Origin of the sequence: Polaromonas sp. JS666 (assembly GCF_900103405.1) — a bacterium.
Classification (GTDB): domain Bacteria; phylum Pseudomonadota; class Gammaproteobacteria; order Burkholderiales; family Burkholderiaceae_C; genus Polaromonas.
Genome location: NZ_FNHX01000008.1, coordinates 1 through 56,735, shown reverse-complemented (window position 1 = coordinate 56,735; position 56,735 = coordinate 1). Strand labels below are relative to the sequence as shown.

Below are 56,735 nucleotides of genomic sequence, written 5' to 3'. Positions count from 1 at the left end.
CGTGCTGATGGACCTGCACCAGTTCGGCGATGCGGCGGCAAGCTATCACAGGGTACTGGAACTCAACCCCGATAGCGCGGATGCGTACAACAACATCGGAAGCGCATTCAAGGACCTCGGCGACCTGGGCAAGGCCCTGGTGAGTTACCGCAAGGCCATGACCCTCAGGCCGGAACTGGCGGTGGCCCACAGCAATCTTTTGATGGTTCAGAACTACCTGTCCGAACAGCCGCCTGAAGAATTGTTCGAGGAAGCGCGCCGGTTTGGCGAAACGGTCGCCCGCCTGGCCCCACCCTTCGAGCCCTTGCACAACAGCCCGATGCCCGACAGATGCCTGCGGGTGGGTTTTGTCTCGGCGGACTTGAGCGCGCATCCCGTGGGTTATTTTGTGGAGAGCATTCTGGCCGCCCTGTCGGCTGGAACAGCCGGACGCCTGGAGCTCTTCGCCTATTCCAATTCATCGCAGTCTGACGAGGTGACCGAAAGGATCAAATCCCACCTCCGGGGCTGGCATCCGGTACACGACCGATCCGATGCATCGCTGGTCCAGCAGATACGCGATGACCGCATAGACATCCTGATTGACCTGTCCGGCCACACGGGAGGCAACCGCCTACCCGTCTTTGCGGCAAGGCCCGCCCCCGTGCAGATCAGCTGGCTGGGCTACTTTGCCACCACGGGCGTGGCGGCCATCGATTACCTCATTGCCGACCCGTGGACGCTGCCTGCCCATCTGGAAGGCCAGTTCACCGAAAAAATCCTGCGCCTGCCGCAGACCCGGCTGTGCTTTACCGCTCCCACGCTTGACCTGGGCACGGCAGCGCTGCCCGCACTGGCCAACGGTTACATCACCTTCGCCTGCTTTAATGCGCTGCCCAAAATGAACGACGCCGTCGTTGCCTTGTGGGCCAGGATATTGCATGCGGTACCGGGGAGCCGCCTGCACCTCATGGCCTCGCAGCTCAACGAGGCCTCAAACCGGCAAACAACGCTGGAGCGGTTCACGGCGCACGGCATTGAGCCGGCGAGGCTGCTGATTCAAGGGCCCGTGCCGCGCGCCAAATACCTGCAAACCTACCATCGGGTGGACATCGCCCTGGATCCGTTTCCCTACACGGGCGGGACCACCACCGTCGAAGCGCTGTGGATGGGGGTGCCGGTGCTGACTTTGGAGGGCAATACCTTTTTGTCGCGCCAGGGCGTTGGGTTGCTGATGAATGCCGGATTGCCCGAGTGGGTTGCCACTGATGCGGACGACTATGTGAAACGGGCAGTTGCACATGCCGGCGATTTGCAAAGGCTGTCCGTGCTGCGCGCGGGCCTGCGGTCCCAGGTGCTGGCTTCGCCGATTTTCGACGCGCCGCGTTTTGCCCGGCACTTTGAAATCGCCCTGCGCGATGTGTGGCACAAGTGGTGCGGGCAGAATACCTCACAGTTCTCTGCTCCACCACATATTGAAGAGGCACGAAATGGGAAGATTTGAGTCGGCGATGGACGCCACGCCGTCCGCCGAGCAGTTGCTGGATCAAGGCATGGCGCTCGAGCAGCAAGGGCAAATCGAAGAGGCGCTGCGCTGCTACGACATGGCCGTCAGCCTGATGCCCGAGCTGGCGCGAGCCCACTTCAACCGGGGCACGATTTTGCTGGACCGCGGCGATGCACAGCCGGCTCTGGAGGCCTTCAGCAAAGCCGTGCAGTACAAGCCGGACTCGGCCGGCGCCCACTTCAACCTGGGCGCCGCTCACGCGCGGCTGGACCAGCACGAGGCGGCCGTTTCCGCCTACCGCGAAGCGCTGGCGCTCAAGCCGGATTTCGCCGAGGCGGAGATGGCCCTGGGAACGACGCTTGAAGAACTCGGGCAGGACAATGCGGCGGTGGCAAGCTATCGCCGCGCACTGGAGATCAGGCTCGACTACGCCGAGAGCCATGAAAAACTGGTCAAGCTGCTGGGACGGCTCGGGCGCTCCAATGAGCTCGCGGCCGTCTACCGCCGCATGCTGGAGCTTGATCCCGACAATGTGGAGATACTCTACAACCAGGGCCTGCTCTTGCGCCACCTGGGCCGTATGCAAGACGCCGCGATCCATTTCCGGCGCGCGGTGGAGCTCAGGCCCGGCTTTGTCGATGCGCATTGCAACCTTGGTGATGTGTCCATCGGGCTGCGCCTGTTCAATGATGCGGTGGCAAGCTACCGAAAGGTGCTGGAACTCGAACCCGAGAACGCAGGGGTGCACCACAACCTGGCGGCCGCGCTCAAGGATACCGGCCTGCTGGACGAGGCTCTCGAGAGCTACCGTCGGGCGCTGGCCATCAAGTCTGATTTCCCGATCGCGCACAGCAACGTTCTGCTAATTCAGCACTTGCTGTCCAGACTCTCTGCCGAGCAGCAACTGGAAGAAGCCCGGCGCTTCGGCGCGATGGTTGCGCGGCTGGCCCCACCCGCTGGTGCCCCGGGGAATCTCGCCGATCCTTCCAAATGCTTGCGCATCGGATTTGTCTCGGCCGATTTACGCTCACACCCGGTGGGCCACTTTATTGAAAACGTGCTGGCCGCATTGTCAACTGAAGCATCCGGCCGCGTGGAGCTCTTGGCCTACTCCAACTCCCTGGATACCGACGAAGTCACGGCCCGGATCAAGCGCCACTTCCATCGCTGGCAATCCGTGGTCGGCCTGTCCGACGAAGCCATGGCCCGGATCATCCGCGATGACGGGATAGACATCCTGATCGACCTGTCCGGCCATACCGGCAAGAACCGCCTGCCGGTCTTTGCCTGGAAACCCGCTCCCGTGCAAATCAGCTGGCTGGGTTACTTCGCCACCACCGGCGTCGCGGCCATCGATTACCTGATTGCCGACCCCTGGACCTTGCCCTCCGAGCTGGAGAGCCATTTCACCGAAGAGATCCTGCGACTGCCGCAAACCCGGCTTTGTTTTACCCCGCCCGCACACGATGTGGATGTCACGCCTCTTCCCGCCTTGCGTAACGGTTACGTGACCTTTGCCTGCTTCAATACCCTGTCAAAGATGAACGACGCCGTCGTCGCCCTGTGGGCCCGGGTACTGCATGCCGTGCCCGGCAGCCGCTTGCAACTCGTGGCGCCACCGGATCAGCAAGTCCGCTGGCAAGGTGTCGTTGCCGGGCGTTTTGCCGCTCACGGCATAACCGCGGAGCGGCTGCTGGTGCTGAGCGCGGGGCCTCGCGCGGCCTATCTTGCGACCTACCAGCAGGTTGATATCGCCCTCGACCCCTTCCCCTACACGGGCGGAACAACCTCGGCCGAAGCCTTGTGGATGGGCGTGCCGGTGCTGACTTTGGCGGGCAAGAGTTTTCTGGCCCGCCAGGGGGTTGGCTTGCTGATGAATGCCGGCTTGCCCGAGTGGGTGGCCGAGGATGCCGATGACTATGTCAAGAAGGCTGTATTGCATGCCGGCGACCTGCCGCGCCTGGCATCGCTGCGCGCCGGCATGAGGGAGCAGGTGCTGGCTTCACCGGTTTTCGACGCGCCTCGCTTTGCCCGGCATTTCGAAGAAGCCCTGCGCAGCGTGTGGCGAAAGTGGTGCGAGGCGCAAACCGCGAACTGAATCACCCGGTTTGCTGCCGGCAAGGCCTTACTTGATACAGACCGAGCGCACCATTTTCAAATCGGTCAGGCCCATCAGCACTTTTTCCATGCCATCCATCTTCAATGTGCGCATGCCGCTGCTGACCGCGCTGGCGAACAGCTCCGCCACGCGGGCGCGCTCCTGGATCAGCTTTTTCGCGGCGTCGTCGGCGATCATGAGTTCGTGCAGGCCGACGCGGCCCTTGTAGCCGGTCTTGCCGCATTTGTCGCAGCCCACGGCGCGGTACAGGGTGAGCTTGCCGTCCTTGCCGTAGCGCTCCATCCAGTCTTCAAACAGCTTTTGCGACTCGCCGCCCTCATCGGCCTTCCAGGCTTCGGTATGGCGCAGCTCTTCGGCGTACTCCTTGATGAAAGCATTGATCTCCTGCGAACTCGGCTGGTAGGCCTCCTTGCAGTCGCATAGTTTTTTGGCCAGGCGCTGCGCCAGGATGCCCAGCAGCGCATCGGCGAAATTGAAGGGGTCCATGCCCATGTCCAGCAGGCGGGTGATGGACTCCGGCGCCGAATTGGTGTGCAGGGTCGAGAACACCATGTGGCCGGTCAGCGAAGCCTCGACACCCATGGCCACCGTTTCCTTGTCGCGCGACTCGCCGACCATGATGATGTCGGGGTCGGCTCGCAAAAAAGCGCGCATGACCAGCGCGAAGTCGATGCCGGCTTTGCGGTTGATCTGCACCTGGCGCAGGCCCTTCTGGGTGATTTCAACCGGGTCCTCGGCCGTCCAGATCTTGGTGTCCGGCGTGTTGAGGAATTTCAGGATGGAATGCAGCGTGGTGGTCTTGCCCGAGCCCGTGGGGCCGCAGACATAAAAGAGGCCGTAGGGTTTGGAGACGGTTTTTTCCAGCCGCTCCTTGTTGTGTGCCGTCAGCCCGAGTTTTTCCAGCGGAATCGGCTCGCCCGCCGCCAGGATACGCATGACCACGTCTTCCACGCCGCCGGCCGAGGGAATCGTCGCCACGCGCAGCTCGATGTCCAGCGGGCCGTACTTCTTGAACTTGATCTTGCCGTCCTGCGGCTTGCGCTTTTCGGAAATGTCCAGGTCGCACATGATCTTGAGCCGGGTGACCATGGCCTGGCGGAACTGCGCCGGCACCTCGATATAGGGCTGCAGGGTGCCATCCACGCGAAAGCGTATGCCGGTCTTGGCCTTGCCGGGCATGGGCTCGATGTGGATATCCGACACCTTCTGGTTGTAGGCGTCGATGATGACCTTGTTGACGAACTTGACCAGCTCGTTGTCGGCCGCCGCGGATTCCAGCGAGGAATCGTCCGCGGCCTCACCTTCCAGGGGCGAGTCCATGTCCGCCAGCAACTGGTCGATGGAACTGCTGTCCGCGCCGGCGCCGAACAGCTGGTTCAGCGTTTCCTCAAACTCGGTCTGGGTGGTGACGCGGTAGGCGAACTTGGTGATGCGCGGAAACACCTGCGGCACGACGCGCGCACCGCGCACGGCTTCCGGGTCCATGCACATGATCACCAGGCCTTCGGTGGTTTCTTCCAGCGGTATCCAGCCCTGCTGCTCGATGAAATCGCGCTTGAGCGGGCCGTGCAGCATTTCGGAGCGTATGCGGCCGGCGTTGAAGGCCTCGTAGCCCACACCGAAAAACTTCGCCAGGGACTGGCCGATCTGGGCGGGGCGCAAATGGTAGTTGGCCATCAGCATGTGCTCGACCGACTTGCCCTCCTCGCGCGCCTGCTGGATGCATTGCTGCAGCTCGTTCTGCGACAGCACGCCTTCGGTGACCAGCCCGTCGTACTTGGTCGCCTTGCGGCGCTGGCCGTCCTCCGCTCTTTGCATGCGCTGGCGTATCGCGATGCCCAGCGTTTTGCAGAGCTGGCGCGCACCGTCCTCCTCGAGCTTGCCGAAGGGCTGGTCGCTGCGGTTGTTGATGACCTGAAGCACGCCGTACAGCGTGTCACCGTCCATGACAGGCGCCACCAGCATCTGCTTGGTCCTGTAGCCCGAGCGCTTGTCGACCTCCTGGAGGAAGCTGAGGGCCGGATGGATTTTCTTGAGGGCCTCTTCGTCGTAGACATCGGCGATGTTGACCATCTGCCGGGACATGGCCACATACCCGGCAATGCTTTGCGCGCTGACCGGAAGCTTCAGGTCGCGGCTGGTGTTCAGGCCGGTCTTGACCTTGGAGACGATGGAACTGCGGTCTTCATTGACCGCGTACAAGGTCAGCCGGTCGGCGTTGAAGAGCTTGCAGATGTCCTGGCTCGCCTCCAGCATGATCTGGTCGATGTTTTCGGTCTCGTGGATGCGGTTGGTGACCAGCTGCAGCTGCCGGAAATACAACGCCTCGAAGGTAACGCCGCGCTCTTGCGGCGGCAGCATCTGCGAGTCGAAAAACTCGTCCTGGGGATCGCGTTGCAGTACGGCGCTCATAGTTCAAACTCCTGGCCTGCCCGCAACCACCGGATGTCATGCGTCACATTGGGGCCAAACGGCCGTGTCTGGTCGAAACGCTGTATCTCGGCCATGATGAGGTCGGTCTCGGCGGGCTTGGTGTGGGTGATGTAAATCGGGTAGTTCCTGCCGCGCTCTATGCAGTCAAGCTCATTGGCCAGCGCATGGGGCGACAGGTGCAGGCTGCGCTTGGCAAGGTCGCGCTCACGGTTGCTGAAGGCGGTTTCGATGACCAGCATGGCCACGTTCATCTGGTTGATACGGGCCCACAGCGCCGGGTTCTGCTCGGTGTCGCCGGTGAACACCCAACAGCCCTTGCCGGTTGCCACGGCATAGCCCACTGCGGGCACGGTGTGCACGGCGGGCAGCACTTCCACGTGTTTTCCCGCCAGCAGCAGGGTCTGCCCCACATCCAGGGGGTGAAAGCTGATGAATGGCGCCTGCGGCGTGGGGATCCTGGAAAAATCCGGCCAGATGGTGTTGTTGAAGATATGCGCCTTCAGCGCGTTGATCGTGCCTTGCAGCGCGTGGATCTGTATCGGCGTGGTGCGTCGCGCGGCGATCGCGTCCACCATCAGCGGCAGCGCGGCGACGTGGTCCAGGTGCGAGTGCGTCAGCAGCACATGGTCTATGCCGGCCATCTCGTCAAGCGTGAGGTCGCCCACGCCCGTGCCCGCATCGACCAACAAATCATGGTCCAGCAGAAAAGACGTGGTCCGGCAGTCCTTGGCGATGGCTCCCGAGCAGCCTAGTACACGTACTTTCATGTGGTTTTCCGGTTGGCCCTGAGTTGGTCTTTGTATTATTTGGTCTCAAAATTGGTTGCGCCATCCCACTCCGGATCAAACGGCAACAGCCTCATCGAGGCTACACGCTCCGCGTAAAGCCGGTAAAGGAACTTTTTGCCATTTGCCCGCTGCAAATTTAGTAACTGCACGTCACATTGGTCCCAATCCTGGGCCCGGTAGGCCTTCAGGGCCAGGCCCCAGGTCTTCAGCTCGTCCGCATTGTCCTTGTCGATCCGGTCCGCCGGCGCCAACGGCCAAAAAATGGCCACAGCCTGATCTTTGCCCTTCACGCGGACTTTGTCCAGTTCCTGCCATGCAAAATCCCCAGCCAGCTTGCGGGTGGACTCGCTGACCACGATATCGACACCATAGGTTTTGGACAAGCCCTCCAGGCGCGAGCCCAGGTTCACAGCATCGCCAATCACGGTGTAGCTGCGGCGGATGTCCGATCCCATGTCGCCCACACACATGGTGCCGGTGTTCAGGCCTATGCCGATACCGATCTCGGGTAAACCCTTGGTCCTGTGCTCTTCATTGATCCTGCGCACGGCGTTTGACATCTCGAGCGCGGTTTTCACCGCCAGCGCCGCGTGGTCGGGCGTGTCGACAGGGGCGCCCCAGAACGCCATGACGCAGTCGCCCATGTATTTGTCGATGGTGCCGCGGTTGCCGCGTATCAGGTCCGTCAGGCGGCTGAAGACGCTGTTGAGCAGCGCCTGCAGCTGGGTCGGCTCCATGGTCTCCGACATCTTGGTAAAACCGCGCATGTCGCAAAACATGACGGTCAGCTCCTTGGTGGTCGCCTTCATGCTGTAGCTGTCGGGATCCTTCACCATCTCGTCGACCAGCTCGGGCGGCACATAGGTGCCGAACAGGTTGGCCAGCTCGCGCTTGGAGCGGCTTTCCACAAAATAGCCGTAACTCATGTTGAGCGCGAAGGCCGTCAGCGCCATGACGAGCGCGCTGGCCAGCGGCAGCACCAGGCCGTAACCCGCATACAGCCAGAAATTCAGCCCGCCGATGGCGGCGATCACGGCCAGGCTGACCAGCACCGCCCGGGAAGCCGAGAGCATGGGCAGCGCGAAGGCCAGCGTCAGGCCTGACAGCAGCAGGATGACAATCTCAAAGCCGACGGCGTAATCGGGTTTGACGAACACCTTGCCATCCAGGAAACCCGAGATCACGTTGGCATGGGTTTCCACGCCGGGGTAGGTCTCCCCGACCGGTGTCACCCGCAAATCAAGCAGGCCGGGCGCCGTGGTGCCTATCAGGACGATTTTGTCCTTGAGGGCGCCGGGCGCCAGGCGCTTGCCCAGCACGTCGGCGGCCGAGATGTAACGGAAGGAGCCGCCGTTGGCGCCGCCATGGCCGCGGAACGGCACCAGGGTGGCGACGCGGTCGTCGACCGGAATCGCCAGGGTCTTGCTGCCCTGCTTGAGCAAAATGCTTTCCAGCCCCTGGTAATTGCGCGTGAGGAATTTCTCCGGCGGAAAACCGGGCTCGACCCGGGGCAGGCCCGCCAGCATGCGGAACATGGCCAGCGCCAGCGATTCGTAGTACTGCCCCTTGTATTCCGCCAGCAGGGGGATGGAGCGCACCACACCGTCGCCTTCGGTGATGGAATTGAAAAAGCCGCCCAGCGGCGCGGCCTTGGCCAGCTGCTCTATGTTGGCGCCGTAGCCGTTCCAGCTGGTGAACTTGATAGGCCGGCCGGCCAGCGCGTCGCGGCCCATGACGGGCGCCGGCAGGACGCCGTTGACGCGCCCGTCGCGGTCGCTGGTGAAGTAATAGCCCATCACGACGGGCCGCTTTTCGATCGCCTTGGCGAACACCGCGTCGTAGTCCAGGCCGGCTTGCAACTGGTTGAGTTTTTCCGAGAAACCGGGCTGGTCCTTGAGCTCGGCCTGCGCCAGCTGCTTGAGCCGTTTCAGGCCCGAGCTTTCGTCGGCCTCCGCGAACACCACGTCAAAACCCAGCAATGCGGTCTTCTGGCGGTCCTGCAGTTCCTCGACCAGCTCCGCGAGCTTGTTGCGCCCCCAGGGCCAGCGGCCGACCTCGGCCAGGCTTTTTTCGTCGATGTCGACGATGACGATGCGCTCATCGAGCGTGCGCGGCATGGTTGCCCGAAGCCGCGCGTCGTAGATGATGTCGTCCAGCCGCTGCAACACCCCCAGGCGCACGACCCCGCTGGCATGCAGCAAGGCAAACACAAGCGGGATCAGCGTGACAGCGATGCGAGGCCAGTGCCGGGAGAGGAGTCTCATGAGACCTCGGGTGTTGGGTGCTGACGGTTCGCGTTATAGCGAAGCCCGGGCGGGCACCCGGGTCAATGTTGGACGAACTGCATCTGCGTTCCGGCCAGCTCGAGCATGTCACCGTTTTTCAGGATGACAGGCTCGGCCCCGATAGGCGCGCCGTTAAGGGTCGGTTTCCCGGCGCCTTCCACGTGGGCCACGACAAAGCCCTGCGGCCGCTTGGTGATCGCGGCCACCGCGACACCCGGCTTGCCGATGGTGGTGACCACCTTGACCAGCGCCACCTCACGGCCTGCAGCAGCCCCCGACATGACCTTGATGGCCGCGCTGATGTTGCCGCCCACGTCGGCGGCAGGCGCCGCCGCCGGCGCACCGGCGGGAGGCGCGACCAGGCCCGCGGAGCCGGCCTTGATGATCATGGTTTTCTCGAAACCGGCAGGCTGGGCCTCGTTCACGTACTTGATCTTGTACTTGCCGATTTCCACCGTGTCGCTGTTTTGCAGCAGCAGTTTTTTCACGGCCTTGCCGTTGACGTAGGTGCCGTTGGTGCTGTTGAGGTCTTCAAGATACACCTCGTTGCCGGACATCTGCAGGACGGCGTGCTCCCCGCTGACAGCGAGGTTGTCAATGACGATATCGTTGTAGGGCCTGCGGCCCAGGGACGTCCTGTCTTTCGTCAACTGGACTTCCTTGATCACAACGCCGTCAATAGAGACGATCATTTTCGGCATGGCCGACTCCTGTCTGTTTTTAAATTTTCAGTCACCGCTTATTTTCCCAGCATTCTCGACAAAAGGCCGCGCTTGGCCGAGTCTTCTTTCGCGTAAGCCAGCAAGACGGAAATATTATCGCGTCCGCCGGCCTCGTTCGCCGCCGCAATCAGCTGCTTTGACTTCTGCTCCAGCGTCCCGGCGCCCGTCAGGATGGCTGCAATACCCGGGTCCACCACCATGTCCGACAGGCCGTCGGAACACATCAGGTAAAGATCGCCCGGCTCCACGCGGTGCTCGTTGACCTCCACCAGCACGGTGTCTTCCACGCCCAGGGCGCGCGTCACCAGGTTCTTGTTCAGGGAGGTCAACGCCTGCTCGGGGGTAATGAGCCCGGCGTCGATCTGCTCCTGGAGCAGCGAATGGTCCTTGGTGATCTGCTGGAGTTCCTGGCCGCGCAGGCGGTAGCAGCGCGAATCGCCGATATGGCCCAGCATCAGGCGCCCGTCCTGGAAGACGCCCACGACCAGCGTGGTGCCCATGCCCGTGTACTGGGGATTGGAGTTGGCCGCGTTGAAAATCGAATGATTGGCGTTTTCCACGCAGATTTCCATCGCCCGGCGCACTTCCTTGGCATTCGCATGCCGGCCGGCCTGGGACAGCCAGCGCCCCATTTCCGACTTGATGAAGGCCACGGCCATGCCGCTGGCGATCTCGCCGGCGTTATAGCCGCCCATGCCGTCCGCCAGGATGCAAAGCCGCGTCGCCGGGTCAAACGCCACCGCATCCTCGTTGTTGTCCCGCGTCAACCCTGGGTCGGTATGTGTACAAATCTCGTAGATCATCTTGTTCGTGTTGTCACTGGGTATCTTTGTCGGCGGCGGGCGGCCTGGAGACAACGGTTTTGTCAAAGGTCTGGGCTGCGCCGGCATTCAAGGCCTGGGTGGCATCATAGGCCCTGGGCTCGGCCGCCTGCGCGGCGGGGGCGGACTGCACCACGGTGGCGTCGAATGTGGCCGCAGGCGCGGCCGGCGGGGCGGCACGGGGCGAAGGTGCGGGGGCGGACAAGGGCGCGCCACCTTCCAGGGCCGCGATGACTTCGCGCAGGTCGGCGGCGAAACGGTCGCCGTCCTGGTAGCGAAGCTCGGGTTTTTTGGCCAGCGACAGCGCGACAACCTCGGCCAGCCGGGCCGGCAGCTCCTTGCGGATGATGCGGATGTCCGGCGCCTCTTCATTGGCGATCTTGTACATCAGCTCGGCCATGGAATCGCCCCGGAAAGGCAGCACGCCGGCCAGCATCTGGAACAGCATCACCCCCAGCGAATACAGGTCCGAGCGCCCGTCGACCTTCTTGCCGGCGATCTGCTCGGGCGACATGAAGCTGGGCGTGCCCAGCACCAGGCCGGTCTTGGTCTTGCTGGAGTCCGTGATGCGGGCGATGCCGAAGTCGGTCACCTTCACCGTATCACTGTCGATTTCATACATGATGTTGGCCGGCTTGATATCCCGGTGCACCACGTTCTGCTTGTGCGCGTAGGCCAGGGCTTCGGCCACCCGCGCCACGATGGACAGCACCTTGGGCACCGGCAACAGGCTTCCGTCCTTGGTGACGTCGGCCAGGTCCTTGCCCTTGAGGAATTCCATCGCGATATAGGCCAGGTCGTGCTCTTCGCCGGCATCGAAAATCGTCACGATGTTCTGGTGCTGCAGGCGCCCGGCCGTCTCGGCCTCGCGGAAGAAACGCTCGCGCGCGTCATCGAGTTCCTCGCCCTCGAACTCCTGGCTCAGCGCCATGGTCTTGATGGCCACGACGCGGCCAATCTTGGGATCCTTGCCAAGGTAGACCACGCCCATGGCGCCCTTGCCCAGCTCTTTTTCCACCTGATAGCGGCCCAGCATAGGTTTTTCGACGGCGCCGCCGTCCAGCAGCATGGTGCCGCCTGGATGGGAGCCGCCGCCGCCCAGGATGACCGTCTCCGACAGGTTTTTGGCGCGGTTGAGCTTGGACTGCAGGTCCTTGTGGTTCTTGTTGTAGGTGGCCATGTACTCGTACACGGCCTGGGCCTTGTTGAACTGCCGCTTGCGCTCGAAATCCAGCGCGAGGTTGTTCATGTTGTCCATCAGCGCGTCGGTGAAGGGCACGCGGCGGAAGCGGTCAAAGGCCATGTCCAGCTGGCCCTGGCCTTGCAGCGCCAGGCCCATCATGCGGTTGGTTTCGGCCGACTCCTCGTCGGACTTCAGCTTGCCGGCCTCGGTCATGAGGAAGCGCTTGGTGGTCAGTGCCAGGTGGCCTATGACCAGAAGCGCGGCGGGGAAGACAAATTTGAGCCAGGTCGCGGCTGCCGACAGCAGGCTGAACTCCACCACCAGCAGCACCAGGAACAGCAGCAAGGTGACGATGGCGGCCTTGCCCGCCGACAACCTGGGCAGGCCGGCGATCAGGTAGCCGGCCACCAGCAGCAAAACGCCCAGCGTGGCCCACACGCCCCAGCCCGGCTGCACGATGAAATGCTCGCTCAGGATGCTGGAAGTGATGTGCGCGATGGTTTCCGCCGGCGAAAGCCCGGGGCCGGCCGGGGTCGGGAACTGGGTGCCCACGCCCGCGGCGGTGGCGCCGATGATCACGATCTTGTCCGTGTACTTGGCGGCCGGGATCTTGCCGGAAATCACGTCGTAGAACGAGTCCACCGCGAAAGCGGGCCGTCCGTCCTTGCCCTTGTAGAACTGCGGCAGCATCAAGGCCGATTCGTCGGTCTTGACCATCAGCTTGCCGATCTGCACCGACTCACCCACATTGAGCTTGATGTCCGCCGGCCCAAGGTTCAGGCTCTTGGCCGCCACCAGCAGGCTCATGGAGGGCACGGCCTTGCCGTAGTAATTGATCAGCAGCGGCTCCTGGCGCACGGCGCCGTCCACGTCGGGCAGCTGGTTGAGGTGGGCAATGCCGGCGGCTGCCGCGCCTATCTGCTCGATGGGCTGCTGCCCGCGTATGGCCGGCAGCGAGAAGTTGTTGGTTTCATCCACCGCGCTCTTCAGGGCATAGGCCGGCAGCGGATTGTCGGGGCGGCCCTGCGGCACGCCCAGCTGGAAAACAGAGGGCACCAGGACGTTGCCGGCCTTGCCCATGCTGGCCGCGAGCTTGGCGTCGGTGTCCAGGGCGATTTCGGCCTCGGCGATGACCTTGCCGAGCTGTTCGGGCAGGCCGCCCTGGGCCGCCGTCGCCGGATCGGCGGCCGGGCCGAGCGCTTCCTTCATCTTGCGGATGAACACCAGTCCGCGGTCCGTCTGCGGCTCAAAGAAAAAAGCCGTGTGCGCGATGGTTTTGGCCTTGGCGGCCGAAAGCTGGTCGATCAGCTGCGCATGCACGTCGCGCGGCCAGGGCCAGCGCCCGATATTGGCAATGCTCTGGTCGTCGATGGCGATGATCGCGATGCGCTCGGAAGGCTGGCGCGAGGTACTGGTGCTCGCGAAGTCGTAGTAGCGCCGCTCCAGGGTGCCGAAGAAATCGGTCAGGCCGTGCAGAAAAAGGACGGCCAGCACCACCAGGACCCCGACAAACCAGTCGGCCCGCCAGAACTGACTCAGCTTTCTAGATGATTTGGCCACTACCCGTCCCTTGTCCTGTTTCGCTGTGCATAAGCTAGACGATTTTTAATTGCTTTGTATTACCGGCTGCTGGTGATCGCCGTCGTTTTGGCGCACCAGACGACGCCTGCCGCCTTTTGTTTCGGCAGGTTACAAGTCTCCTGATAGGGGACATTAACAGACGGGGTGCGGCTGGACAAGGGACTTTTGCACGGCAGCCGTGCCCACTGTTGCAAATAAGTGGTATTTCGGCGAATGTGCAAAAGCCCGCGGCATGCGGGCTTCAGGCAAGTGGCGGCCGCCCGTCCCGAAGCCGCGGGACGGGCGGGCGGATTTCAGGCGGAAGGGGCTTTTTTCTGCTGCCGTTTGGTGAGATAGGTGCCCAGCGCCACGACCAGCACGGCGCCCAGAATCCCGCCAAAGGTCACGGTTTGCTCGCTGACGGGGCCGAAATAGCCAGCCACTGCCGGGTCGGTCAGCAGCATTTCGCCGGCCAGGAAGCCGAGCAGGGCGGCGCCTATGGTGATGATGATGGGGAAACGCTCCATGACCTTGGTCAGCAGGGTGGCGCCGAAAATGATCAGCGGGATGCTCACCAGCAGGCCCAGGACCAGCAGCGGCAGGTTGCCCTTGGCGGCGGCGGCCACGGCCAGCACATTGTCCAGGCTCATGACCAGGTCGGCGATCAGGATGGTGCGGATGGCGGCGGCCATGCCGTTGATTTCATGGCCTTCACCGTCTTCGTCTTCCTCGCCCTTGAGCAGGTCCACGCCGATGTAGACCAGCAGGATGGCGCCTATGAGCTTCAGGTAGGGCAGGGTCAGCAGCTGGATGGCCACAATGGTCAGCACGATACGCATGACGATGGCCGCGGCGCTGCCCCAGAAGATGGCCTTGCCGCGCTGCTCGGGCTTGAGCGTGCGCGCCGCCATGGCGATCACCACGGCGTTGTCGCCCGACAGCACGATGTTGGCGAGGATGATGGAGCCAAAAGCGCTCCAGAAAAGCGGGGACGCGAGGTCCAGTCCGAAAAACATGGCTATCTCCTGTTATGAATGAAAAAAAGCGCCGTGCAGCGCTTTTTTTGTTTTTGCGAGTTTAGCCCGTATGGGCGCAAGCGGCGTTCGTAGTAATGCTTACGACCGCCGCTCCGGCCTTACAGCCCTTACAGCAGGCCCTTGAGCAGCTTGCCCATTTCCGAGGGGTTGCGCGTCACGGTGAAGCCGCAGGCTTCCATGATGGCCAGCTTGGCGTCGGCCGTGTCGGCGCCGCCGGAGATCAGCGCGCCCGCATGGCCCATGCGCTTGCCGGCCGGAGCCGTCACGCCGGCGATGAAGCCGACGATGGGTTTTTTCATGTTGGCTTTGCACCACTGGGCGGCTTCGGCTTCATCGGGGCCGCCGATTTCGCCGATCATGATGACGGCGTCGGTGTCCGGGTCGTCATTGAAGGCCTTCATCACGTCGATGTGCTTGAGGCCGTTGATCGGATCGCCGCCGATGCCGACGGCGCTGGACTGGCCCAGGCCGATTTCGGTGAGCTGCGCCACGGCTTCGTAGGTCAGCGTGCCGGAGCGGCTGACCACGCCGATGCGGCCCTTGCGGTGGATGTGGCCGGGCATGATGCCGATCTTGATTTCATCGGGCGTGATCAGGCCGGGGCAGTTGGGGCCCAGCAGCAGGGTTTTCTTGCCGCCGGCGGCTTCCTTGGCCTTCATGCGGTTGCGCACTTCCAGCATGTCCTTGACCGGAATGCCTTCGGTAATGCAGATCGCCAGGTCCAGGTTGGCCTCCACGGCTTCCCAGATGGCGGCGGCCGCGCCCGCGGGCGGCACATAGATGACGGACACCGTGGCGCCGGTGGCCTTGGCGGCCTCGGTCACGTTGGCGAAAATCGGGATGCCTTCGAAGTCTTCGCCGGCTTTCTTGGGGTTCACACCGGCCACAAAGGCCTCTTTGCCGTTCGCGTAGTCGCGGCACATGCGGGTGTGGAACTGGCCGGTCTTGCCGGTGATGCCCTGGGTGATGACTTTGGTGTGTTTGTTGATGTAGATCGACATGCTTGTGTTCTCCTGGGCTTACTTGACGGCGGCCACGATTTTGGTCGCGGCTTCGGCCATGGTGTCTGCGGCAATGATGGGCAGACCGGAGTCGGCCAGCATTTTCTTGCCCAGGTCTTCGTTGGTGCCCTTCATGCGCACGACCAGCGGCACGGAGAGGTTCACGGCCTTGCAGGCGGTGATGACGCCGTCGGCGATGGTGTCGCACTTCATGATGCCGCCGAAGATATTGACCAGGATGCCTTTGACATCGGGGTTCTTCAGCATGATCTTGAAGGCTTCGGTGACTTTTTCAGCCGTCGCGCCGCCGCCCACGTCCAGGAAGTTGGCCGGCTCGCCGCCGAACAGCTTGATGGTGTCCATGGTCGCCATGGCCAGGCCCGCGCCGTTAACCAGGCAGCCGATGTTGCCGTCCAGGCTGATGTAGGCCAGGTCGAACTTGCTGGCCTCGACTTCGGCCGGATCTTCCTCGTCCAGGTCGCGGTAGGCGACGATTTCAGGGTGGCGGAACAACGCGTTGGCGTCGAAGTTGAACTTCGCGTCCAGCGCCATGACTTCGCCCTTGCTGTTGCGGTTCAGCGGGTTGATTTCAACCAACGACGCGTCGGTGTCCATGTAGCACTTGTAGAGCTTTTGCAGGATGTCGACAGTCTGCGGCACGGAGTCGGCGGGCATGCCGATGCCGGCAGCGATTTCCTTGGCCTGGGCGTCCGTCATGCCGACCAGCGGATCGACAAACACCTTGATGATTTTTTCGGGGTGGGAATGGGCCACCTCTTCGATGTCCATGCCGCCTTCGCTGGAGGCGATAAAGGCCACCTTTTGCGATTCACGGTCGGTCACGGCCGAGACGTAGTATTCCTTGTTGATGTCGGCGCCGTCTTCAATATAGAGGCGGCGGACTTTCTGGCCTTCGGGGCCGGTCTGGTGCGTCTTGAGCTGCATGCCCAGGATTTCGCCGGCGATGCGCTTGACGTCCTCAATGGTCTTGGCGACCTTCACGCCGCCGCCCTTGCCGCGGCCGCCCGCGTGGATTTGCGCCTTGACAACCCATACCGGGCCGCCTAGCTTCTGGGCGGCTTCCACCGCTTCCTGCACCGTAAACGCCGGAATGCCGCGCGGCACAGGCACACCAAAATTGCGCAAGATTTCCTTGCCCTGGTACTCGTGAATTTTCATGAAAAACCTTCAGAATTCAGTAAAAGAGGGGGTGCAACTGGGATTTGGACAGGGCTGTGGGGTGTCGGAAACAGGCCACACCGGCCCAAAAAACCACGTCGGCGGTCACTGCAGGCAGCAACGCAGAACTGTATCATGGTGCGACGCACAATTCTTGTGCCCGGCTTACACCCCAAAATAGCCCCGAATTGGGCATTTTTAAGGTGTTTTTGGCCTGCCGGCACACCTCCTGGGTTTGCCTTGTTGGCATATTTCGTTCTGTTGTCAGTACCTGGAAGTCCTCATTCATGCCCAAAGTTTTTATTGACGGGGAAGCCGGCACCACGGGCCTGCAAATCCGCGAACGGCTGCAAGCCATGCCGCAGATCGAGCTGGTCAGCATCGCGCCCGAGCTGCGCAAGGATGCAGCGGCCAAGCGCGCGCTGATGGCGCAGGTGGACATGGTGATCCTGTGCCTGCACGACGATGCGGCGCGCGAATCGGTGGCCATGATCGACTCGCTCACAGGCAAAAAGCCCAAGGTCATAGACGCCTCCACCGCGCACCGCACCGTGCCCGGCTGGGTCTATGGCTTTCCCGAACTCACACAGACGCAGCGCGCCGCCGTGGCCGCCGCTGATCGCGTCGGCAACCCCGGCTGCTATGCCACCGGTGCGATCGCGCTGATCCGTCCGCTGGTCGACGCCGGCGCGATACCGGCCGATTTCCCCCTGAGCCTTCCCGCGGTGAGCGGTTACTCCGGCGGCGGGCGGCAAATGATTGAAGACTACGAAGCCGGCACCGCGCCCGCGTTTGAGCTCTACGGCCTGGGCCTGAAGCACAAACACCTGCCCGAAATCATGAAATACACCGGCCTGTCACGCCGCCCGGTGTTCATCCCTTCCGTCGGCAACTTCAAGCAAGGCATGCTGGTGCAACTGCCGCTGCACCTGGATTTGCTGCCCGGCAAGCCGACCGGCGCACAGCTGCAGGACATGCTGGCCAAACATTACGCCGGCAGCGAATGGGTGACCGTGGAAGCCGCGCCCGAATCGAACAAACTCGATGCGCTGGCGCTCAACGACACCAACAAGATGGAACTGCGCGTGTTCGCCAATGAAGAACACCACCAGGCCGTGCTGGTGGCGCGGCTGGACAACCTGGGCAAGGGCGCTTCAGGCGCTGCCGTGCAGAACCTGAAACTCATGCTGGGCTTGTAAGCTCAGTCCTCGTCCGTCTGCGATACGACGCGGCGGATGACTTCACCGCCAAAGCCCCGCGCCGCCAGAAAACGCATCTGCTTGGCGCGGCCAGCCGCATCGGGCGCCGGCCCCTCGAATTTTTTGCGCCAGATCTCGCGGGCGCGTTCCAGCTCGCTGCCCTTGAGGCTGTCCATGGCGCCGGCCACGCGCTCCGCGCTAAGGCCCTTGCCCAGCAATTCGTGCTTGATGCGCGCCGCGCCAAAACGGCCGGCGCGCCGGTTGATCACCGATTCGACCACACGCGCCTCGCTGATGAAGTCCTTGGCCTGCAAGTCGTCCAGCACCTGGGCCAACTGGCCCGGCGTTTCCTCATGCGGCGCGAGTTTGCGTTCCAGCTCAGCCCGTGAATGCTCGCGCCCCGCCAGGTAGCGCAGGGCGCGGCCCTTGAGCGAAAGGCCAAAACCCGCACGGGAGGCGGGTTTCGGGGGCTTGCGATCTGAGGGCTTGTCCATGGTCAATATGCGGGGCCGCACAAGCGCCGCCTTTTGGCAGCCGCTTGTGCGCTCCGAAGCTGGCTAGCAGCTATCAGGCTGCGGCCTTGGCGGGCTTTTCAGCTTTTTCGGCCTTGGCCGGTTTCTCGGCCGGGGCATCGACACTGCCGGCAACCTGCACCAGCGGGATGCCCAGCGATTCGCGCACCTTGTTTTCGATTTCGATCGCGAGTTCGGGGTTTTCCTTGAGGAATTCACGCGAGTTGTCGCGGCCCTGGCCGATTTTCTCGCCGTTGAAGGCGTACCAGGCGCCGGCTTTCTCGACGATGTGGCCGGCCACCCCCAGGTCCAGCACCTCGCCCAGGCGGCTGATACCCTCGCCGTAAAGAATGTCGAACTCCGCCGTCTTGAAGGGCGAGGCCACCTTGTTCTTGACCACCTTGACGCGGGTCTCGTTGCCGATCACCTCTTCGCCCTTCTTGATCGAGCCGATGCGGCGGATGTCCAGGCGCACCGAGGCGTAGAACTTCAGCGCGTTGCCGCCGGTGGTGGTTTCGGGCGAGCCGAACATCACGCCAATCTTCATGCGAATCTGGTTGATGAAGATGACCGTGCAGTTGGCCTTCTTGATGGTGGCGGTGAGCTTGCGCAGCGCCTGGCTCATCAGGCGGGCCTGCAGGCCGGGCAGCGAGTCGCCCATTTCGCCTTCGAGTTCGGCCTTGGGCGTGAGCGCTGCCACCGAGTCGACGATGATCAGGTCCACTGCGCCGGAGCGGGTCAGGGAGTCGACGATTTCAAGCGCCTGCTCGCCGGTGTCGGGCTGGGAAATCAGCAGATCCTGCAGGTTCACGCCCAGCTTTTGCGCGTACTGGATGTCCAACGCGTGCTCGGCGTCCACAAAAGCGCAGGTGCCGCCCAGTTTTTGCATTTCGGCGATGACCTGCAGGGTCAGCGTGGTCTTGCCCGAAGATTCCGGGCCGTAGATCTCAACCACCCGGCCGCGCGGCAGGCCGCCCACGCCCAGGGCGATGTCCAGGCCCAGGGAGCCGGTGGAAACGACCTGGATGTCCTCGATCACTTCGCCGTCGCCCAGCTTCATGATGGTGCCCTTGCCGAACTGCTTTTCGATCTGGGCCAGCGCGGCTTGCAGGGCCTTGGCCTTTTCGGTGTTCAGGGCGGCGCTTTGCACGGGGTTCTGGGCGGGATTCAGCTTGTTGGTCAGTTCCATGAAAAACTCCTTGAAAATCAATGATGTAAAACTTTTTGCCTGGATTCCAGCCTCTGCTTTTAATCACAGCGCTGGATGCATGACCAGTACTTTATGGGCGCCATAAAAATAAGTAAACCCTATTTTTAGTCAGTTTGCCTGATCAAATGGCTTACCATGGCTTTATGGCGGAAACGACACTCCCAGCCCCCATGCCCAGCCCCTTCGGCGCGACCGAGGCCGGCTGGCGCCAGACCCACCTGGGGCGGCTCATGGGCCATGCGCTGCGCCGCTTCGACGAGCGCGTGCTCTCGCTGATGGCCAGCAGCGTGGAGGTGCCGCTGGCGCTGTCCAACCTGGCGGCGCGCGACCAGGTCGGCGCCGCCCACATCCACATCACGCGCCACCTGGCCGTGGCCGGCTCGCGCCTGACCGACCTGGCGCAGAGCGCCGGCATGAGCAAGCAGGCCATGGGCGACCTGGTCGACCAGTGCGAGGCCTGGGGCCTGGTCACGCGCCAGCCCGACCCGCACGACAAACGCGCCCGGCGGGTGGTGTTCACCGAATCAGGCCTGCTCTGGCTGGAGGCCTTCCACCAGGCGGTGCGCCAGGCTGAGGACGAATTCCGCCAGGCCGTGGGACATGACGTGGCCACCGTGGTGGCGCTGGGGTTGGAAGCTTATGCGGGCGCTTGATTGCATTGCCGTGTCAGCAAAGCGGAGGCGACAAAAGCCTAGAATTTGTCCGGGAACACACAATCGCCCCAAGACACAAGGGGCTGATATCTGGAGACAACCATGCGTATTCTGATTGCCGAAGACGACCAGGTGCTGGCCGATGGCCTGCTGCGCACTTTGCGCGCCTCCGGCGCGGCGGCCGACCACGTGGCCAGCGGCACCGAGGCCGACGCCGCGCTGCTCACCAACACCGAATTCGATTTGCTGATCCTGGACCTGGGCCTGCCGCGCATGCACGGCCTGGAAGTGCTCAAGCGCCTGCGCGCGCGCGGCTCGGCCATGCCGGTGCTGATCCTGACGGCCGCCGACAGCGTGGAAGAGCGTGTCAAAGGCCTGGACTACGGCGCCGACGACTACATGGCCAAACCGTTTTCCCTGCAAGAACTCGAAGCCCGCGTGCGCGCACTGATACGCCGCGGCATGGGCGGCGCCAGCAGCACCATCAAGCACGGCCCGCTGGTCTACGACCAGGCCGGCCGCGTCGCCACCATAGACGGCCAGATGCTGGAGCTGTCGGCGCGCGAACTCGGTTTGCTCGAAGTGCTGCTGCAGCGCGCCGGCCGGCTGGTCAGCAAGGACCAGCTGGTGGAGCGCCTCTGCGAATGGGGCGAGGAAGTCAGCAACAACGCGATCGAGGTCTATATCCATCGCCTGCGCAAAAAGATTGAAAAAGGCCCGGTGCGGATTGCGACCGTGCGCGGCCTCGGTTACTGCCTAGAAAAGATACCAGGGTAGCCATTTGATATTTGCTGTTGCCGCCTCGCCGGTTTTCACCCAAAGCGTGCCGTGGCATTAAGGCTGTTTCAGCGCGAACGCCGCAGCCTCTTCGGCGAGATCCTCGACTGGATGCTCACGCCGCTGCTGCTGCTGTGGCCCATCAGCCTGGCGCTGACCTGGCTGGTGGCGCAGAACATCGCGGGCAAGCCTTTTGACCGTGCGCTCGAATACAACGTGCAGGCCCTGGCCAAGCTGGTGGTGGTCAAGAACAACCAGGTGCAGTTCACCCTCACGGCGCCCGCGCGCGAAATCCTGCGCGCCGACGACACCGACCTCGTCTACTACCAGGTGGTGGGCACGCAGGGCGAGCACCTGAGCGGCGAACACGACCTGCCCGCGCCGCCCGACGAAGACAAGCCCACCAACGGCGAGGTGCGGCTGCGCGAGGACGTGATCCAGGGCGAGGACGTGCGCGTGGCCTACACCTGGCTCAAGGTGGACGTGAAGGGCACGCCTGCCGGCTCGCAACCGGTGCTGGTGCTGGTGCAGGTGGCCGAGACGCTGGAAAAACGCAAGACGCTGGCCACCGAAATCGTCAAGGGCACCATGGTGCCGCAGTTCGTCACGCTGCCACTGGCCGTGCTGCTGGTATGGCTGGCGCTGGTGCGCGGCATCAAGCCGCTGGCCCAGCTTGAAAAGCGCATACGCGCGCGCAAGTCCGACGACATGAGCCCCCTGGACGAGACCGCGGTGCCCGAGGAAGTCGCGCCGCTGGTGTCCTCCATCAACGACCTGCTGAGCCGGCTCAAGGTCTCGCTGACCACCCAAAAACGCTTCCTGGCCGATGCGGCCCACCAGCTCAAGACGCCGCTGGCGGGCCTGCGCATGCAGGCCGACCTGGCGCAGCGCGAGACCGACGCCGACGAACTCAAGAAGTCGCTCAAGCACATAGGCCGCGCCAGCATACGCGCCACCCACACCGTCAACCAGCTGCTGGCCCTGGCGCGCGCCGAGACCACGGGCCGCAGCCTGGCCAAGCAGCACATCGACCTGGTGCACATCGTCTCGGAAGTCATGGCCGACTCGGTGCCGCGCGCGCTCGAAAAGCAGATAGACCTGGGCTACGACGGGCCCGACGCCGGCGAGCAGGCCACGCAGCTCGAAGGCAACGCGACCCTGCTCAAGGAGCTGGTGCGCAACCTGCTGGACAACGCCATCAACTACACGCCCGAAAAAGGCCAGGTCACGCTGCGGCTGATGACCGACCGTTTCAGCGGGGTGCTGGTGCTGCTGGTGGAAGACTCGGGGCCCGGCATCCTGGAGTCGGAACGCGAGCTGGTGTTCCAGCCTTTTTACCGCGCGCTGGGCACCAATGTGGACGGCTCGGGCCTGGGCCTGGCGATTGTCCTGGAGATCGCCAAGCAGCACGGCGCGACGATCTCGATCGAGGATGCGGCCCTGCCGGGCCATACGCAAACGCCGGGCACACGCGTCACCGTGCGTTTTGTCGGCATGGATTTGCCCGAGGGCGCATAAAAGAACTCAACTGGATTTTGCAGGCGGCCAGCGGTCGTATAACTTGACGGCCACTCGCTCACCCCACAGCTCGATCTGCGCCGGCGTGCCGTCATGCGCATGGTTCGCGCTGCCGCCGCGCACATACGCCAAGGCCACGCAGGCGCCGGCCAGCGGGCTCCAGCCGACCGATGAAATCTCGCCGACCGACTGGCCTTCCAGCACAATGGCTTCGCCGCCCCAGGCAAAAGCGTGCGGCGTATCGAACACCAGCGCCACCAGCTTCTTGCGCAACGCCAAGCCCTGTGAATTGAGCAGTGCGGCCTTGCCTATGAAATCGGCCGGCTTGTCCAGCTTGACGCTGAAAGCCAGACCGGCCTCCCACGGCGTTTCGTCCGGCCCCAGCTCCGCGCCCCAGGCACGCCGGCCCTGCTCTATGCGCAAGGCATCCAGCGCGTAATAGCCGGCGTCGCGAATGCCCAGCGCCCGGCCGGCTTCCATGAGCGCGAGGTAGACATGGCGCGCCATTTCCACCGGCACATACAGCTCAAAACCCGGCCCGCCCACATAACTCATGCGCGCCGCGCGCACACGCGCAAAGCCCAGGTCGATTTCTTTCGTCCATGAAAACTTCAGCGCCTCGGGCGACAGGTCGTCGGGGCTGACCCGCGCCAGCAGCTCGCGCGCTTTCGGGCCCATGAGCGACAGCACCGAATACAGGGCCGACACATCGGTCAGCACCGCGTGTTCGGTGTCGGCTATGTGCCGCGTGATCCAGTCGAAGTCGCGCACGGTCTGCGCCGAGCCGGTGATGACCATGAAGCGGTCCACGGCTTGCCGCATCACCGTGAGGTCGCTTTCAAAACCGCCGCGCTCGTTGAGCATGGCGGTGTAAACCATCTTGCCGACGGGCACATCCATCTCGTTGGCGCACAGACGCTGCAGCACGGCCAGCGCATCGCGCCCCTGCAGCAGGTATTTGGAGAAGGAGGTCTGGTCGTAGAGGGCCACGGTTTCGCGTGTGGCCTTCTGTTCTTCCATCATCCAGGGCAGCCAGCCGGGTTTGCCCAAGGTGTGCTCCGGTCTGGGCAGGCCTTGAGGCCTGAAATAGCTGGCCCGCTCCCACCCGTTCTTGCTGCCGAACTCCGCCCCCTTGGCGGCCAGCATGTCATACAGCGGCGAGGTGCGCAGCGGCCTTGCCGTTTCCAGCTCCTGCCTCGGCCAGCGCATGGCGTAATGCAGGCCCAGGGTTTCGCCGGTGCGCTCGGCCAGTGCCTTGCGGTTGCCGGTGAAGCTGCCGAAGCGGCGTATGTCCACGTCCCACAGATCGGCGCCGGGCTCGCCGCCCACAATCCATTCGGCCATGAGCCGGCCCGCGCCACCGCTGTTGGCGATGCCGGCCGAGTTAAAACCCGCGCAGACAAAATAATTGCGCAGCTCGGGCGCTTCGCCCAGGATGAAGTTGCCGTCGGGCGTGAAGCTCTCGGGGCCGTTGAGCAGCATCTTGACCTCGGCCGTCTCCAGGCAGGGCGTGCGGTGCAGCGCGGCGGTCATCAAGGGCTCGAACTGGTCCCAGTCCTCGTCCAGCAGCTCGAACTGGAAGGTCGAAGGAATCGGGTCCATCTTCCAGGGTTTTGCTTGCGGCTCAAAACCGCCCATCACCAGGCCGCCGACTTCTTCCTTGTAGTAGATGTAGCCGTCCGGGTCGCGCATCACCGGCAGCATGGGGTGCACCCCGGGAATCTTGCCGGTGACGATGTAAAAATGCTCGGCCGAATACAGCGGCACATTCACGCCCGCGAGCCGGCCGAACTGCCGCGCCCACTGGCCGGCGCAGTTGACGAGGACCTCGCAGCGCACCTCGCCCTGCGCGGTGCGCACGCCCACCGCTCTGCCGTTTTCGGTGATGACGCCCGTCACTTCGATGCCTTCCAGCATCTTCACGCCGCGATTGCGCGCACCCTTGGCCAGCGACATGCACAGGTCGGCCGGGTTGGCCTTGCCGTCGCCCGGCAGCCAGATCGCGCCCTGCAAGTCGTCGGTGCGCATGATGGGGTATTTGTCGCCGGCTTCCTGCGGCGATATCTCATGGCACTCGACGTCAAAGCTGTTGGCCATGGCCACCTGCTTCCTGAGCACCTTCATGCGCTCGGGCGTGCGCGCCACGTTGACGCTGCCGCATTGTTTCCAGCCGGTGGCCAGGCCGGTCTCGGCCTCCAGCGAGGCATACAGCTCTATGCCGTACTTGCTCATCTGCGTCATGTTGCGATTCGGCCGCATCTGGCCGACCAGGCCGGCCGCATGCCAGGTGGTGCCGCTGGTGAGCTTGCCCTGCTCCAGCAGCAGCACATCGGTTTTGCCCATTTTGGCCAGGTGGTAGGCCACCGAGCAGCCGGCGATGCCGCCGCCCACGATGATGATTTCTGCATGGCCGGGAAAAGTCGCGGTGGTCATGGTGCGAACCTCATCTCAAAAGGTACAGGGCTAGGCCAGACGTATGGCCATCACGCCGCCCACAATCGCGCAGCTGCCGGCGAAGCGGCGCAGCGTGAAGGTCTCCTTGAGCAGCCAGCAGCCGAGCAGCACCGCGAACAGCACGGAGGTTTCGCGCAGCGCCGCCACCGTGGCCACCGGCGCGCGTGTCATGGCCCACAGCGCGATGCCGTAAGAGCCCAGCGAAGCCAGCGCGCCGCCGGTGGCCACGGGCCAGCGGTGGCGCGCGTAGTCAGCCATGGCCCGCCCGCGGCGCGCCATCATCAGCAGGCCGAAGGGCCAGCCGTCGAGCAGGAACAGGGCGGCGACATATTGCAGCGCATTGCCCGAAGCCCGAACGCCCAACCCGTCGACCACGGTGTAGATCGCGATGATGACCGCATTGGCCAGCGCGAAGCCGACGGCCTTGCGCGCATGCAGCGCATGGCGGCTCAGGCCCAGCACCAGCACGCCGCTGCAGATGCCGATGATCCCGGCCCAGGCCAGTGGCGTCAAAGTCTCGCCCAGCGTGAAGGTGGCCGATAGCGCCACCAGCAGCGGCGCCACGCCGCGCATCAGCGGATAGGTCAGGCCCAGGTCGCCATGTTTGTAGGCCTGGGTGGTGGCGATGTAGTAGCCGATATGGATCAGCACCGAGGCGCCTATGAAAGGCCAGGCCTCCACGCGCGGCAGGCCCGCCATCAGCACCAGCGGCAGGGCCAGCACCGAGCCGATCAGATGAATGACCGCCATGTCCATGGACTTGTCTACGCTGGACTTGACCAGCGCGTTCCAGCCCGCGTGCAGCAGCGCGCCGAACAGCACGGCGCACAGCACCGGCCAGGTCAGGGCCAGGACTTCAGGCGGCAAGCGAGGGCTCTGCGGCGGGAAGGGCGCAACGCCGGGCCCGCGCCAGGTAGTGCGCCAGCGGCGGCGTGGCCTTGTTCGCGTCCTTCGCGAGGTCGTCCCAAAGGCGCAGTTTTACCGCGTCTTCCGCGCCGGGCTGGGCCATGAAACGTGCGGCTTCCTCGGCCGTAAAAATGCCGCCCTGCAGCAGCAGGCTGCGCTTGGAGTCTGCCGAGAGGCTGGAATGGTAGCCGCGCCGGGCCGCGCACAGGTAGCGCTTGGCGTCCACATGCAGCTTGATCGCGTCCAGCACCGCATCCGGGAAAAGCCCGCGCAAAAACGGCAGGGCTCGGTACTGATGCACGTCGTCCACGCCGCGCAGCGAAGGCGTCTCGCCCAGGTCATGCAGCAGATGGCCCAGATCGTGCAGCAGGGCCGCTGTGACCAGCGCGTCGCCTGCACCTTCGGCCTCAGCCAACGCGGCGGTCTGCAGCGCGTGCTGCAGCTGCGTCACGGGCTCACCGCTGTACTGTTCGCCGCCGCGCTCTTCGAAGAGTCGTTCGATGTCATCAAAGCTCAGCATATGAGTTCCTCAGAGGTCAGGCATTCCAGGGGAGGGAATAGGTCTTGAGGTTGGTAAAGCTCTTGATCGCTTCCTGCACACCTTCCTTATACCCCAGGCCCGAATCCTTGATGCCGCCGAAAGGTGTGAGCTCCAGGCGGTAACCCGGCACCTCGCGCACATTGACCGTGCCGACGTGCAGCTCGCTCACAAAACGGTTGATATAGTCCAGGCGGTTGGTGCACACCGCGCTTGACAGGCCGTAGGCCGTGCCGTTGGAAATTTCAATGGCTTCTTCGATGTTCTTAAAACGTATGACCGGCGAAACCGGCCCGAAGGTTTCCTCGCGCGCCACCGTCATCTGCGGCAACACATGGTCCAGCAGCGTGGGCGAATACAGCGCGCCGCGGCGCTGGTTGCCGGCCAGCAGTTTTGCGCCCTGCGCCACCGCCTCGTTGACGCGCGACTCGAACAGCATCGCGGCCTGCTCGTCGATCACCGTGCCCATGTCGTTGGCCTTGTCGGTGGGGTCGCCGTATTTCCAGGCCAGGGTCTTGGCCCGCACCTGCTCCACGAACTCGCCGGCCACCGCCTCGTGCACCAACAACCGCTTGATGGCGGTGCAGCGCTGGCCGGAGTTTTTGTAGGAGCCCTGCACGGCCAGGGTGGAGGCCTCGTCAATGTCGGCATCCTCCATCACGATGATGGGGTCGTTGCCGCCCAGCTCCAGCACCACACGGCGGTAGCCTGCTTTGGCGGCGATGTACTTGCCTATGGCCACGCCGCCGGTAAAGGTCACCAGGTCGACCAGCGGGTTGGTGATCAGCTCGTCGGCGATCTCACGCGGGTCGCCCGTCACCACGCTGAGCATCTCGGGCGGCAGCCCCGCCTCGTACAGGATGTCGGCAAACAGCAGGGCCGAAAAGGGCACCTTCTCGGACGGCTTGAGCACCATGCGGTTGTTGGTCGCGATGCTGGGCACCACCTTGTGCGCCACCTGGTTCATCGGGTGGTTGAAAGGCGTGATCGCGGTGATCACGCCCAGCAGCGGCGAGCGGTGCGTGTAGACCCGGCGCTTTTTTCCGTGGGGCGTGAGGTCGCAGCTGAAGATCTGGCCGTCGTCCTTGAGCACCTCGGTCGCGCCGAACAGCAGCACGTCGCTGACGCGGCCGGCTTCATACATCGCGTCCTTCAGGCATAGGCCCGCTTCGGCGGTGATCAGGTTCGCGACCTCGGAAAGGCGCGACTGGATGATGGCGGCCGCGCGGTTCAGGATGGCCGCGCGCTCGTAGCGCGTGAGCTGGGGCTTGTAGGCATGGGCCCTGGCAAAGGTTTGCCGCACCTCCTCCAGCGTGGCCTTGGGCACGGTGCCGAGTTTTTTTTCGGTGTAGGGGTTGAACACCGCGATGGCGCGGTCGCCGCCCCGGCCCGAGCCGACCTTGCGGCCCGACAGGCGCATGGCATTGAGCTGGTGGTCGCGGATGTATTGGTCAATCACTCTGCAGCTTTCATGGCGTGGGGCCTGGGCTTACTGGGCGTAATTGAGCGCCAGGTCAAAGGCATCAAAATTGCGGAAGCGCCGGTTGCGGTCCAGCCCAGGCAGGGCGCGGTTCACGATCAGCGGCACGCGCTGCTCGCTCATGCCGCCGTGCGAGCGCAGCGGCACTTCCAGCGCCGACAGGTCATGGCGTGACACCGAGGTGCCAATGACGGTAAAGCGCTCAGACACCGCCACGATGTCGCCGATTCGGTCGGCCGGCAGTTCAAAGCGTTCGGCGGCCTGCTCGCGCGAGAGCACCAGCTCCATGCCCTTGAGCGCCGCCAGCCGCTTGCGCGCGACCTCGATGTTGGTGCCCTCCGGCAGATAAACCGTGGCAAAGGAACCCAGGGCGCCGTGGTGCACCACATAGGGGTCAGTGATGGGCAGGATCACGCGCGCAATGGTGGCGCCCAACCAGTTGTCGAACCAGTCCTGCAGGTAGATCACGTCGGGCGTGCCGTCCATGGCGACCTTGGCGTTCATGCCGTGGTCGGCGGTGAGCACAATCACGCAGCCCAGCTCCTCGAGCTGCTGCATGTAGCCGTCCATCATGCGGTAGAAGGCATTCGCCCCTTCGGTGCCGGGCGCGTGCTTGTGCTGCACATAGTCGGTGGTCGAGAGGTACATCACGTCGGGCTTGTGCTTTTGCATGATCTTCACGCCGGCCGCGAAGACGAACTCCGACAGGTCGGCGCTGTAGACGCTGGGCAGCGGCAGTCCCACCAGTCCCAGCACGTCCTCGATGCCGTTTTCTTCCAGCGACACCTGGTCGGCCTTCTCCGACGAAAAGCAGATGCCCTTCATCTGGTGGCCCAGCAGCTTGCGCAGCTTGTCCTTGGCCGTCACCACTGCCAGGGATTTTCCGGCGCCGGACAGCGCGGCCAGCAAGGTCGGCGCGCGCAGCCACTTGGGGTCGTTCATCATGACCTCGGTGCCGCTGGCCGTGTCGAACAGGTAGTTGCCGCAGATGCCGTGCACGCTGGGCGGCGCGCCGGTCACGATGGACAGGTTGTTCGGGTTGGTGAAGCTGGGCACCACACAATCGCCCGTCAGGCCCGAACCCAAGGCCAGCGTGCGCTTGAGCCAGGGCATCTGGCCCGTGGCCACGGCCTGCGCCAGGTAGTCGGGTTCGCAGCCGTCCACGCAGACCACCACCGTGGGCTGGACCGGCAGCCTGTACGCCCTGCCGTTCACCGTCAATTCGCCATTCGGCTCAGTGTTTGCCACGTGACGGTCCTTCCTTGTTTTTGTCCTTGCCCTTGCGCGCGGCCGTGGTGCTGGAGACGAGCTTGACCGGCACCGGCTTGCCGGCCGTGGTCTCTCCCGTACCCGCCGCATCGGCCTGACCAGCCTGGCGCCGCAGGTCGTTTTCTATCGTGCGCTCCTTGCTTTCGATCACATGCTGGAACATCGCGCGGCCGGCCGCGTCGGCGTCACCCGAGGCGATGGCCTTGACGATCAGCCGGTGCTCGTTGGCCGACATCGGCATCAGCCAGCCGTCGGCGAGGTTCAGGCGCCGGAACAGCGACAACTCCTTGATCAGCTTGCGGTAGATCTCGGTCAGCTTGCGGTTGCCCGCCATCTCGACCATGCGGTCGTGAAAGCTGAGATTCAGCAGGTGGTAGGCCTGGGGGTCTTCGGCCTTGACGGCTTTTTCCATGGCGTCGACCAGGGCCTTGAGCTCCTTGACCTGGGGCCCCGTGATGTTTTCCGCGAGCCGGCGGCCCACGAGCTCATCCATGGCCGCGCGCAAATCGAATATCTCGACGGCCTCGTCGATCGGGATGTCGCGCACAAAGACGCCGCGATTTTTTTCGGTGCGCACCAGGCCGGCCTCTTCGAGCATGCGAAAGGCCTCGCGCACCGGGCCGCGCGAAACGCCCATTTTTTCGGCCAGCGTGGCCTCTATCAGTTTGCTGCCGGGCTCGTATTCGCCGGCAAGAATCGCGCGCTCGATTTCCTGTTGCACCACTGTGGTGAGGGAGCTGTTCTGGAGTTGCGCGATGGTGGGATGCAAAGCAGCGTTCATGCCCTGAATTGAAGCACAGAAATGTAGATTGTCAACAATCTGCAATAAACAATTGACAAGATAGAAGGGTCGGCGTTAAATAAAAAACGAGCTGGGTTGACGGGCCTGCACTCAGGTTGGTCATCGCAGTGTCAGCGCCGACACGAACGAGTCAACAACATTGCAGGCTTTGCCACAAAGGACTTTTTATGCAACTGGCTTCCCATCTCAAATCCCTGTCAAAGGCGATCACCCTTCTTGGCCTGCTGGCCGCCTCCACCGGCGCCTTCGCCCAGAAAACCCAGTTGCTGGTCTACACCGCGCTGGAGACCGACCAGATCAAGGCCTACCAGGAAGGTTTCAACAAGGTGTATCCCGACATCGAAATCAAATGGGTGCGCGACTCGACGGGCGTGATCACCGCCAAGCTGCTGGCGGAAAAATCCAATCCCCAGGCCGACACCATCATGGGTGTGGCCGCCTCCAGCCTGGCACTGCTCGACAAGCAGGGCATGCTCGAGCCCTATGCGCCTATCAATCTTGACGGGATCATGAGTCAGTACCGTGACAAGAAAAAAGTCCCCGCCTGGTTCGGCATGGACGTGTGGGGCGCCACCGTGTGCTTCAACACCGTCGAGGCCAAGAAGAAAAACATCCCCACGCCCGAAACCTGGCAGGACCTGACCAAGCCCATCTACAAGGGCCAGATCGTCATGCCCAATCCCGCCTCCAGCGGCACCGGTTACTTCGACGTGACCGCTTGGCTCACGCTGTTCGGCGACAAGGACGGCAAGGGCGGCGGCTGGAAATACATGGACGCGCTGCATGAAAACATCGCGCAGTACACCCACTCGGGCTCCAAGCCCTGCAACATGGCGGCCGCCGGCGAGTTCCTGGCCGGCATCTCGTTTGAGTACCGCGGCAACACCAACAAGGCCAAGGGCGCGCCCATAGACCTGGTGTTCCCCAAGGAAGGCCTGGGCTGGGACCTGGAAGCCTTTGCCATCCACAAGGGCACGAAAAAACTGGACGCCGCCAAGAAACTGGCCGACTGGGCTTCGAGCAAGGACGCCATGATGCTCTATGGCAAGAACTTCGCGATCACCGCGCAGCCAGGCCTGGCGCCGCCGCTGGCCAATGTGCCTAAGGACTACGAGGCTCGCCTCGTCAAGATGGACTTCAACTGGGCCGCCGACAACCGCGAGCGCATCCTCGCCGAGTGGACCAAGCGCTATAACTCCAAAACCGAGAAGAAGTAGCCCCCTGTCGGCGGCCTTTGGCCGCCGTCTCCCCCTCAGGGGGACAGCCGCTGTGGCCTGGCAAAGCCAGTTCCACGCGGCTGCTTGGTTGGTACTGTGCCGACCGTTCGGCAATTCACGCATGGCCCACGAATGAACAACGACATCTTTCTGAACCTGCGCCACATCCGCAAGGAGTTCGGCGGTTTCACCGCACTGCAAGACATCAACCTGGACATACGCAAGGGCGAGTTTGTGTGTTTCCTCGGGCCTTCGGGCTGCGGCAAGACGACCTTGCTGCGCATCATCGCGGGGCTGGAGGTGCAGACCTCGGGTGAAGTGCACCAGGGCGGGCGCGACATCTCGCGGCTGCCGCCGGCGCTGCGCGACTACGGCATCGTGTTCCAGAGTTATGCGCTGTTTCCCAACCTCAGCGTGGCCGACAACGTGGCCTACGGCCTGGTCAACCGCAAAACGCCGAAAGCCGAGGCCGCCAAACGCGTGAGCGAACTCGTCAAGCTGGTGGGCCTGCCCGGCAGCGAAGCCAAGTACCCCAGCCAGCTCTCGGGCGGCCAGCAGCAGCGCATTGCGCTGGCGCGGGCGCTGGCCACCTCACCGGGTTTGCTGCTGCTCGATGAGCCGCTGTCGGCGCTGGATGCGCTGGAGCGTGTGCGGCTGCGCCAGGAGATACGCGCGCTGCAGCAAAAGCTGGGCGTGACCACCATCATGGTCACGCACGACCAGGAAGAAGCACTGAGCGTGGCCGATCGCATCGTGGTGATGAACCACGGCCTGATCGAGCAGGTCGGCACGCCCATGGAGATTTACCGCGAGCCGGCCTCGCCCTTTGTCGCCGACTTTGTCGGCAAGGTCAACGTGATGCCGGTGCGCGTGAGCGGCGGTGAAATGAAGTTCGGCGCGCTGTGCCTGCCCTGCGACGGCGCCGACCGCGAGGCCAAGATCTACCTGCGGCCCGAGGACGTGCTGGCCCGGCCGATTGCCGCGGGCGACCCCCATGTGTTCGACGCCACCATCGAGAAGATCGAGTTCCTGGGCTCCTTCTGCCACGTGCATGTGGCCTCGCCCGCGCTGGGCGGCCACAAGCTCACGGTCTACCTCTCGCTCAATTTCCTGTCGGAGCAGTCGCTGCAGGTGGGCTCCTCTCTGCCCCTGAAGCTGCTGCCCGAACGCATCAAGGTGTTTTGATGCCGGTCTTCACGCCCCCCGCGCCGCCCATGGTCAGGCAGCGCGCGCACTGGATAGACCATCTCGCCTATGCGGCCCTGGCGCTGGCTGCGCTGATCCTGGTCGTGTTTCTCGCGGCGCCGCTGCTGGCCATCCTGCAGCAGGCGCTGCTGGACAAGTCCGGCGATTTCATCTGGTTCGACAACTTCATCGAGTACGCCAAGACCCCAGCGCTGCTCGAAAGCCTGTGGAACAGCCTCTGGGTCTCCAGCGTGGTCACGCTGGTCGCCGTGCCGCTGGCTTTCGGTTTTGCCTATGCGCTGGCGCGCTCCTGCATGCCCTACAAGGCGTTGTTTCGCGGCATCACCCTGATCCCGCTGCTGGCGCCTTCGCTGCTGTCGGCGATTTCGCTGATCTACTGGTTCGGCAACCAGGGCGTGCTCAAGGGCTGGATGCAGGGCCTGGGCATAGAGCAGATCTACGGCGCGCCCGGCATCGTGGTGGCCGAATGCTTCGCGGTGTTCCCGCATGCGCTGATGATTCTGGTCACGGCGCTCACGCTGTCGGACGCGCGCCTTTACGAGGCCGCCGACGCCATGGGCACCAGCGCCAGGCGCAAGTTCTTCACCATCACCCTGCCCGGCGCCAAGTACGGCCTGATCTCCGCCGCGCTGGTCACATTCACGCTGGTCATGACCGACTTCGGCATCCCGAAAGTGATAGGCGGTAACTTCAACGTCCTGGCGACCGACGTCTTCAAGCTGGTCATAGGCCAGCAGGATTTCGCCAAGGGCGCGGTCGTCGCCATCCTGTTGCTGGCGCCGGCCGTGCTGACCTTCGCGGTCGACCACTACGTCAGCAAACGCCAGACCGCGATGCTGACGGCGCGCGCCGTGCCCTACCGGCCCACGCCCTCGCGCGCCTATGACGGGGTCATGACGCTGTACTGCTGCGCCATCGCCTTCCTGGTGCTGGCCATGCTGGGCATGGCGGTGTTCGCCTCCTTCGCCAGCTTCTGGCCCTACAACCTGACACCCAGCCTGCGCCACTACACCATGGGACTGGTCGATGCCGAAGTCGGCGTCGGTTTTGTCAACAGCCTCAAGATGGCGGCGGGCACGGCCGTCTTCGGCACGGCGCTGGTGTTTATCAGCGCCTACCTGCTCGAAAAAACCAAGGGCATGGACGGCCTGCGCGGTTTTGTGCGCATGCTGGCCATGCTGCCCATGGCCGTGCCCGGCCTGGTGCTGGGCCTGGGCTACATCTTCTTTTTCAACGCACCCGGCAATCCGCTCAACGGCCTGTACCACACGCTGACCCTGCTCACGCTGTGCACCATCGTGCACTTCTACACCACCGGCCACCTGACGGCGGTGACGGCCCTCAAGGCGCTCGACGGCGAATTCGAGGCCGTGAGCGCCTCGCTCAAGGTGCCCTTCTTCAAAACCTTCTGGCGCGTGACATTGCCGATCTGCACGCCGGCCCTGGTCGACATCGCGCGCTATTTTTTCATCAACGCGATGACGACGATCTCCGCCGTGGTCTTCCTCTACTCGCCTGAAACCAAGGTCGCCTCCATCGCCATCCTGAACCTTGACGAGGCCGGCGAGATAGGCGCGGCCGCGGCCATGGCCGTGCTGATAGGCGTGGCCTCGACGATCGCCACCCTGCTGTTCATGGCGCTGGCCTGGTGGGTCAACCGCCGCACCCAGGCTTGGCGCACCAGTTCGCGTTGATGGGCTCCATGGCCGACCGCCGCAACCTTCGCCTGCTCACGCGCTACACGGCCTGGGCGAACGACCGCCTCTTCACGGCGCTGGAGCAGTTGCCGCCCGGTGAACTGACGGCGCCGCGCGCGACCTCCTTCGGCAATATGCTCCGCACGCTGAACCACGCCTGTGTGGTCGACCAGATCTGGCAGGCCCACCTGCAGGGCCGGCCGCACGGCTTTACTTCCCGCAATACCGACAGCACGCCGGCGCTCGCGCAGCTGCGCGGGCAGCAACAGGCGCTCGACGACTGGTACATCCTTTACGCAGACGCCTTGACCGGTGAGAGGCAGTGCGAAGTCGTGCATTTCAAATTTGTTGATGGCGGCGAAGGCGCGATGGCCCGCGGCGACATGCTGCTGCACGTCGTCAACCACAAGACCTTCCATCGGGGCTATGTGGCCGACATGATGTACCAGGTGCCGGCGCGGCCGCCCAGCATGGACCTGCCCGTTTTCCTGCGCGACGCCGCTCCCGACTTGAACTGAACCCTACAAAAACCAGGAGGCAATCCATGGACAGAGACAAAATCCTTTTAACGCCGGGTCCGCTCACGACCACGCTGCGCACCAAGCTCGCGATGCTGAAAGATTGGGGTTCCTGGGACAGCGATTTCAACGCTGTCACCGCCAGCGTGCGCAAAAGCCTGCTGGCCATCATCCATGGGCAGGATTCGCACGTCGTTGTGCCGCTGCAGGGCAGCGGCACCTTCAGCGTGGAGGCGGCGGTGGCCACCGTGGTGCCGCGCGACGGCCATGTGCTGGTGATGGACAACGGCGCTTATTGCAAGCGCGCGGCCAAGTTGACCACGCTGATGGGCCGGCGCTGCACCGTCATGCCGTTTGACGAAGCCGCCCAGGTTTCGCCGGCCGCGCTGGACGCCATGCTGGAAGCCGACACCAGCATCACCCACGTGATGCTGATCCACTGCGAGACCGGCGCCGGTGTGCTCAATCCGCTGCAGGAAGTCGCCGACGTCTGCAAGACCCACGGCAAGGGCCTGCTGGTCGATGCCATGAGTTCTTTCGCCGCGATAGACATCGATGCGCGCAAGGTGCATTTCGACGCGCTGGTGGCCGCCAGCGGCAAATGCCTGGAGGGCGTACCCGGCATGGGGTTTGTGTTTATCCGCAAGGCGGTGCTGGAGGACTGCGCCGGCCGCAGCCAGTCGCTGGCCATGGACCTGCACGACCAGTACACCTACATGGAAAAAACCACGCAGTGGCGCTTCACGCCGCCCACCCATGTGGTGGTGGCGCTGGCCGAGGCGATTGCCCAGTTCGAGGAGGAAGGCGGCCAGCCCGCGCGCCTGGCGCGCTACGAGAGCAACTACCGCACGCTGATCACGGGCATGGCGAAACTCGGCTTCAAGCCCTTCCTGGACCCGGCCATCCAGGCGCCCATCATCGTGACCTTCCACGCGCCGGCCGACAACCGCTACGACTTCAAGGCCTTTTATGCCGCCGCGCGAAATCGCGGCTTTGTCCTATACCCCGGCAAGCTGACCCAGGTGGAAACTTTCCGCGTCGGCTGCATAGGCGCCATAGGCCCCAACGAAATGGCGCAGGCAGTGCAGGCCGTAGCGGCAGCCCTGCAGGACATGGGCATCCGATCAGCGGCCCCCGCTGGTTGAACCCCCTGAACTCTTAAACCCAGCCGGGGCCGCGGAACCGGCTTTGCCGGGCCGCAGGCGCAGCGCCCCCTCGGGGGGCAGCGCATTACACGGAGCCGAAGGCGAAGTGAAAAGCGTGGGGGCGTTAATGGTTTCGGCGAAACGATTCTGAAGGAAGCTCGCCAAACATTTGCTGGTAGTCGTGCGCGAAATGACCAAAATGCCAAAACCCCAGGTCGGTTGCAGCCGCCGTCACGGACGTAGCGGTCTTCAGCGCCTGCCTGGCGGCGTTCAGGCGCACGGCGCGCAGATAAGCCAATGGGCTGATGCCCAGTGCCGTCTGAAAGCCGTTCTGCAGGGTTCTCCTGCTGACGCCGAGCTGCTCGCACAGCGCCAAGACAGTGGGCGGCTGGTCGAGCTGCGTATGCACCAGTTCACGCGCGCGCCGCGTCAGCGCCCAATGCCCGTGGATGCTCACAGAATCGACGCCGCCCGTCGGCGCAAGAACGCGGCCGAGCTGCTCCATCACGGTGTCGAGCATGGCGGCTTGCACGGCGGGCGATTGCAGCAGCGCCGGGGCCGCCTCCACCGTATCCAGCACCCCAACAAGGCACTGCCTGAGCCCCGCCTGCGCCGCGCCGTCCAGCCGGCGCAAGCCGGCCTGCGCGCCCAGCCGGGCCTGCAGCGCCGGGTCATGCTCGCCGCAACGTCGCCAGGCGGCCTCATCAAGCTCCAGCCCCAGCATCACATGGCGCCGGGACGAGCGGAACTCAAAACCCGACGCACCCGAAAACACATGCAGCGCATCAGCATCACTGGGCGCACCGCAAAACATACTGGGCCCTTCAACCTGCAGCGGCAGGCCCAGGGCCAGTGCACCGTTACGGATCTGGCCTGTCTGGTACACCGACTCCCGCAGGCTTTCCACAAAGAGGCGCAGGCCCGCGAATTCCAGCTGCCGCACCTCGCCGCCAAAGGCGCCGCGCGAGAGCTGGAGGTAGCTCTGATTCCAGCCCGTGAGCGCTGCCGCCTGCTCGTCCGCATCGGCAAACGACGCGCGGGACAGCAGGGCCGGTGGGGCCGGCTCGGCGGTATCGGAAGGATGTGCCATCGCCGCATTCTTGCAGGATTCGTGCCGCATGCAAGCTACGCTTTGAAACAGTTCGACTTACTTTCGCTCGCTTCGCTGGCGCCCCATCCGTGCAACTTGCCGAAATGGGATTTCAGCGCGCCGGCCCGCACCCTAGGATGCAAGTCGGCCCCACCGGGCCGTCCATCCAGCCATCTTTAGCCTAGGGAGCCACCATGTCAGAACGTTCCGGCGTCCAGTACGCGAAAGTCGACGGCAGCTACTTTGAAAAGAGGGGACTGCGCCGCTATGCCGGCGTCTGGTCGCTCTGGGCCCTGGGGGTGGGCGCCGTGATCTCCGGCCACTTCGCGGGCTGGAACCTGGGCCTGGCCAACGGCTGGGGCAGTATGCTGCTGGCCACCATCATTATTTCCGTGATGTACCTGGGGCTGACCTTTTCGCTGGCCGAGATGTCGCCCGCGCTGCCGCACACCGGCGGGGCCTATTCCTTCGCGCGCACCGCCATGGGGCCCTGGGGCGGTTTCCTGACCGGGCTGGCCGAGAACGTGGAATACGTGCTGACGCCGGCCGTCATCGTGTTTTTCATCGGCAGCTACATGGGCAGCATCTTCGGCACGCCGCCGGCCTGGCAGCCGCTGTGGTGGATAGGCTTTTACGTCGTCTTCATAGGCCTGAACATCGTCGGTGTCGAGTTGTCCTTCAAGATCACGCTGGCCGTCACGCTGCTGGCGCTGGCCTGCCTGGTGGCCTTCTGGGTCAGCGCCTTCCCGCGCATAGACTTCGCGCGCTGGGCCATGAACGTGGGCGCCGGCGGCGCCGTGCTGCCCGAGGGCCGCGGCCCCTTCCTGCCGCTGGGCCTGGGCGGCGTGCTCGCGGCCCTGCCTTTTGCCGTGTGGCTGTTCCTGGCGATAGAGCAGCTGCCGCTGGCGGCCGAGGAATCGGTGGACCCGCGCCGCGACATGCCGCGCGGCATCATCGCCGGCATCTTCACGCTCATCCTCTCGGCCTTCATGATCCTGTGGCTCAACCCCTCGGTCGCCGGCATAGGCTCGCACGCGCTCAGCACCTCGGCCGAGCCGCTGCTGGACGGCTTCAAGGCCATCTACGGCGGCGGCATCGCCAAGGTGCTGGCGCTGGTCGCGGTGCTGGGCCTGGTGGCGAGCTTTCACACCATCATCTTCGCCAAGGGCCGGCAGATCTATTCGCTGAGCCGGGCCGGTTATTTCCCCTCGGCGCTGTCGGTCACCCACGGCAGCCGCAAGACGCCGCACATCGCGATGGTCGTCGGCTCGGTGGTCGCGCTGGTGGTGATGTTTGTGCTGTGGTTCACGCTGGGCGTGGACAAGGGCTCGGCCGTGATAGGCGGCACCTTGCTCAACATGGCGGTGTTCGGCGCCATGTTTTCCTATGTGATGCAGGCGCTGTCCTTCATACGGCTGCGCAGCAAGCTGCCGCACATGGAGCGCCCCTACCGCAGCCCGCTGGGCGTGGCGGGCGCCGTGCTGACTCTGCTGATCGCGCTGGTCACCATTTACTTTCAGCTCAGCGACCCGGTCTACCGCGTCGGCGTGCTCTGGGTCGCGCTGTGGTTCGCCATCGGCGTCAGCTACTTTGCCGTGGCCGGCCGCCACCGCCTGATCCTCTCGCCCGAAGAAGAATTCGCGATCAGCCTGGCCGAAAAAGGCCGGGCTGCCGCCTCTACCTGAACCACAAGGCGTGCACACCATGGCCAAAAAAGCTCCCACCCCTTCCACATCCCGCGGCGTGCTGGACTCCCTGCGCAAATCGGGCGCCAACAAGATGAAGGTCGCCGTCAGCGACATCGACGGCGTGCTGCGCGGCAAATACCTGCACAGGGACAAATTCCTGGGCGCGGCCGAGCCCTACCCGGCCGGCGGCTTCGGCTTTTGCGACGTGGTGCTGGGCTGGGACATGATGGACAGCTGTTACGACAACACCACGGTGACCGGCTGGCAGCACGGCTTTCCCGACGCGCTGGCCCGGCTGGACCTGGCGACCCTGCGCCACGTGCCCTGGGACAACAAAGTGCCCTTTGTGCTCGGCGAGTTCGTCAACGCCGACGGCACACCGCATGCCGTCTGCCCGCGCCAGACGCTCAAGCGGGTCCTGAAGCGCGCCGAGAAGATGGGCCTGATGCCCATGACGGGCATGGAGTTCGAGTGGTTCAACTTCCTCGAGACGCCGCACAGCTGGGCCGCCAAAAACGGCGTGGGGGCCGAAAAACTCACGCCCGGCATGTTCGGTTATTCGCTGCTGCGCATGAACCAGAACCAGGGCTTTTTCAACGCCATCATGGACGAGATGCTGGCCTTCGGCATCCCCATCGAGGGCCTGCACACCGAAACCGGCCCCGGCGTCTATGAAGTCGCCATCGCTTTCAGCGAAGCGCTGGAGCAGGCCGACCGCGCCATCCTGTTCAAGACCGGCACCAAGGAAATCGGTTCGCGCTTCGGCATCATGCCCAGCTTCATGGCCAAGCCCCACCAGCAACTGCCCGGCTGCAGCGGCCACATCCACCAAAGCCTGTCCGACGGCAAGAACAACCTGTTCTACGACGCGAAGAACCCGCGCAAGATGAGCAAGCTGTTTGAGAGCTACATCGCCGGCCAGGTCGCCTGCATGATGGAGTTCGGCCCCATGATCTGGCCCACCATCAACAGCTACAAGCGCCTGGTCGACGGTTTCTGGGCACCGGTGAAGCCGACCTGGGGCATGGACAACCGCACCGCGAGTTTTCGTGTGATCGCCGGCAGCCCCAAGGCCACCCGGCTGGAGACCCGCTGCCCGGGCGCCGACGTGAACCCCTACCTGGCCATGGCGGCGGTGATCGCGGCCGGCCTGCACGGCGTCGAAAAAGGCCTGAAGCTGGGCGCGCCCATCACCGGCACCAATGCCGGGGCCGAGCACATCCCGCGCGCGCCGCGCACCCTGATAGAAACCACGCGGATTTTCCAGAAATCGGCCATCGCGCGCGACTGGCTGGGCGATACTTTCGTGGATCACTTCGCGGCCACGCGCGAGTGGGAGTGGCGGCAATGGCTGGACGCCGTGACCGACTGGGAAATGAAACGCTATTTCGAGATCATCTGATTGAACCCTTCGAACCCCCTGATGCAGATTCGCCGACTTGAAGCCTCCGACGCGCCGGTATACCGGGAACTGCGCCTGCGCGGCCTGCGCGAGCACCCCGACGCCTTCACCTCCAGCTTCGAGGAGGAAAACATCCGCCCGCCGGCCGACACCGAAAAGCGGCTGTCGCCCGAGTCGGACACCGTCATGTGGGGCGCTTTTGTGGACGGCACGCTGGCCGGTGTGGTCGGCATGACGCGCGAGACGCGCCTGAAAAACCGCCACAAGGCCACCCTGGTCGCGATGTACGTCGCACCCGAGTACAGCGGCCAAGGCCTGGGCCTAGCCCTGGTCAACACCGTGGTGCAGGCCGCCAAAGCCGCGGGCGTGGAGCTGCTGGTGCTAACCGTGACCGAGGGCAACAAGCAGGCCGCGGGCCTGTATGCCCGCGCCGGCTTCGCGCCCTTCGGCACAGAGCCCGACGCCATACGCGTGAACGGCGTACCGTTCGGCAAACAGCATATGTTCCTGCAGCTGCCTTCCGCCATTTGACCCTTACAGCCACTCCAAGAAGACACCCCATGAGCACCACCAACTTCTCCTTCCCCACCGCCATCCGTTTCGGCGCCGGCGCGCGCAAGCAGGTCGCCGAAACCCTGCTGGCCGCCGGCTGCAAGCGCCCGCTGATCGTGACCGACAAGGCGCTGGCCGCGCTGCCGGTGCTGGCCGAGTTCAAGGCCCACCTGGGCGGGCTGGACGTGGCCGTGTTCTCGGGCGTGTTCGGCAACCCGACCTGCAGCCAGGTCATGGACGGCGCCGCGGCCTACAAGGCCCACAAGGCCGACTGCGTGATCGGCTTCGGCGGCGGCGCGGCGCTGGACGTGGCCAAGGTGGTGGGCATTGCCGCCACGCACGAGGGCGACATCCTCGAATACGTCTGGGACCACCCCCAGGTGCGGCCCATCGTCAACGAGCTGCCCTACTTCGTGGCCCTGCCCACCACCTCGGGCACAGGCTCCGAGGTCGGCCGCTCCTCGGTCGTGAGCGAAAACGACACGCATTTGAAGCGCGTGGTCTTCAGCCCCAAGATCCTGGCCAAGGTGGTGTTCGCCGACCCGGAACTCACGCTGGGCCTGCCGCCCCATGTGACGGCCGCCACCGGCATGGACGCGCTGACCCACAACATCGAAAGCTACCTCTCGCCGGCTTACCACCCGCTGTGCGACGGCATCGCGCTCGAGGGCACGCGCATCGCGGCCCATGCCCTGCTCAAGGCCGTCAAGGAGCCTTCCAACCTGCAGGCGCGCAGCGACATGATGATGGCCTCCATGATGGGCGCCATCGCCTTCCAGAAAGACCTGGGCGCGGTGCACTCCTGCGCGCACGCGCTGGGCGCCGTCTGCGACCTGCACCACGGCCTGGCCAATGCGCTGATGATTGACACCGTACTGGCCTGGAACTACGAGTCGGCCCCCGCCAAGTTCGACGAACTCGCCCATGTCTGCGGCGTGGCCGGCGGCGGCAAAGCCCTGGTGCCCTGGCTCAAGCAGCTCAAGGAAAGCGTGGGCATCACCGGCCCGCTGTCGGCCCATGGCGTCAAGCGCGAACAGTTGCCACGCCTGGTCGAGATTGCCACGGCCGATATCTGCCACCAGACCAATCCACGGCCCTGCAAGGCGGAGGATTTCCAGCGTTTATTTGAGGCTGCATTGTGATCGCCGCCAGTCGTCTCAAAATTGGCTTGTCAGCCTGCTTCTCGCATGCCGACCCGACGCGCTCCTACTTCACCGGCAAGACGCTGCAATACGTCGAGCAGTCCATCGCGCACTGGGTCATGTCCTCGGGCGCCATGGTGGTCATGGTGCCCTGCCCCACGGGCAGCACGCAGCGCGGCGACGTGACCTATGAGCACTATGCGCAGTGGCTGGACGGCCTGGTGCTGCACGGCGGCGCCGACGTCTGGCCGGGCAGCTACGGCGAGGAGCCGCTGGACGAAAAATGGTCGGGCGACCGCATCCGCGACGAATACGACAAAGCCCTGGTGGCCGCATTTGAAAAACTCGGCAAACCGGTTTTCGGCGTCTGCCGCGGCCTGCAGCTGCTCAACGTCGCCTTCGGCGGCACGCTCTACCAGGACATCAACACCCAGGTGCCCGACGCTTTTGTGCACCGCGACGCCGCGACCTACGACCTGAACTTCCACAGCGTCAACATCGTCCAGGGCTCCAGGCTGTCGGCGCTGTACCCCGGCGTGGAGCGCGTGCGCGTCAACAGCATCCACCACCAGGGCATCAAGGACCTGTCGCCGGAGTTCGAGGCCGAGGCCTTCAGCGTGGACGACGGCATCGTCGAAGCCATACGCCGCAAGGACAAGAACAAGAGTTATATCGCCGCCACCCAATGGCACCCCGAATTCCACAAACCCGGCTCCGACACGATTGACGACGCCGCCGTGCTCGACGACTTCCTCACGGCCGTGGCCGCCGCCAAACACAAGGCAAAACAAGCATGAACACACTCGCCGTCCACAACCCCGCCACCGGCGCGCAGATCGCCGAACTGCCCGCCGACGACGCGGCCTCCGTCGCCGCCAAGGCACGCCGCGCCCGCGCGGCGCAGCCCGCCTGGGCGGCCGTGCCCATGGCCGAACGCAAGGCCTGCATCACGCGCTTTCGCGCCGGCATCGTCGCCGAGCTCGACGCGCTGGCCGCCGTCATGACACGCGAGACCGGCAAGCCGCTCAAGATGTCGCGCAATGAACTCAACGGCCTGCTGGGCCGCATCGATTTCTTCCTCGCGGAAGTCGGCGGCGCCACCGGCACGCAGACCGTGTTCAACGAGGGCGGCATGACCGAGCAGATCGAGCACACGCCGCTGGGCGTGGTCGCCAACATCTCGGCCTGGAACTACCCCTGGTTTGTGGGCGGCAATGTTTTCATCCCGGCGCTGCTCACGGGTAACGCGGTGCTCTACAAACCCTCGGAATACGCCGCGATGTCGGGCCTGGCCATGGCGCGCCTGCTGCATGCCGCCGGTGTGCCGCAGGACGTGTTCATCCCGCTGATAGGCGGCGGCGCGGTGGGCGCGGCGCTGATGGAACAAAAAATCGACGGGCTGTTTTTCACCGGCTCGCACGCCACCGGCGCCAAAATCGCGCAGGCGCTGGGCCCGCGCCTGGTCAAGCTGCAGCTCGAGCTGGGCGGCAAGGACCCGACCTATGTCAGCGAAGACGCCAACGTCAAGAACGCGGCCGAATCGCTGGCCGACGGCGCGATGTACAACACCGGCCAGAGCTGCTGCTCGGTCGAGCGCATCTATGTGCACGAGAAAATTTACGACGCCTTTGTCACCGCCTTCCTGGAAACGGTAAAAACCTTCAAGACCGGCGACCCCATGAGCGAAGACACCTATATAGGCGCGATCACGCGCGCGCCGCAGCTCGATGTGCTGGACGCCCAGGTGGCCGACGCCAAGGCCAAGGGTGCCACCCTGCTGGCCGGCGGCAAGCGCGGGGCCGGCCCGGGCAACTGGTACGAGCCCACGGTGTTCGGCAACGTCAACCACAACATGGAACTGATGCGCGAGGAAAGCTTCGGCCCCCTCATAGGCATCCAGAAGGTTTCGGGCGATGCCGAGGCCGTCAAGCTCATGAACGACACGCGCTACGGCCTGACGGCCGGCGTCTTCACACCCGACGAGGCGCGCGCCAAGGCCTTGCTGGCCCAGGTCCATGCCGGCAGCGTCTACTGGAACTGCTGCGACCGCGTGAGCCCGCGCCTGCCCTGGAGCGGTTATGGCGATTCGGGCGTGGGCCTGACGCTTTCCACCTACGGCATACAGACCTTCACGCGTCCCAAGGCCTGGCACCTTCGCCAACCTTGACCATGAAGCTGACCCTTTTCGACCTGGACCACACCGTGCTCAACGGTGACAGCGATGTGCTGTGGTGCGATTTCCTGGTCGAGAAGGGCCTGCTGGGCCGCACCGAGTTCACGGCGCGCAACGCCGACATGGCGGCGCGCTACAAGGCCGGCACCGTCGGGCTGAAAGAGTTCGCCGATTTTTATGTGGGCACGCTGGCCGGCCGCACCGTGCAGCAGTGGGAGCCACTGCGCCAGGAATTCCTGGCCGACTGGATAGTGCCGCGCATCACGCCGGCCGCCGTCGCGCTGGTCGACAAACACCTGGAGGCGGGCGACCTGGTGGTCATGACCACGGCCACCAACCGTTTCATCACCGAACTCACGGCCATCTACTTCGACATCGAACACCTGATTGCCACCGAACCCGAGATGCGCGGCGACCTGTTCACCGGCAGCACCACCGGCGTGCTCAATATGCGCGAAGGAAAGGTCGAGCGCCTGCACGCCTGGCTCACGGCGCGCGGCCTGCGCTTCAAGGACTGCAAGAGCACGGCCTACAGCGACTCCATCAACGACCTGCCGCTGCTGGAGGCCGTCAAGCACCCGGTCATGGTGAATGCCGACGCGACGCTGGCGGCCATAGGCAGCGAGCGGGGCTGGCCGGCATTGCAATTGCATTGATCTCATCGCGCGTCCGTTAACGGCCAGCAGGGTCAGGCTGTCACGGGCAGAATGGCAGCCTCATCCGGCTTGCCCCATGCACCCTCCACTTCCCATTCCCTTCCAGCGCCTGGCCTGGTCCAACCTCGCGGCCCAATCGGCCGAGCAGCTGAGCCTGGCGGCCGTGCCGCTGGTCGCGGTGCTGATGCTGGGCGCGGGGCCTGGCGAAATCGGCCTGCTCGCAGCGCTGCAGACCTTGCCTTTTTTGCTGCTGGCCATTCCCCTGGGCCTGCTGGCCGACCGGGTCTCGCGCTGCCGCCTGATGGTGGCGGCTGAAAGCCTGCGCGCGCTGTCCCTGGTAGCGCTGCTGGCCATGGTGCTGTCGGGTCAGCTCTCCATCGCGGGGCTGGCGCTGCTGGGTTTTATCGGTGCCGTGGGCACGGTCTGCTTCAATGTGGCGGCGCCGGCCCTGGTGCCGGCCATCGTGCCGCGCACGCTGCTGGCACGCGCCAACGGCCGGCTGGAGCTGGCGCGCAGCATGGCTTACGCGGGCGGGCCGGCGCTGGCCGGGGCACTGGTCGCCTGGACCGGTGCGCCCTCGGCCTTTGTGCTGGCAACCCTGTTGTCCGGCGCGGCCGTGGCCATGCTGCTGCAACTGGCCGAGCCGGCGCGCGCGCCCACCGCGAGGCGCCACGCGCTGCTCGAGATCCGCGACGGCGCGCAGTTTGTCTGGCGCCAGACCTATTTGCGGCCCATGGTGATCGCCGGCACGGTCTGGAACATCGCCTGGTTTGTGCTGCAGGCCGCTTATGTGCCTTATGCGGTGCGCGTGCTGGGCCTGACGGCGCAGGGCGTGGGCATCACGCTGGGCGCTTATGGCACCGGCATGGTGGTGGGCGCGCTGCTGTCGCCGCGCGTGGTGGCGGCCATGCCCTTTGGCCGTGCTATCCAGCTGGGACCGGCCGTCTCGGTGCTGGCCGCCGCGGCCATGGCGGCCACGCTGTTTGTTCCCAGCGGCGTGCTGGCGGGCACGGCGTTTTTCCTGTTCGGCGTCGGGCCCATTGTCTGGACCATCACCTCGACCACCTTGCGCCAGAGCGTCACGCCGCATGCCATGCTGGGCCGGGTCTCGGCCGTGTTCCTGGCCGTCAATGCCGGCTCGCGCCCCCTGGGCGCGGCGCTGGGCGGCGTGGTGGGCGCGTCCATGGGCGAAGCCGCCTGCCTGTGGCTGGCGCTGGCCGGCTTTGTGCTGCAGGCCGCGGTGATTTTTGCCTCGCAGCTGCACGCGCTGCGGCAGCTGCCCGAGCCGGCGGCCTGAGGCCGTCACTACCGGCAGCGCAACACCCCTGCTCCGGCGAACGGCAGCGTGCGAGCCCCGAGGAACGCGGCGGGTAGCATAGGCGCTTTCCCGACCGCGATGCACGCCCCACTTCCGCCCCATTTCACGCGCCTGGCCTGGGCCAACCTCGCCGCGCAGTCGGCCGAACAGCTGAGCCTGGCGGCGGTGCCGCTGGTCGCGGTGCTGATGCTGGGCGCGGGGCCCGGCGAGATAGGCCTGCTGGCGGCGCTGCAAACCCTGCCCTTCCTGCTGATGGCCATCCCGCTGGGCCTGCTGGCCGACCGCGTCTCGCGCAGCCGCCTGATGGTGGCGGCCGAAAGCCTGCGCGCGCTGTCCCTGCTGGCGCTGCTGGCCATGGTGCTGACAGGCCGGTTGTCGATTGCCGGGCTGGCGCTGCTGGGCCTGGCCGGCGCGGTGGGCACCGTCTGTTTCAGCGTGGCGGCGCCCGCGCTGGTGCCAGCCATCGTGCCGCGCACGCTGCTGGCGCGCGCCAACGGCCGGCTGGAACTGGCGCGCAGCATGGCTTACGCGGGCGGGCCGGCGCTGGCCGGGGCGCTGGTCGCCTGGGCCGGCGCGCCGGCGGCCTTTGTGCTGGCCGCGCTGCTCTCCGCATCGGCCATCAGCCTTTTGCTGCGCCTGTCGGAGCCGGCGCGCGCGCCGGCCGCGGCGCGCCATCCCCTGCTGGAGGTTCGCGACGGCGCGCAGTTTGTCTGGCGCCATCCTTTCCTGCGTCCCATGATCCTGGCGGGCATGATCTCCAACATCTCCTGGTTTGTGCTGCAGGCGGCCTATGTGCCCTACGCGGTGCGCGTGCTGGGCCTGACACCGCAGGGCGTGGGCCTCACGCTGGGCTGCTACGGCGCGGGCATGGTGGTGGGTTCGCTGCTGGCGCCGCACGTGGTGGCGGCCTTGCCCTTCGGGCGGGCCATGCAGGCCGGCCCGGCCAGCTCACTGCTGGCCGCCCTGAGCCTGGTGGCCACGCTGGCCGTGCCCAGCGGCGCGCTGGCGGCCCTGGGGTTTTTCCTGTTCGGTGCCGGCCCCATCGTCTGGAGCATCACCTCCGCCACCCTGCGCCAGAGCATCACGCCCCATGCGGCGCTGGGCCGCATTTCAGCCGTCTTCCTGACCGCCAACGCCGGCTCGCGCCCGCTGGGGGCCGCGCTGGGCGGACTGGTCGGCGCCTTATGGGGAGAGGCCGCCTGCCTGTGGCTGAGCCTGGCCGGTTTTGCGCTGCTGGCCTGCGTGGTCTTCAGTTCGCGGCTGCACGCGCTGCGGCAGCTGCCCGAGCCGGTGGGCTGAAAGGCAAGCGGCTTGCTCCGGCGCCTTATTCGGCGCTCAGGTGCTTGCCGACAATGCCGGCCAATTCAAACATCGTGACCTGCGGCTTGCCGAACACCGGCAGCAGCTTGGCGTCGGCATTGATGGCGCGCTTGTTGGCCGCGTCCTGCAGGCCCTGGGCCTTGATGTAGTCCCAGAGTTTTTTGATGACCTGGGTGCGCGCCACCGGTTCGGCGCCTATCACCGCGGCCAGCGCGTCGCTGGGCTTGAGGCCGGCGCCCGGCTTGGCGACGCGCGGCGTTTTGGGCTTGGCGGTTTTGGCGGCCGGTGTTTTCTTGGCAGCGACCTTCTTCGCGGCCGGTGCTTTCGCTGCCTTCGCCGCGACGGTCTTGCCGAAAGGCGTTTTCACCGTGCCGGTCTTGGCGGCCGCCGGCTTGCGCGGCGGGAACTTGGACGGCGCAAATTCAAAGTTCACCTTGTCAGCCTCCTTGTCCCAGGCCAGCATGGCCTTGAAGGGCCGGCGCGTGCGCATGGAGACAAACTTGTCGAGCAGGTCGGTCTTGCCGGTTTCCAGCAGCTTGTGCATCTGCTCGCGCTCTATGGGCTGCTGCAGGATGACCTGGCCGGTCTTGAAGGTGCAGCTGGGCGTCGGCTGCGCCAGTGTGGGCACCGATTTTTCGCAGACGTAATTCTTGCCGAGCTCGAACACGCGCGAGGCGCAGCGCGGGCAGGGGCCCAGCGACTGCTGGCCGGCGAAGTCGACGATCTCGCCGGTTTCAGCATTCTTGTCGTCGCCGAAATCAAACTCGAGCTTGTAGTTTTTTGTCTCTTCGTCGAACTTGATCACCATCTCGGCGGTGAAAGGCCAGCCGGCCTTGGAGCGAAAGCCGTCCAGCGGGCCGATTTTTTTGTCGCGCAGGAACTGCTCGACCTCGGCCACTTCAAAGGTGCGGCCGGCCGGCGTCTTGCCGAAGCTGAAGCCGCAGCCGTCGTCGCCGTTCTTGCCGGTGCAGGTGTAGCGCCGGTAGTTTTCCTTCATGACGCCGCCGCAGTTGGGGCAGGGCGCGGACAGCGTGGCGTAGTCGCCGGGAATCGTGTCCTTGTCATAGCCCTTGGCCTTGTTGACCAGGTTTTCCGTCATGGCGGCGATCTCGGCCATGAATTTTTCGCGGCTCAGCTTGCCGTGCTCCATCTGCGCGAGCTTGTGCTCCCACTCGCCGGTCAGCTCGGCCTTGGAGAGTTCCTCCACGCCCAGGCCGCGCAGCAGGGTCATGAGCTGGAAGGCCTTGGCCGTGGGGATCAGCTCGCGGCCTTCGCGCAGCATGTATTTCTCGGCGATCAGGCCTTCAATCGTGGCGGCGCGCGTGGCCGGCGTGCCCAGGCCTTTTTCCTGCATGGCTTCGCGCAGTTCGTCGTCGTCAATCGTCTTGCCGGCGCCTTCCATGGCGCCCAGCAGCGTGGCTTCCGAATAGCGCGCGGGCGGCCGGGTCTTCAGGCCCTTGGCCTCGACCACCTCGGCGCGCACCATCTCGCCGGGCTTGACCGGCACCAGGCTCTGGCCCTTGTCGCCGTCCTTGGCGTCGGCCACCTCGTCGGCGGCTTCCTTGCCGTAGATCGCGAGCCAGCCCGGCTTGACCAGCACCTTGCCCTCGGTCTTGAAGCTGTGGCCCACGGCCTGCGAGATGCGCGTGGTCACCAGGTACTCGGCGCTCGGGAAGAACACCGCCATGAAACGGCGCACCACCAGGTCGTAGAGTTTTTGTTCGGCTTCGCTCAGGCCGCTGGGCGCCTGCAGCGTGGGGATGATGGCGAAGTGGTCGCTGACCTTGGCGTTGTCGAAGATGCGCTTGCTGGGCTTGATGTAGCCGCCCTTGAGCGCGGTCGCCGCATGCGGCGCCAGGTGTTTCATACCGCTGTCCGCCAGCATCTCAAAGGTCTGCTTGACCACCGGCAGGTAGTCCTCGGGCAGCGCGCGCGAATCGGTACGCGGGTAGGTCAGGGCCTTGTGGCGTTCATACAGGCTTTGCGCAATCGCCAGCGTGGTCTTGGCCGAGAAGCCGAACTTGCCGTTGGCCTCGCGCTGCAAGGAGGTCAAATCAAACAGCAGGCCGGCCGCCTGCGTGGTGGGCTTGCTTTCTTCGGTCACCGTGGCGGCCTTGCCGCGCACGGCCTCGGCGATCGCCATCGCCTCGCGCTCGGACCAGACGCGGTCGGCCTTGAGCTCGGGGTCGGGCTCGGCGCCCTCGCCGTTGGCGGCATTGGCCGCGGCTTTTTTCCATTTGGGGTCGAACCACTTGGCCGGGTATTCGCCGGCCTCGGCCAGGAAGGTCGCGTGGATTTCCCAGTAATCGCGGCTCACGAACTTGCGGATTTTCTCCTCGCGCTCCACCACCACCGACAGCGTCGGCGTCTGCACGCGGCCCACGGTGGTCAAAAAGAAACCGCCGTCGCGCGAATTGAAGGCCGTCATGGCGCGTGTGCCGTTGATGCCGACCATCCAGTCGGCTTCCGAGCGGGACCGCGCCGCGTCGGCCAGGCCCTGCATCTGCTTTTCGCTGCGCAGGCTGTCAAAGCCCTCGCGGATTGCGGCCGGCGTCATGGACTGCAGCCACAGGCGCTTGACCGGCAGCTTGCTGCCCGCGTATTGCTGGATCAGCCGGAAGATCAGCTCGCCCTCGCGGCCCGCGTCGCAGGCGTTGACCAGCGCGCCCACGTCCTTGCGCTTGGCCAGCTTGACGATGGCGTTGAGCCGCGTCTTGGTCTTGTCGATGGGCTTGAGGTCAAAGTAGGGCGGGATCACCGGCAGGTTGGCAAAACTCCATTTGCCGCGCTTGACGTCGAACTCCTCAGGCGCCTGGATCTCGACCAGGTGGCCCACGGCCGAGGTCACCAGCCATTCATCGCTTTCAAAGTACTCGTCGTGCTTTTCAAATTTGCCCGCCGTGGACGTGATCGCCCGCACAATGTCTTGCGCGACCGATGGTTTTTCTGCAATCACCAGGGTTTTCATAAGTACTTCTTCAAACCTTCTACATCTTCGGGGAACATTTCCCCGCTTTCCGCGAATACGACTTTGCCTTCACGGCCGTCCGCCGACACCTTGAGCACCACCACCACGGGCAGGCCAGCCGGCTTGGGCAGGCGCTTGGCGACTTCCGGCGTCAGCATCCCGGCGGGGAAACTGTAGCCCTTGGCCTTCATATAGGCCGCGGCAGCGGCCGGCTGCTTGTCGATGGACAGCGCCAGCACCTCCAGCCCCTTGGCCTTCTGAGCCCGCCACAGCGCTTCTATATGGGGCGATTGCACCGCGCAAAAAGGGCACCAGCTGGCCCACCAGTACACCACAAGCGTCTTTCCGCCCACATCGGCGGGCTTCCAGGCGCTGCCGTCCAGCAGCGCCACGGCCGGCAAAGCCAGGCTGCTGCCGACCTTGGGCAGGGGGCTTTCCCCGTTCTTGGCCCACGCCGGCAGGCCCGACCCGGCCATCAGGGCGGCGGTCGTCTTCAGCAGGTTTCGGCGCTTGAACATGAGGGGCTCCAGGGGTGCGTCACGATGCATCACTACAATAGCGGCTTCTCGCGCATGTACGCGCGCGGGTGCGCACGCATACGCGCGCACGCGCACATGCATGAATTAACCATACCAAAAAAATATCCCGTGTCAAAAAACCAGGCCAACGCGCCCATCGCGCCCCTTTCTTCCATGCCCCCCGCGCCGGCGCCCGCCGCCGACGGCCGGCGTATCCAGACACGGCGCTCCGGCGTGCACGGCAAGGGCGTTTTCGCCGTGCAGGACCTGGCCGAGGGCGAGACCCTGATCGAATACGTGGGCGAGGTCATCAACTGGAAGGAAGCGCTGCGCCGCCACCCGCACGATCCCAAGGACCCGAACCACACCTTCTACTTCCACATCGACGAAGACCATGTGATTGACGCCAAGCACGGCGGCAACTCCTCGCGCTGGATCAACCACAGCTGCAAGCCCAACTGCGAAGCCGACGAGGATGAGGGCCGGGTCTTCATCAAGGCGCTGCGCAACATCAAGGCCGGCGAAGAGCTGTTCTACGACTACGGCCTGATCATCGACGCGCCCTACACCAAGAAACTGCTGGCCGAATACCCCTGCTGGTGCGGCGCCAAGAACTGCCGCGGCACCTTGCTGGCGCCCAAGGACGAGGACAAGAAAAAAACCAAGGGCAAGAAAAAGTCCACCAAGAAGTCCGACAAAAAGGCTGACAAAAAGGCCGAGGCCAAAGCCGACAAGAAGAAGTCGGAAAAAAAGGCTGACAAGAAAGCCGACAAAAAGCCCAAGAAGAAAAAGAAGGACTGAGCCGGTCTTTCAGCAGCCCCAGGGCCGGCCAGACCCTCCCTGAGCTTTCATGAGCACCCCCTCACCAACCCCCTTACGCTGGCCCGCCGAAGCCCTCTGGGAGGCCCTGGCGCCCTCGCTGCCCGGCTTCACGGTGGAAGTGCTGCCCGAGATCGACTCCAGCAACACCGAGCTCATGCGCCGCTTCCGCGGCAGCCCCACGGTAGAACCCCGTCCCGAGCCATTGCTGCTCGTCGCCGAGCAGCAGACCGCCGGGCGCGGCCGCCTGGGCCGCCAGTGGCAAAGCCGGCGCGGCGACAGCCTGACCTTTTCGCTGGGCCTGCCGCTGGCGCCCACCGACTGGTCGGGCCTGTCGCTGGTGGCCGGTGTCAGCGTGGCCGACAGCCTGGAGCCCCTGGCGCCCGGCGGCAAGCCGCGCATAGGCCTTAAATGGCCCAACGACCTCTGGCTGTCCACGCCCCAGGGCGAGCGCAAGCTGGCCGGCATCCTGGTCGAGACCGCGAGCTGGGAAGGCATCCGTTATGTGGTCATCGGCATAGGCATCAACATCCGCGCCGTGGCGCTGGATACCGCGGCCCCGGCGGCGGCCCTGCCCGCCGTCCCGCCCGGCGGCCTGCAGGAACTGCTGCCCGAACTCGACGCGCCGGCCACGCTGCTGCGCATCATCCCGCCGCTGGTGCAGGCGGTGCAGGCCTTTGAGCGCTTCGGTTTCGCGCCCTTCCAGGCGCGTTTCGCGGCGCGCGACGTGCTCGCGGGCCGGGCCGTGCAGCTGTCCGACGGCACCACCGGCACGGCCCACGGCGCCGCCGAAAACGGCGCGCTGCTGGTGCATACTGCGGCTGGCATGAAAGAAATCACCAGTTCCGAAGTCAGCGTGCGGCCCGTGGCGGCCCACAACCCGCAAGGCGCGCGCCCATGCTGAGGCTGCTGGTGCTGGCCCTGCTGCTGGCCAATGCCGGCTACTTCGCCTGGACCCACGGCCTGCTGGCCGACTACGGTTTTGCCCCGGCCGTCCAGGCCGAGCCGCAGCGCCTGGCCCAGCAGATCCGGCCCGAGGCCATGCGGCTGCTCACAAGCGCCGAGGCGCGCCAGATCGAAAACGAACCAAGCCCCGCGCCCGCGGCGCAGGCCGCCCCCGAATGCCTGCAGGCCGGCCTCTTCAACCCCGAGCAAAGCAGCGCGCTGCGCGCCGGCCTGGAAAGCAGCTTCCCCATCGGCAGCTGGACGCTGGAAAGCAGCGTGGAGCCGGGCCGCTGGATCGTCTACATGGGCAAGTACAACAGCGAGGACGCCCTCAACAAAAAACGCAGCGAGTTGCGCGGCCTGGGCGTGTCCTTTGAAGCCCTGGTCAATCCCGCGCTGGGGCCCGGCCTCTCACTGGGCCACTACACCTCCCAGGCGGAAGCCGAACGCGAGCTGGCCAAGGCCGCCACGCGCGGCGTGCGCACCGCCAAGGTGGTGCTGGAGCGGCCCGAGTCGCGCGGCCAGCTGCTCAAGCTGCCCGCCGCCGATGCGGCGCTCAAGGCCAAGCTGGAAGCGCTCAAGCCGCAGCTGGCAGGCAAGCCGTTGCAGGCTTGTCAGTAAAACGCTTAGACAGCCTTCCACGCCCTGAGCGGCACACAGGTCTGCAAGCGCGTCACCGCCTGGTCCATCAGCGCCGGATGCAGCTCATGGCCCAGCGAGCGGGCCACGTCCAGGGTCGCGTCGGCGCCCAGCTCCATCAGGTGGTCAAAGTCGCTGCGTGTGCGCGCCAGCGGCACGACCTCGTCGTTCTGGCCGTGCAGCAAATGCAGGGTGGTCAGCGCGGGCGCGCGGGCCGGCCAGACCTGGTAGCCGCCGCCAAAAGACAACAATCGCCCCGCCAGGCCGTCATGCGCATCGCTGAGCGCCAGCGCCAGGCTTGCGCCCGCGCCAAAGCCGGCCAGCGCGGTGTCCGACTGCAAGACCTCAAAGCGTTGCTGCTGCGCGCGCAAATAGGCGGCCAATGCCTCCACGCGCCCGGCCAGGGCCGCCGCATCGTCCAGCCCGGCCGCGGCGGCGCCGGCCGCATCGGCATGCGGGCCCGTCAGGCCTTCGGGGATCAGCACGGCGGCCTCGGGAAAAGCACCGCCCAGCAGGTTGCCCAGCTCCAGCATGTCGGCGGCCGAGCCGCCCGCGTCGTGCAGCAGCACAAACAGCTGGCGCGGCGTGGCGCCGGCGGGCAGCAGTTCTATGGTGACGGTGTCCAGGGGGTTCATGGCGGAGCGGGGCGGTTAGAGGGATCGAAATGGGCTGAAAAAACGCACTTGGGGCCTGTGCGGCGGCTTTCAACCACTTTAGCCGAGCCCGCTATGCCGGGGCTGTTTCACCGCTGTGCGCGTCCTGCATCACCAGCGAGGCATGCAGGCCTATGCCGGCCGCCACACCACTCGCGCAGGCAAATGTGATGCTGTGCGGCACGCGGGCCATGTCGCCACCCGCATAGACACCGGCCACGCTGGTCTGGCCCCAGGCATCGACGCGCACCACGGGCCCCATGGGCGTGTCGTCAAAGGCGCAGCCCAGCGCCGCGGCCAGCGGGCTGGCCATGCGCACCTGGGCGCCCACCAGCAGCGCCTTGAGCGGCAGCCGGCGGCCGTCCTGCAGCAACACACCGTCCAGCGCGGGCGCGGCCCCCAGCAGTTCGGTGATGGGCAAAGCCTCGACCTTCACCTTGCGCGCCGCCAGCGACCCCCTGTCTTCGGGCGACAGCTGCACCACGCCCTGGGTGAACAGCGTCACCTCGCCCCAGTCGGCAAACAGCAGCGCCTGGTGCACCGACATGGGCCCGGCGCCCAGCACGCCGACCGCGCCACCGCCAATCTCGTAACCATGGCAATACGGGCAGTGCACCACGGTCTTGCCCCAGCGTTCCTGCAGCCCGGGGATTTCGGGCAACACGTCGGCCACGCCGGTGGCCAGCAGCAGGCGGCGACCGGTGAACCAGCGCATGCCCTCATCGGCCTCCACCACAAAGCCGGCTTCGCCGCTGTCCACGCGGCTCACGCGGCCGCTGAAGAGCTGCACCGTCGGGTAGGCCTGCAGCTGCTGCCTGGCCTCGGCCAGGACCTGCTCGCCCGGCTTGCCGTCGTGGCCCAGCACGCCGTGCGATTCGGCGGCAAAACGGTTGCGCGGCAGGCCGGCGTCTATCACCAGCACCTGCCGCCTGGCGCGCGCCAGCTGCAGCGCGGCGGACAGGCCGGCAAAGCTGCCGCCCACAATGATGGCGTCATGCAGCATGGTGGCCCTCCGGCGATAGATGGCGCGCCGCATGGGCGGCCATGGCGCGGTTGAAGTCGGCCGACAGGTCGGCCAGCGTGACCTCGCCCAGGCGCTTCATCAGCAAGGCCTCGGCCTCGCGCAGGCTGCCGGCCAGCGCGCGCTGCACCGACTGCTCGATGACGCAGCCGTCGGCATGCGGGCCGTCGCCATCCGCCGCAGCGCCGGCATCGCCGACAGCCATCTGCACATCCAGCAAGGTGACCGAAGCCAGGTCGCGCGCCAGCACCCAGCCGCCGCCGTGGCCGCGCTCGGACACCACAAAACCGGCCTCGCGCAGGCCGGCCATGGTGCGGCGCACCACCACCGCATGCGTGCGCAGGCAGGCCGCGAGTTCCTCCGACGTCATGGGCCCGCCGCGGTGGGCCATGTGCAGCAGGGCATGCAGCACGGCCGAAAGCCGGCCCTTGGATTTCATGTAACTTATCATGTTGCATGATTCTAGAGATACCGCCGCGGCCCGCCGGCCGGGCCGCCCCAAAGCCCCACGCGGCCTGGGGCCAATGCCGCCGAATCCGCTGCCGTCCGGCCCGCCGGCGCCGGCTGGGCGAAAATCAGCGCTTTTATGTACGGGACATGCATCCCGGATACCCCGGAAAAACACCATGAAAATCGCAAAAGACACCGCCGTCACACTTAGCTACAAGGTGGCGGACGCCCAGGGCAAGCTGGTTGAGCAAAGCAACGCGCCCATGGTTTACCTGCACGGCGGCTACGGCAACACCCTGCCCAAGATCGAGGAAGCGCTGGACGGCAAGGAGCCGGGCTTTCAGACCGTGCTGGCGCTGGAGCCGCAGGACGCTTTTGGCCTGCGCGACGAAAGCCTGGTGCAGACCATCCCGCGCACGCAGTTCCCGCCCGGGGTCAAGGTCGGCGGCCAGCTCGAGGGCCGCGGCGAAGACGGCCGCCGGCATGTCTTCAATGTCACCAAGATCAAGGGCGACATCGTCATGCTGGACGGCAACCACCCGCTGGCCGGCAAGGCCCTGCGTTTTACCCTCAAGGTGACCGACGTGCGCGCCGCCTCCGAAGAGGAAATCGCCCACCGCCACGTCCACGGCGAGCACGGCCACCACCACTGATATTTACAAATCGCCACTGGTCGCCGCCGGGCGACCGGCCGGCGGATGGCGGCCGGTAATATTGCCCGCGTTACCCGTAGTTACGGCTAAAAGACGGCCGTTGTCCTAAAGTGGGACTCAGCCTACACATCCCGAAGGAGCCCGACGACAGGTGGGGCACGGGATGACGGCTAACTTCATGGATTAACTTCGGGGGCTCCATGGTCATCAACGCGTTTCTTGTCGAAGACAAGCCGGACATACGCAACACCTTGGTTGAAGCCATGGAAGAAATCGCGCCGCTGCGTTTTGTCGGCCACGCCGATTCCGAGACAGGCGCGCGCCTGTGGCTACACGACCATGAAGACTGGGACCTGGCCATCGTCGACCTGTTCCTCACCGAAGGCTCAGGCTTCGGCGTGCTCAAGGACTGCCAGCGCCGCAAACCCAGCCAGAAAGTCGTGGTGCTGACCAGCCACAACCAGGAGAATCTCTTGCTGCGTTGCCGTGAGTTAGGCGCGGATGAGATTTTTGACAAGTCGCATGATGTGGAGAAGTTGGTGCGGTTCTGTCAACGTCACGCGGATAGTCTTGACGGGGTTTTGCCCCCGACACAGTAGCCGGGGCTTGCTCCAGCGGGGCGCTCCCCTCTGACTCCTGCTGGCCGGGGTTGCCCGGCGGCAAGTAACTTTCTTTTGCTTCGCCAAAAGAAAGTCACCAAAGAAAAGGCGACCCTGGTTGCTGCGTCCCTCCGCTTCGCTGCGGGCAACCTGCGGTGCTCGGTTCAGGCGGGGTCTCGCTAAACTCGCTTCGCTCAAACAACGCGATCCCTTATCCGCCTGAACCTCCGCTCCTCGGCGCATCCACAAGGGGTGGGAGAAAAATACCAATACCGAAAACCACAAGGACACGCCATGGCGTGTCCTTGTTTTGTATTGGGGTTCTGTATTTGGTGTTTGGTATTTCGGACTTCCCCGTCCTGGCTGGGCCGAGCAGCGCAGACGGAGGAGGGATAAGGGCTGGCGTTGTTTGAG

General features: G+C 64.9%; 48 protein-coding genes (1 of these 48 running past the window's edge). 25 read left to right on the top strand and 23 right to left on the bottom strand.

Features of this window, described 5'->3' with window-relative positions:
* Together BLQ85_RS18270 and BLQ85_RS18265 are read left to right on the top strand one after the other, a co-directional pair.
* Positions 1 to 1,483: the 3' portion of a tetratricopeptide repeat protein gene (locus BLQ85_RS18270; RefSeq protein ID WP_074579000.1), read on the top strand. The gene continues 695 nt to the left of window position 1, outside the view; only the last 1,483 of its 2,178 coding nucleotides appear in the window; its start codon lies off the left edge, out of view; it ends in the stop codon at positions 1,481 to 1,483.
* On the top strand, positions 1,470 to 3,584 hold the full coding sequence (locus BLQ85_RS18265) for a tetratricopeptide repeat protein (protein WP_074578996.1): 2,115 nt from the start codon (positions 1,470 to 1,472) through the stop codon (positions 3,582 to 3,584). The genes BLQ85_RS18270 and BLQ85_RS18265 overlap by 14 nt, the downstream gene beginning before the upstream one ends.
* A gap of 27 nt (positions 3,585 to 3,611) precedes the next feature.
* Here BLQ85_RS18265 and BLQ85_RS18260 read toward each other — a convergent pair whose 3' ends face one another.
* The 9 genes from BLQ85_RS18260 to sucC all read right to left on the bottom strand — a co-directional run bounded on the left by BLQ85_RS18260 (position 3,612) and on the right by sucC (position 16,614).
* Complete coding sequence (locus tag BLQ85_RS18260) at positions 3,612 to 6,017, bottom strand: GspE/PulE family protein (protein WP_074578993.1); 2,406 nt, start codon at positions 6,015 to 6,017, stop codon at positions 3,612 to 3,614.
* Entirely contained in the window at positions 6,014 to 6,805 is a 792-nt protein-coding gene (locus tag BLQ85_RS18255; RefSeq protein WP_074578991.1) for a 3',5'-cyclic-nucleotide phosphodiesterase, read from the bottom strand. The genes BLQ85_RS18260 and BLQ85_RS18255 overlap by 4 nt, the downstream gene beginning before the upstream one ends.
* Before the next feature lie 35 nt (positions 6,806 to 6,840).
* The gene (locus tag BLQ85_RS18250) at positions 6,841 to 9,090 is read right to left on the bottom strand and encodes a CHASE2 domain-containing protein (RefSeq protein ID WP_074578989.1); all 2,250 of its coding nucleotides are present in this window, start codon (positions 9,088 to 9,090) and stop codon (positions 6,841 to 6,843) included.
* Positions 9,091 to 9,152: 62 nt separating this feature from the next.
* Positions 9,153 to 9,812 carry an FHA domain-containing protein gene (locus BLQ85_RS18245; protein ID WP_007870233.1) on the bottom strand — a complete coding sequence of 220 codons (660 nt, stop codon included), beginning with the start codon at positions 9,810 to 9,812 and terminating at the stop codon, positions 9,153 to 9,155.
* 38 nt (positions 9,813 to 9,850) lie between these two features.
* Positions 9,851 to 10,636: a Stp1/IreP family PP2C-type Ser/Thr phosphatase gene (locus BLQ85_RS18240; protein WP_074578987.1), complete on the bottom strand. Its 786-nt coding sequence runs from the start codon at positions 10,634 to 10,636 to the stop codon at positions 9,851 to 9,853.
* A gap of 13 nt (positions 10,637 to 10,649) precedes the next feature.
* Entirely contained in the window at positions 10,650 to 13,397 is a 2,748-nt protein-coding gene (locus BLQ85_RS24925; protein WP_074578985.1) for a CHASE2 domain-containing serine/threonine-protein kinase, read from the bottom strand.
* 314 nt (positions 13,398 to 13,711) lie between these two features.
* Entirely contained in the window at positions 13,712 to 14,413 is a 702-nt protein-coding gene (locus BLQ85_RS18230; RefSeq protein ID WP_007870242.1) for a TerC family protein, read from the bottom strand.
* A gap of 128 nt (positions 14,414 to 14,541) precedes the next feature.
* Positions 14,542 to 15,435 carry a succinate--CoA ligase subunit alpha gene (gene sucD, locus BLQ85_RS18225; protein WP_007870244.1) on the bottom strand — a complete coding sequence of 298 codons (894 nt, stop codon included), beginning with the start codon at positions 15,433 to 15,435 and terminating at the stop codon, positions 14,542 to 14,544.
* 18 nt (positions 15,436 to 15,453) lie between these two features.
* Complete coding sequence (sucC, locus tag BLQ85_RS18220) at positions 15,454 to 16,614, bottom strand: ADP-forming succinate--CoA ligase subunit beta (RefSeq protein WP_074578983.1); 1,161 nt, start codon at positions 16,612 to 16,614, stop codon at positions 15,454 to 15,456.
* Positions 16,615 to 16,901: 287 nt separating this feature from the next.
* Between sucC and argC the strand changes: the two genes are divergently transcribed.
* A complete protein-coding gene (argC, locus tag BLQ85_RS18215; RefSeq protein WP_074578981.1) occupies positions 16,902 to 17,813 on the top strand; it encodes an N-acetyl-gamma-glutamyl-phosphate reductase in 912 nt (303 codons plus the stop codon).
* 2 nt (positions 17,814 to 17,815) lie between these two features.
* Here argC and recX read toward each other — a convergent pair whose 3' ends face one another.
* Together recX and recA are read right to left on the bottom strand one after the other, a co-directional pair.
* A complete protein-coding gene (gene recX / locus BLQ85_RS18210; protein ID WP_074578979.1) occupies positions 17,816 to 18,307 on the bottom strand; it encodes a recombination regulator RecX in 492 nt (163 codons plus the stop codon).
* A gap of 73 nt (positions 18,308 to 18,380) precedes the next feature.
* Positions 18,381 to 19,514, bottom strand: a complete 1,134-nt coding sequence (gene recA, locus BLQ85_RS18205; protein ID WP_074579186.1) for a recombinase RecA — start codon at positions 19,512 to 19,514, stop codon at positions 18,381 to 18,383.
* Positions 19,515 to 19,705: 191 nt separating this feature from the next.
* Between recA and BLQ85_RS18200 the strand changes: the two genes are divergently transcribed.
* From BLQ85_RS18200 to BLQ85_RS18190, 3 genes are all read left to right on the top strand, one after another.
* Positions 19,706 to 20,188: a MarR family winged helix-turn-helix transcriptional regulator gene (locus BLQ85_RS18200; protein ID WP_139201051.1), complete on the top strand. Its 483-nt coding sequence runs from the start codon at positions 19,706 to 19,708 to the stop codon at positions 20,186 to 20,188.
* A 102-nt stretch (positions 20,189 to 20,290) separates the two neighbouring features.
* On the top strand, positions 20,291 to 20,965 hold the full coding sequence (locus BLQ85_RS18195) for a response regulator (RefSeq protein WP_007870259.1): 675 nt from the start codon (positions 20,291 to 20,293) through the stop codon (positions 20,963 to 20,965).
* Positions 20,966 to 21,076: 111 nt separating this feature from the next.
* Positions 21,077 to 22,483, top strand: a complete 1,407-nt coding sequence (locus BLQ85_RS18190; protein ID WP_051001980.1) for a sensor histidine kinase — start codon at positions 21,077 to 21,079, stop codon at positions 22,481 to 22,483.
* A 6-nt stretch (positions 22,484 to 22,489) separates the two neighbouring features.
* On the opposite strand, the gene BLQ85_RS18185 is transcribed toward BLQ85_RS18190, so the two are convergent.
* The 6 genes from BLQ85_RS18185 to BLQ85_RS18160 form a co-directional block, all read right to left on the bottom strand.
* Positions 22,490 to 24,916, bottom strand: coding sequence for a GcvT family protein (locus tag BLQ85_RS18185; RefSeq protein ID WP_074578977.1), 2,427 nt, complete (start codon positions 24,914 to 24,916; stop codon positions 22,490 to 22,492).
* Between the two features lie 30 nt (positions 24,917 to 24,946).
* A complete protein-coding gene (locus tag BLQ85_RS18180; protein WP_074578975.1) occupies positions 24,947 to 25,804 on the bottom strand; it encodes an EamA family transporter in 858 nt (285 codons plus the stop codon).
* Positions 25,794 to 26,363 carry a phosphonate degradation HD-domain oxygenase gene (locus BLQ85_RS18175; RefSeq protein ID WP_074578973.1) on the bottom strand — a complete coding sequence of 190 codons (570 nt, stop codon included), beginning with the start codon at positions 26,361 to 26,363 and terminating at the stop codon, positions 25,794 to 25,796. The genes BLQ85_RS18180 and BLQ85_RS18175 overlap by 11 nt, the downstream gene beginning before the upstream one ends.
* A 16-nt stretch (positions 26,364 to 26,379) precedes the next feature.
* A complete protein-coding gene (phnY, locus tag BLQ85_RS18170; protein WP_074579182.1) occupies positions 26,380 to 27,801 on the bottom strand; it encodes a phosphonoacetaldehyde dehydrogenase in 1,422 nt (473 codons plus the stop codon).
* Positions 27,802 to 27,870: 69 nt separating this feature from the next.
* Positions 27,871 to 29,109 carry a phosphonoacetate hydrolase gene (gene phnA, locus BLQ85_RS18165; protein ID WP_074578971.1) on the bottom strand — a complete coding sequence of 413 codons (1,239 nt, stop codon included), beginning with the start codon at positions 29,107 to 29,109 and terminating at the stop codon, positions 27,871 to 27,873.
* Positions 29,096 to 29,911 carry a phosphonate utilization associated transcriptional regulator gene (locus BLQ85_RS18160; protein ID WP_074578969.1) on the bottom strand — a complete coding sequence of 272 codons (816 nt, stop codon included), beginning with the start codon at positions 29,909 to 29,911 and terminating at the stop codon, positions 29,096 to 29,098. The genes phnA and BLQ85_RS18160 overlap by 14 nt, the downstream gene beginning before the upstream one ends.
* Positions 29,912 to 30,099: 188 nt before the next feature.
* Here BLQ85_RS18160 and BLQ85_RS18155 point away from each other — a divergent pair, with 188 nt between their 5' ends.
* From BLQ85_RS18155 to BLQ85_RS18135, 5 genes are all read left to right on the top strand, one after another.
* Entirely contained in the window at positions 30,100 to 31,149 is a 1,050-nt protein-coding gene (locus BLQ85_RS18155) for a putative 2-aminoethylphosphonate ABC transporter substrate-binding protein (protein WP_083336910.1), read from the top strand.
* 132 nt (positions 31,150 to 31,281) lie between these two features.
* Entirely contained in the window at positions 31,282 to 32,334 is a 1,053-nt protein-coding gene (locus tag BLQ85_RS18150; RefSeq protein ID WP_074578967.1) for a putative 2-aminoethylphosphonate ABC transporter ATP-binding protein, read from the top strand.
* Positions 32,334 to 34,049 (top strand): putative 2-aminoethylphosphonate ABC transporter permease subunit, encoded by a 1,716-nt coding sequence (locus tag BLQ85_RS18145; RefSeq protein ID WP_074578965.1) that lies wholly within the window; start codon positions 32,334 to 32,336, stop codon positions 34,047 to 34,049. The genes BLQ85_RS18150 and BLQ85_RS18145 overlap by 1 nt, the downstream gene beginning before the upstream one ends.
* Entirely contained in the window at positions 34,049 to 34,570 is a 522-nt protein-coding gene (locus BLQ85_RS18140; protein ID WP_074578963.1) for a DinB family protein, read from the top strand. Before BLQ85_RS18145 ends, BLQ85_RS18140 begins: the two co-directional genes overlap by 1 nt.
* 26 nt (positions 34,571 to 34,596) lie before the next feature.
* Positions 34,597 to 35,715 (top strand): 2-aminoethylphosphonate--pyruvate transaminase, encoded by a 1,119-nt coding sequence (locus BLQ85_RS18135; protein WP_074578961.1) that lies wholly within the window; start codon positions 34,597 to 34,599, stop codon positions 35,713 to 35,715.
* 124 nt (positions 35,716 to 35,839) lie between these two features.
* Here the strand turns inward: BLQ85_RS18135 and BLQ85_RS18125 are convergent, their stop codons facing one another.
* The gene (locus BLQ85_RS18125) at positions 35,840 to 36,805 is read right to left on the bottom strand and encodes a helix-turn-helix domain-containing protein (protein WP_175456145.1); all 966 of its coding nucleotides are present in this window, start codon (positions 36,803 to 36,805) and stop codon (positions 35,840 to 35,842) included.
* Positions 36,806 to 36,999: 194 nt separating this feature from the next.
* On the opposite strand from BLQ85_RS18125, the gene BLQ85_RS18120 reads away from it, so the two are divergent.
* From BLQ85_RS18120 to BLQ85_RS18080, 9 genes are all read left to right on the top strand, one after another.
* Complete coding sequence (locus tag BLQ85_RS18120; RefSeq protein WP_074578958.1) at positions 37,000 to 38,490, top strand: amino acid permease; 1,491 nt, start codon at positions 37,000 to 37,002, stop codon at positions 38,488 to 38,490.
* A gap of 19 nt (positions 38,491 to 38,509) precedes the next feature.
* Positions 38,510 to 39,895, top strand: a complete 1,386-nt coding sequence (locus BLQ85_RS18115) for a glutamine synthetase family protein (protein WP_074578955.1) — start codon at positions 38,510 to 38,512, stop codon at positions 39,893 to 39,895.
* A 21-nt stretch (positions 39,896 to 39,916) separates the two neighbouring features.
* Positions 39,917 to 40,426 (top strand): GNAT family N-acetyltransferase, encoded by a 510-nt coding sequence (locus tag BLQ85_RS18110; RefSeq protein WP_074578953.1) that lies wholly within the window; start codon positions 39,917 to 39,919, stop codon positions 40,424 to 40,426.
* Between the two features lie 29 nt (positions 40,427 to 40,455).
* Positions 40,456 to 41,589 (top strand): iron-containing alcohol dehydrogenase, encoded by a 1,134-nt coding sequence (locus BLQ85_RS18105; RefSeq protein ID WP_074578951.1) that lies wholly within the window; start codon positions 40,456 to 40,458, stop codon positions 41,587 to 41,589.
* Entirely contained in the window at positions 41,586 to 42,386 is an 801-nt protein-coding gene (locus tag BLQ85_RS18100; protein WP_074578950.1) for a gamma-glutamyl-gamma-aminobutyrate hydrolase family protein, read from the top strand. Before BLQ85_RS18105 ends, BLQ85_RS18100 begins: the two co-directional genes overlap by 4 nt.
* Entirely contained in the window at positions 42,383 to 43,756 is a 1,374-nt protein-coding gene (locus BLQ85_RS18095) for an aldehyde dehydrogenase family protein (RefSeq protein WP_074578949.1), read from the top strand. Before BLQ85_RS18100 ends, BLQ85_RS18095 begins: the two co-directional genes overlap by 4 nt.
* Before the next feature lie 2 nt (positions 43,757 to 43,758).
* On the top strand, positions 43,759 to 44,418 hold the full coding sequence (locus BLQ85_RS18090; protein WP_074578947.1) for an HAD family hydrolase: 660 nt from the start codon (positions 43,759 to 43,761) through the stop codon (positions 44,416 to 44,418).
* A 76-nt stretch (positions 44,419 to 44,494) separates the two neighbouring features.
* On the top strand, positions 44,495 to 45,715 hold the full coding sequence (locus BLQ85_RS18085; RefSeq protein WP_074578945.1) for an MFS transporter: 1,221 nt from the start codon (positions 44,495 to 44,497) through the stop codon (positions 45,713 to 45,715).
* A gap of 99 nt (positions 45,716 to 45,814) precedes the next feature.
* Positions 45,815 to 47,035: an MFS transporter gene (locus BLQ85_RS18080; RefSeq protein WP_074578943.1), complete on the top strand. Its 1,221-nt coding sequence runs from the start codon at positions 45,815 to 45,817 to the stop codon at positions 47,033 to 47,035.
* 25 nt (positions 47,036 to 47,060) lie between these two features.
* Here BLQ85_RS18080 and BLQ85_RS18075 read toward each other — a convergent pair whose 3' ends face one another.
* Both BLQ85_RS18075 and BLQ85_RS18070 read right to left on the bottom strand, forming a co-directional pair.
* Complete coding sequence (locus BLQ85_RS18075) at positions 47,061 to 50,024, bottom strand: DNA topoisomerase III (protein ID WP_074578941.1); 2,964 nt, start codon at positions 50,022 to 50,024, stop codon at positions 47,061 to 47,063.
* Complete coding sequence (locus BLQ85_RS18070) at positions 50,021 to 50,542, bottom strand: TlpA family protein disulfide reductase (protein ID WP_074578938.1); 522 nt, start codon at positions 50,540 to 50,542, stop codon at positions 50,021 to 50,023. Before BLQ85_RS18070 ends, BLQ85_RS18075 begins: the two co-directional genes overlap by 4 nt.
* Positions 50,543 to 50,716: 174 nt before the next feature.
* Between BLQ85_RS18070 and BLQ85_RS18065 the strand changes: the two genes are divergently transcribed.
* The 3 genes from BLQ85_RS18065 to BLQ85_RS18055 are packed head-to-tail and all read left to right on the top strand — an operon-like array spanning position 50,717 to position 52,927.
* Positions 50,717 to 51,343, top strand: coding sequence for an SET domain-containing protein (locus tag BLQ85_RS18065; protein ID WP_074579176.1), 627 nt, complete (start codon positions 50,717 to 50,719; stop codon positions 51,341 to 51,343).
* Positions 51,344 to 51,392: 49 nt separating this feature from the next.
* Positions 51,393 to 52,265: a biotin--[acetyl-CoA-carboxylase] ligase gene (locus BLQ85_RS18060; protein WP_074578936.1), complete on the top strand. Its 873-nt coding sequence runs from the start codon at positions 51,393 to 51,395 to the stop codon at positions 52,263 to 52,265.
* On the top strand, positions 52,259 to 52,927 hold the full coding sequence (locus tag BLQ85_RS18055; RefSeq protein ID WP_074578934.1) for an SPOR domain-containing protein: 669 nt from the start codon (positions 52,259 to 52,261) through the stop codon (positions 52,925 to 52,927). The genes BLQ85_RS18060 and BLQ85_RS18055 overlap by 7 nt, the downstream gene beginning before the upstream one ends.
* A 5-nt stretch (positions 52,928 to 52,932) precedes the next feature.
* On the opposite strand, the gene ypfH is transcribed toward BLQ85_RS18055, so the two are convergent.
* The 3 genes from ypfH to BLQ85_RS18040 all read right to left on the bottom strand — a co-directional run bounded on the left by ypfH (position 52,933) and on the right by BLQ85_RS18040 (position 55,058).
* Entirely contained in the window at positions 52,933 to 53,580 is a 648-nt protein-coding gene (ypfH, locus tag BLQ85_RS18050) for an esterase (RefSeq protein WP_074578932.1), read from the bottom strand.
* Between the two features lie 91 nt (positions 53,581 to 53,671).
* Positions 53,672 to 54,601: an NAD(P)/FAD-dependent oxidoreductase gene (locus BLQ85_RS18045; RefSeq protein WP_074578930.1), complete on the bottom strand. Its 930-nt coding sequence runs from the start codon at positions 54,599 to 54,601 to the stop codon at positions 53,672 to 53,674.
* Complete coding sequence (locus BLQ85_RS18040) at positions 54,591 to 55,058, bottom strand: Rrf2 family transcriptional regulator (protein ID WP_074578929.1); 468 nt, start codon at positions 55,056 to 55,058, stop codon at positions 54,591 to 54,593. Before BLQ85_RS18040 ends, BLQ85_RS18045 begins: the two co-directional genes overlap by 11 nt.
* 187 nt (positions 55,059 to 55,245) lie before the next feature.
* On the opposite strand from BLQ85_RS18040, the gene BLQ85_RS18035 reads away from it, so the two are divergent.
* Positions 55,246 to 55,722 (top strand): FKBP-type peptidyl-prolyl cis-trans isomerase, encoded by a 477-nt coding sequence (locus tag BLQ85_RS18035; protein ID WP_007870363.1) that lies wholly within the window; start codon positions 55,246 to 55,248, stop codon positions 55,720 to 55,722.
* Positions 55,723 to 55,922: 200 nt separating this feature from the next.
* A complete protein-coding gene (locus BLQ85_RS18030) occupies positions 55,923 to 56,321 on the top strand; it encodes a response regulator (protein ID WP_074578927.1) in 399 nt (132 codons plus the stop codon).
* Positions 56,322 to 56,735: the final 414 nt, after the last annotated feature.

Excerpts from the sequence above, each read along its gene's own strand:
- BLQ85_RS18265 (WP_074578996.1), top strand. The coding sequence starts at position 1,470 with ATGGGAAGATTTGAGTCGGCGATGGACGCCACGCCGTCCGCCGAGCAG.
- BLQ85_RS18260 (WP_074578993.1), bottom strand. The coding sequence starts at position 6,017 with ATGAGCGCCGTACTGCAACGCGATCCCCAGGACGAGTTTTTCGACTCG.
- BLQ85_RS18255 (WP_074578991.1), bottom strand. The coding sequence starts at position 6,805 with ATGAAAGTACGTGTACTAGGCTGCTCGGGAGCCATCGCCAAGGACTGC.
- BLQ85_RS18250 (WP_074578989.1), bottom strand. The coding sequence starts at position 9,090 with ATGAGACTCCTCTCCCGGCACTGGCCTCGCATCGCTGTCACGCTGATC.
- BLQ85_RS18245 (WP_007870233.1), bottom strand. The coding sequence starts at position 9,812 with ATGCCGAAAATGATCGTCTCTATTGACGGCGTTGTGATCAAGGAAGTC.
- BLQ85_RS18240 (WP_074578987.1), bottom strand. The coding sequence starts at position 10,636 with ATGATCTACGAGATTTGTACACATACCGACCCAGGGTTGACGCGGGAC.
- BLQ85_RS18230 (WP_007870242.1), bottom strand. The coding sequence starts at position 14,413 with ATGTTTTTCGGACTGGACCTCGCGTCCCCGCTTTTCTGGAGCGCTTTT.
- sucD (WP_007870244.1), bottom strand. The coding sequence starts at position 15,435 with ATGTCGATCTACATCAACAAACACACCAAAGTCATCACCCAGGGCATC.
- sucC (WP_074578983.1), bottom strand. The coding sequence starts at position 16,614 with ATGAAAATTCACGAGTACCAGGGCAAGGAAATCTTGCGCAATTTTGGT.
- argC (WP_074578981.1), top strand. The coding sequence starts at position 16,902 with ATGCCCAAAGTTTTTATTGACGGGGAAGCCGGCACCACGGGCCTGCAA.
- recX (WP_074578979.1), bottom strand. The coding sequence starts at position 18,307 with ATGGACAAGCCCTCAGATCGCAAGCCCCCGAAACCCGCCTCCCGTGCG.
- recA (WP_074579186.1), bottom strand. The coding sequence starts at position 19,514 with ATGGAACTGACCAACAAGCTGAATCCCGCCCAGAACCCCGTGCAAAGC.
- BLQ85_RS18200 (WP_139201051.1), top strand. The coding sequence starts at position 19,706 with ATGCCCAGCCCCTTCGGCGCGACCGAGGCCGGCTGGCGCCAGACCCAC.
- BLQ85_RS18195 (WP_007870259.1), top strand. The coding sequence starts at position 20,291 with ATGCGTATTCTGATTGCCGAAGACGACCAGGTGCTGGCCGATGGCCTG.
- BLQ85_RS18190 (WP_051001980.1), top strand. The coding sequence starts at position 21,077 with ATGCTCACGCCGCTGCTGCTGCTGTGGCCCATCAGCCTGGCGCTGACC.
- BLQ85_RS18185 (WP_074578977.1), bottom strand. The coding sequence starts at position 24,916 with ATGACCACCGCGACTTTTCCCGGCCATGCAGAAATCATCATCGTGGGC.
- BLQ85_RS18175 (WP_074578973.1), bottom strand. The coding sequence starts at position 26,363 with ATGCTGAGCTTTGATGACATCGAACGACTCTTCGAAGAGCGCGGCGGC.
- phnY (WP_074579182.1), bottom strand. The coding sequence starts at position 27,801 with ATGCGCCTGTCGGGCCGCAAGGTCGGCTCGGGCCGGGGCGGCGACCGC.
- BLQ85_RS18160 (WP_074578969.1), bottom strand. The coding sequence starts at position 29,911 with ATGAACGCTGCTTTGCATCCCACCATCGCGCAACTCCAGAACAGCTCC.
- BLQ85_RS18155 (WP_083336910.1), top strand. The coding sequence starts at position 30,100 with ATGCAACTGGCTTCCCATCTCAAATCCCTGTCAAAGGCGATCACCCTT.
- BLQ85_RS18150 (WP_074578967.1), top strand. The coding sequence starts at position 31,282 with ATGAACAACGACATCTTTCTGAACCTGCGCCACATCCGCAAGGAGTTC.
- BLQ85_RS18145 (WP_074578965.1), top strand. The coding sequence starts at position 32,334 with ATGCCGGTCTTCACGCCCCCCGCGCCGCCCATGGTCAGGCAGCGCGCG.
- BLQ85_RS18140 (WP_074578963.1), top strand. The coding sequence starts at position 34,049 with ATGGGCTCCATGGCCGACCGCCGCAACCTTCGCCTGCTCACGCGCTAC.
- BLQ85_RS18135 (WP_074578961.1), top strand. The coding sequence starts at position 34,597 with ATGGACAGAGACAAAATCCTTTTAACGCCGGGTCCGCTCACGACCACG.
- BLQ85_RS18125 (WP_175456145.1), bottom strand. The coding sequence starts at position 36,805 with ATGGCACATCCTTCCGATACCGCCGAGCCGGCCCCACCGGCCCTGCTG.
- BLQ85_RS18120 (WP_074578958.1), top strand. The coding sequence starts at position 37,000 with ATGTCAGAACGTTCCGGCGTCCAGTACGCGAAAGTCGACGGCAGCTAC.
- BLQ85_RS18115 (WP_074578955.1), top strand. The coding sequence starts at position 38,510 with ATGGCCAAAAAAGCTCCCACCCCTTCCACATCCCGCGGCGTGCTGGAC.
- BLQ85_RS18110 (WP_074578953.1), top strand. The coding sequence starts at position 39,917 with ATGCAGATTCGCCGACTTGAAGCCTCCGACGCGCCGGTATACCGGGAA.
- BLQ85_RS18105 (WP_074578951.1), top strand. The coding sequence starts at position 40,456 with ATGAGCACCACCAACTTCTCCTTCCCCACCGCCATCCGTTTCGGCGCC.
- BLQ85_RS18095 (WP_074578949.1), top strand. The coding sequence starts at position 42,383 with ATGAACACACTCGCCGTCCACAACCCCGCCACCGGCGCGCAGATCGCC.
- BLQ85_RS18090 (WP_074578947.1), top strand. The coding sequence starts at position 43,759 with ATGAAGCTGACCCTTTTCGACCTGGACCACACCGTGCTCAACGGTGAC.
- BLQ85_RS18085 (WP_074578945.1), top strand. The coding sequence starts at position 44,495 with ATGCACCCTCCACTTCCCATTCCCTTCCAGCGCCTGGCCTGGTCCAAC.
- BLQ85_RS18080 (WP_074578943.1), top strand. The coding sequence starts at position 45,815 with ATGCACGCCCCACTTCCGCCCCATTTCACGCGCCTGGCCTGGGCCAAC.
- BLQ85_RS18075 (WP_074578941.1), bottom strand. The coding sequence starts at position 50,024 with ATGAAAACCCTGGTGATTGCAGAAAAACCATCGGTCGCGCAAGACATT.
- BLQ85_RS18070 (WP_074578938.1), bottom strand. The coding sequence starts at position 50,542 with ATGTTCAAGCGCCGAAACCTGCTGAAGACGACCGCCGCCCTGATGGCC.
- BLQ85_RS18065 (WP_074579176.1), top strand. The coding sequence starts at position 50,717 with ATGCCCCCCGCGCCGGCGCCCGCCGCCGACGGCCGGCGTATCCAGACA.
- BLQ85_RS18060 (WP_074578936.1), top strand. The coding sequence starts at position 51,393 with ATGAGCACCCCCTCACCAACCCCCTTACGCTGGCCCGCCGAAGCCCTC.
- BLQ85_RS18055 (WP_074578934.1), top strand. The coding sequence starts at position 52,259 with ATGCTGAGGCTGCTGGTGCTGGCCCTGCTGCTGGCCAATGCCGGCTAC.
- ypfH (WP_074578932.1), bottom strand. The coding sequence starts at position 53,580 with ATGAACCCCCTGGACACCGTCACCATAGAACTGCTGCCCGCCGGCGCC.
- BLQ85_RS18045 (WP_074578930.1), bottom strand. The coding sequence starts at position 54,601 with ATGCTGCATGACGCCATCATTGTGGGCGGCAGCTTTGCCGGCCTGTCC.
- BLQ85_RS18040 (WP_074578929.1), bottom strand. The coding sequence starts at position 55,058 with ATGAAATCCAAGGGCCGGCTTTCGGCCGTGCTGCATGCCCTGCTGCAC.
- BLQ85_RS18035 (WP_007870363.1), top strand. The coding sequence starts at position 55,246 with ATGAAAATCGCAAAAGACACCGCCGTCACACTTAGCTACAAGGTGGCG.
- BLQ85_RS18030 (WP_074578927.1), top strand. The coding sequence starts at position 55,923 with ATGGTCATCAACGCGTTTCTTGTCGAAGACAAGCCGGACATACGCAAC.